The organism is uncultured Fibrella sp. (assembly GCF_964250085.1).
In the GTDB taxonomy this organism is placed as follows: domain Bacteria; phylum Bacteroidota; class Bacteroidia; order Cytophagales; family Spirosomataceae; genus Fibrella.
In genome coordinates this window covers 288,132-345,802 of the sequence record NZ_CAXUEC010000004.1, presented here as the reverse complement: position 1 = coordinate 345,802, position 57,671 = coordinate 288,132, and the positions used below count along the sequence as shown (strand labels likewise).

The following is a 57,671-nucleotide window of genomic DNA, read 5'->3' as shown; positions in this document are numbered from 1 at the left end:
CGAAATGCCCGCGAGCACCAGATGCCGTATGTGCACAAGGAGGTGCTCGACACCATTGTTCATGAATTTCAGACGCCTATTTCGGCCATCAAAATGGCTGCTGATATTCTGGCAACTCCATTTGGGCGGTCGTCGCAGGAGCGGACGGATAAGTACATCCATATTATCCAGGAAGAAACGCAGCGCCTGCAACAACAGGTTGATGTGATGCTGAGTCTGGCCCGTGCTGATCGTGACCGACTGGCGATCAATATCGACGCGGTGAACATTCACGAACTGATTCAGTCCATCGCTGAACGGCATGGTCCTTACCTGAAACTACGGCTCCAGGCATCGCAACCTATTGTGCTGGCCGATAGGCTGCATCTGACGAATGTGCTACATAATTTGCTGGATAATGCCGTTAAGTACAGCCCTGGCGAGCCCGAATTACTTATTCAAACCGAAGGCGACCGGTCAAGCCTGATGGTTGCCGTCACTGACCGTGGGCTGGGTATTCCCAAGCATCTACAGAAGAAAATTTTCAAGCCCTTTTACCGGATTAGTGAGAACAACCAGGGTAGCGTAAAAGGATTTGGCCTTGGGCTCAGCTATGTACAGCGCATCGTTGAGGCACACGCCTGGCACCTCGATGTAACAAGTGAAGTAGGTAAAGGAAGCGAATTCAAAATTTCGTGCCCAAAAAGCTCACTGGCCCCCACAATTCACCTGTCTGAGAGCCGGGTTTAGTTAATTAATGATTGAGTAAATGCGCTGCCTGGGTACGTTGTCGTAGCAAGCAGCGCATTTACTCAATCATTAATTAACTAATTGACAATCAACTCAATACGTTACCGCAGATGCGTTCTGGTTCTGATAAGCTCCTTCCTGAACGAAGTTTAGCAGGTCTTCGCTGAGTTGGTCTTTGGCTGTAACGAAAAGGCCGTGTGGCTCTCCTTCATACACGCGGTACTCGGCCTGTGGCAATAGTTCATGTGACTTTTCGCCCGACGATTCGATGGGCACCGTTTTATCAGCATCACCGTGAATGATGAGCGTCGGTACGGTAATGGTACGCATTTCGTCACGGAAATCGGTCGTGGCGAATGCCTTGGCACTGTCGAGCGTAGCTTTTGGTGAGGCTAGTGAAGCCAGTATAAAATCACGATTCAGGTGCGCCTGACTGACTGGATGGCTCAGCATACCGACGCCATAGAACTGCTTGGCAAACGTTTCCAAAAACGCATACCGGTCTTTCTGCATGTCCTCTGTCATGGAATCAAACGTATCATGCGGCACGCCGTCCGGGTTATCATCCGTTTGTAGCATGAAGGGCGTAACGGCACTAACCAGAACGGCCTTGCTGACATTGGCTCCCCCATGCCGACTGAAATAACGGGCTACTTCACCACCACCCATCGAGAAGCCGACCAGTACGACGTTGTTTAGATTCAACTCATCAATGACGGCTTTCAGGTCGTCGGCGAACGTGTCATAGTCGTAGCCTCCCCAGGGTTTAGACGATTTACCAAAACCGCGACGGTCATAGGCAACGCAACGGTAGCCACGGTCGGCAAAGTAGGCTACCTGATTTTCCCACATTTCATGACTCAGTGGCCAGCCGTGGATAAAAACGATGGTAGGCTTTGTGGTGCCCGTTGCAGTAGATATTGAATCCGTTGAAGTTGCACCTGATGAGGGGCCGGCAACATCCTGTACGAATAGATTGACTGGCTCACCAAAGCGAGAGTCCTTAGTTTGTATGTAAGGCATGTCGAAGTTGAGTAGGGTTTTTGATACTCAATCTATGGAACATGTGTAGATACATACAGTTAAGTTATCTGAGCCAGTGGGAAAATGGTTATCAACGATAAGCGAACGGTTATCAACGCCCAGCTTATCACCATCAGCAGATGGGATAGTGCTAGTCATTGATAACCGTTCGTTTCGTTGTAAAAAACTAGTACCTGCTATTTAGCTGCGCTGGGTTTCGTGGCGGTTGTAACGGTCATAATGCCGTTCATGATGCGCCAGTGGCCAGGAAAGGTACACAGGAATGGGTATTCGCCGGGCTGATCAGGTGCTTTGAAACGAAGGCGTACCGTCTGGTTTGGGTTAACCAGCGCTGTTGCAGCGAGTATATCCGATGACTCAGGTACGTAGTTTTTCTCGGCACCATCTTTTGCCGTGATCATCGCGTCGGCCAGTTTACCAATCCGGTCGGTTGACTTGGGCTTACCCACGACCAGGTTATGCTGCATGGCGTCGGGGTTCTCGAGCACGATAATTACCGTTTTTCCGGCAGGTACGCTGAATGCTTTCTTGTCGAAACGCATTTCTTCGCGCACCGTTTTCATCTGAATCACCAGCGCGTCCGGGTCCATGTCGGCGTTTGCGTCGCGCAGGCCCCAGGCTTCGAGCAGGCGGTTCAGCCGTGGGCGGGCGTCTTCGGGCAGGCTGGTGCCAATGCTGGCCAGCAGTGTTCGCTGACTACCGCCTACAAGCGGTTGTGGTTGCTGACCATCGACAGGCCGCTGACGGCGTACGTATGGATAACCATCCGAAAGGCCTTTCACCAGCGCCAGTGCTTCATCGCCATCCAATTTGGTTGCTTTCTCCAGCATCGTCACGATCAGATCGGGCGTAGCCGTAGAGGCATAGGCACGGGCAGCCCGTTCCAAGGCCACAGTACGAAGTTGAGCCGGTGCCCGGAAGTTGATTTTGGCTGTGTGGTTGTTGTTTCGGCGGTCGGCATCAGCAAACGTAGCGTCTTTGTCGATGCTGATCGAGAGCGCGTAGTCACCGGCTTTTTCACCCATAACAGACAGATCGCCCACCCAGGGGCCATTGTTCGTGCGGGTGATCGCCACTGTTTCGCCCGGAGCAATACCACCATCGAATGTCCGGCTGATGAAATCAACCTTAGGGCCCGCCGTTTCTGCGGTGCTGCCTTCAAAGCGAATGTTCAGTGGCACAATCGTTCCTTTTGGCAGGGCTTCGGTGCCCTGATTGGTGATGTAGATCGTGGTGCGGGCTGGTTCCCGAACAACCGGACGAAGCGGTTCAGTTACCACTTTGCTCACCATCAGATCAATACCATTCACGGTTCGTTTGGTGGCTGACCCACCTTCATCAAAACCGACGTTTGGGCCATTCGGGAGACGGCGTGTGCCCGTTGGAGTAGACAGGTGCTGGCTATGGTCCATGCCTTCATGCGCGTTGGCTGTTAAACCGGAGCCAGTAGCCGAGGGCTTACTGATCGACCCTAACCATTGTTGGAGCAGACGGGCGTTATTGCTGTTAAGCGCGCAGGCGAAGGCATCGGGCAACCAGCGGTCATCATTCCCCTTAGTCTCCCGAAGCCGGGTCAATACGGCTTCGTCGGTGGCTGGGCTGGCAGGTGCTTCGCTCAGGGCCAGCAAACTGTTCAGCACAACCAGTGGTTCGGCATCGTACAAAGCACGTTGAGCCAATAACGTCGTCACACCGGCATCGGTACGCGGCATCACCTGCACCGCCGTCTTGCGAACGCCCGGACAGGGATGTTTCAGAGCCTTTTCTAACTCGCCGGGCGTAATGGCACCCAGACCGTGCAACGTCCACAAGGCATTTACGGCGGGTGCGTTGATGCCAATCTCGTCTACTTTCGGATCGTTGGCAATAGCCCACAGTTGGGGCGCTACGTCTTTGTTTCCCCGCTCAACCAGCAGGCGCTGGGCCTGCATACGCCAGAACAGGTTGTCATTGTTCAGGGCGGCTACCAGTCCGGCCGGGTCGTTGCGGCTCAGCTTGGGCGCGGTATAGGCTGGTGCTTTCGAGTAACCAACGCGGTAGATCCGACCATGCGTAAAGTCGCGCAGTGGCGTTTCGTAAGCATTACCTGATCCATTCTTGAATCCCTGCGGCACGGGGTTGTGCTGGATGATGTAGCTATACCAGTCGGCTACCCACACGGCTCCGTCCGGACCAACTTCGGCAAAAACGGGCGCGAACCATTCGTCGGCACCAGCGATCAGGTTGAAGCTACCGGCACCGGTTTCGGCATCGGAGAAATCAGAACCCTGCTTCACCATGCGGTTCTGGTGGACAATATGCCCGGTTGGCTCACTCACAAACGCTACCTGATTCCAGTAGGCCTTCGGGAACGCCCGTGCGGTATACAGGTTATGACCCGCCGCCGCCGTGAACCCGCCGAATACATCGACCTGACGTACCCGCTCGGTGATAGGCTTCATGTCTTTGTGCGTATCGGTGCTCCGGCTACCCGCCATGCTGCCCGGACGGGCATTGAACGCTTTGTTTGGAATGGCCATGTACCAGCCGTGGCTGTTATTGGCGGTTGATCCAAACACGTTGCCCGTTTCGTCGAAACCAAGTCCCCAGGTATTGTTCGAGGTGTTGGTCATGTACTCCAACTGCGACCCGTCGGGCTTGAACCGGAAAAAACCCTGACTGAACCGGAGCGTGTCGGGATTATTGCCCACCACGCCTTTGAAACCTGAGTAGCCAACGCTGCCCCAGACCCAGTTATCGAACCCGTAGTGCAGGTTGCTTGGCCCGGCGTGGGTATCGAAGGTGCCGAAACCCGTAAACAGAATCTTCTTCTCATCGGCTTTATCATCGCCGTTGGTATCGCGCAGGTACAGCATGTGCGGTGCCTGCGACACCACCAGCCCGCCGTTGGCGAAGGCCAGACCCGTTGGAATGCTCAGGCCCTCGGCGAAGTTGGTGAACTTGTCGGCCTTGCCATCGCCATCGGTGTCTTCGCAGATAACGATGGAGTCGGAGCCGCCTTCAGGTTTGCGCTCGTTCGGATAGTCTTTGGTAATCAGTACATAAAGCCGCCCGCGATCGTCCCAGGTCATAGCGATGGGGTGCATCACGTTCGGTTCATGTGCGAAAAGGTTCATCGTGAAATCGACCGGCACCTGTAGGTGCTTCATCGACTCTTCGGGCGAGAGTGGTAACTGCTCCAACTGCTCACCGGGCCGTTTTTCGTAGTTTGGCAGGTTTGCCGATTTGTACGAAAACGCCTGTGGATTCAAGTCGTCGTGTTGTTTCCTGACCACATCGCCCACCGACCAGAGGATACCCCGTTCCAGCAATTGCTGAAAAGCGGGCTGCCCCCAGGTACGTTCATCGTGGCCATACGCCGTGTAAAAAACACGTCCTTTGCCGTAGGTACGTGTCCAGGTGTACGGCTCCTCAGCCACACCCGGCTTATCTTTTGCCTGGTCGGATTTGATTGGGCGAACAGCCAGTACATTGTTGTCAGCCTGTAAGTGCGTGTGCAGGTACGTCTCGTCGAAGGCTTTGAACGAGGGTAGCCCGGCGGTAATGGCGTTGTCGGCCTGCGTAAACCGGGTCTGGATCGTATCCATCCGGTGCCGCCAGAACTGACCACCCACCACTTTATCAACGTATTCGGGTGAGTTGCGGAAGCAGTACGACGCACAATGGACCGGAATCAGCCCGTGCCCCGACGCTACGTAATCGAGCAGGGCGCGTTCTTGTGGTTTTGGAATACTGTCCCAGTTCGCGAAAATCAACATGCCGTCATATTTTGACAGATTTTCGGGCGTTAAGTCTTCCAGCTTGTCGGTATACGTAATATTGATGCCCCGGCTTCCCAGGGCGGCCATCAGTTGCGGCACCCGTTCAATGGGTTTGTGGTGGCCGTTATCGCCCAGAAACAGGATTTCTGTACGACGGGGGCCGCTCTTCCGGGCCGACGACATCTTTGTCGTATTCCCGTCCATCTCCTTGATGACCTTCGTTGGAGTACGGGTACAATTCGCGAGCACCAGCGTCGTGAGCGCGGTTACCAGCAACGATCGGTTGAATGAGAAAGTCATGGGTTATACATCGTTTTTCAAGTTGAAGGAATCAGGAGATATTACACGCTGGTTACTAGCTTATTTGTAGGAGTAGTAAACTGTCAATAAGCTGATAGCCAGCGCGTAATAACCAGTATGAGCTAGTTAAAGTCAGGCAGTTTCATAATCTCGCCACCCTTCATGGCCGACTCATGGGCCAGAATACCCACGCTTGTCCAGTTGGCCGATTGAGCGGCATTCGGGAATGGATCGCGGTCTTCGGTTAGGGCGGTCAGGAATTCGTGGACCATATGCGGGTGTGAACCGCCGTGGCCGCCGCCCTGCGTAAATGACAGGTGTTGCGTTTCGTCGGCATCGTATACTCCCTTGGTCGTGAAGCGCTGAATTTCGGCAGGTAACAGGTGAGCGTAGTCAGGTACGTTCACTTTTTCGGGAATCTCTGGTTCGGGCTTTTTCGCCGTATGAATGACCGGCTGTTCATCCTCGATCAACTGCCATTCAAACGATTTCTTGTCGCCGTACACTTCGAAGCTTTCGCGATATTGACGAGCCACATCGAACAGCGACCGGTAGACATAAGCTGATAAGTCGCTGTTTCTGAACTTGATGTGCGCTGATTCAACGGCAAATGGTGAGTTATGGATAGCGGCCAGTTCGGGGCGGATCGTGCCCGAACCAAAGCAGGAAACATAATCGGCTTCGAGGCGGAGCAGACCGGCAACGGGGCCGACACAGTGCGTAGCGTAGTGCATCGGCGGCAGACCGGGCCAGTAATCAGGCCAGCCGTCCATATCCTGCTGATGGCTCGCTTTGAGGAACTGCACTTTGCCCAGTTCGCCTTTTTCATACATTTCTTTTACGAACAGAAACTCGCGGGCATAGACCACCGTCTCCATCATCATGTATTTTTTGCCCGTTTCACGGGTTACGCGCACGATTTCCGCGCATTCTTCCACAGTTGTTGCCATCGGCACCGTGCAGGCAACATGCTTACCGGCGCGCAGGGCTTTCAGGCTCTGTTCGGCGTGGTTTGGAATGGGCGAATTAATATGAACAGCGTCGATGTTGGGGTCGGCCAGTAGCTCGTCATAGTCGCTATAACGTACCTGAATACCATAATCGTCGCCCACTTTATTCAGGCTTTCGACGTTGCGCTGGCAAATGGCATACATATTGGCCAGCGGATGACGCTGGTAAATTGGAATAAATTCAGCCCCAAACCCGAGGCCAACGATGGCGATGTTAATCATTGGTTACCAGTTAGTCATTCACTAATTCACTCATTACTGATTTGATATGCTGTAGCCCCTCGCGTGCCAGTTGTTCCGGCGAATGGAACATCCGTCGGAAAATATGGGTAGCTGCCGCCAATTCGGGCGGATTAACGCCGAAGGCTTCGATGGCTATTGGGCCTGTGTAATCGATATCGCCCAGGGCCTGAAGCACGTTGGCAAAGTCAACCTGCCCTTGTCCGGGAGTAGAGCGATCATTCTCAGAGAGTTGCACGTGCACCAGATAGGGAGCAAGGGTGCGTATGGCCGTGGCTACGTTCTTCTCTTCAATGTTTGCGTGGAATGTGTCGAAGGCAGCCCGGCAATAGGGATGGTCGACCGCCTCGATGTAGCGCCGGGTATCTTCGGCGCAGGTGAGCAGGTACGTCTCGAACCGATTGAGCGACTCGATAGCCAGCATTACGCCCTGCTGTTGTGCATAGTCAGCAACCGCGTTTACGCACTCTGCCGACCAGGCCCACTCGTCGGCGGTGGCAGGTTTACCCGAAAAAGTTTTGAAGCCAGCGAAGAAAGGCCCCATCAGAATAGATGAGCCAGCCGCCGCCGAGCAGTCAACAATTTGTTTCAGGTACGTTACGCCCGCCGCACGGGTGGTGGCGTTGGGGCTCAGCAGGGTCAATTCGGGCGGGAGCAATGAACAGGTTTGAACGTCCAGACCAAGGGCCGCTGCCTGTTGCCCCAGGCGGTCCCATTTGGCCAGGTCAGGTGATGAACCGGGTGTAGTGCCAACTGGCATCTCTACAAAGTCGAAACCGGTTTCCTTTAAGTAGGAGAGGGTGCCTGAAAGGTCCTCATCCATGGTCATCGTCCAGGTAAACAAGTTCATGCCAAGCCGATTCATGCGCAGGTGGTTATAAGGTTCGTACTACTGATTCAGGAAATATTTCTACAAAGCTATCTTTGTTCCGTTTATGTTGTTGGCCTACTTTTGTCTAATATTGACTTTATTTTTGCCACTACTGAGATATATCCCTCCTATTCGTGTTAATTCATGCTTATTGTTAAGGTTAGTTTATGAAATCTGCCCTTCGAAAGGACATTGAGTCGGGTATCGGTTCGTTTGTTGTCAAGGATCTAATCGAACCTCACTTCGATCCAAACTGGCATTTCCATCCGCATTACCAATTATTTCTGGTTGAAGAAGGTACAGGAACGCGGTTTATCGGCGATTCGATACGGCCATTCTCGCCCGGCGATCTGGTGATGATTGGGCCGGACTTGCCGCATCTGTGGCGAAGTGATCAGCCGTATTTCCTGCCGGAGTCGGGGCTGCAGACGCATGGTCTGGTCGTTTATTTTACAGACGACTGTTTCGGCGACGATTTTTTCAACAAACCCGAAATGCACCGAATCCGGCAGTTGCTCGACATTTCCCGGCAAGGGCTGACCTGGATCGGGGATACGCATGAACAAACGGTCAATGCGTTGCGGCAATTGGTCCTGCAACCGCCAACGTTCAGGCGGGTGCTCAACTTTCTGGCCTTGCTCGATGATCTGGCCCACGCTACTGATGGCCAGGTGATTACGAGTGCAAACTACACGAATCCGATGAAGCCCGCTGATGCCGACGAAGGTAGTGCCTCATCGCAGGCATACCGGCGGATGCAGGCCGTACATACCTACGTACTGACGCATTTTCATGAGGCCATAAAACTGGATACAGTGGCCGATCTGGCCGGGTTAACACCGTCCGCATTTTGCCGGTATTTCAAGGTACGTACCAACAAAACGTTCGTCGATTTTGTAACGGAGGTTCGAATTGGTCACGCCTGTAAGCTACTGATCAATAGTGATTTGTCTATCTCACAAATTGGCTACGAAAGCGGTTTTCGGACCATGTCGAATTTCAACCGGCAGTTCCGCGACGTAACCGGCCAAACCCCCTCGCAGTACGTGAAAACGATGGGAGGAGTTTGAAATAAGTGGTCATTATATGGTCATTACGCTACGCTGTCATTAGGTGGTCATTAAGTAGTCATCCGTCGATTTTATAACTAATGACCACCTAATGACAGCGTAGCGTAATGACCATATAATGACTACTTAATGACAGCCTATTTCGGCCCCATCCGAATAGCTCCGTCGAGGCGGATTACTTCGCCGTTGAGCATTGGGTTCTCAACGATACTTTTTGCCAGCATGCCATATTCGGCCGGGCGGCCAAGGCGCGATGGAAACGGCACCTGCTGACCGAGCGAGAGGCGGGCTTCTTCCGGTAAACCAGCCAGTAGCGGTGTTTCAAACAGGCCCGGCGCGATCGTCATCACCCGGATGCCCGATTTAGACAGGTCGCGGGCGATGGGCAGGGTCATCCCTACAATGCCGCCTTTCGAGGCTGAATACGCTGCCTGTCCAATTTGCCCATCGTAGGCCGCCACCGACGCCGTGTTGATGATCACGCCGCGTTCACCGTCGCTGTTAGGTACGTTCTTTTCCATGGCAAAAGCGGCCAGCCGAATCACGTTGAACGTACCAATCAAATTGACTTCAATGGTTTTGCGGAACGCATCGAGCGAATGAGGGCCATACTCGCCGTTGACCTTTCCGATGGTTTTTCGGGCTTCGGCAATACCGGCGCAATTAACGGTAATGTGCAGGGCGCCAAACGTTTCGGTAGCCAGCGAGATGGCCTGCTGCACGTCGGACTCGTTGGCTACGTTGGTGAGGGCGAACCGCACACGGTCGCCCAATTCCGTGACAAGCGCATTGCCCCGGTCCTGGTTTAGATCGGCAATGATGACGTTGGCTCCCGCCTCATGAAAAGCGCGAACGGTGGCTTCGCCGAGCCCCGATGCGCCGCCAGTAACCAGCGCTGTTGTTTGTTGAAGATTCATAGGACTGAACGAGCTAGTTGACGGGTAGGAAGAGAACAGCGTCGGCCACGACAGGCTCTACTGAACCGGTTGCGACAAAGGAAACCGAGGGTGTTTTTCCAGCCGTAAACAGGTACGTACCCAGGCTAATCCAGTCGTTGTTCTGCTTCTGTTGATTGATTGTGAGCGCTTTGTCCGCTTTGCCGTCGAAAACCCGAACCAGCACCTTATCGGCTTTATCAGCCTGATAGGCTACCTGATCGGGGTTGCCGCCTCCGCCTCTTCGCGTGGGGTTGTAGACGTAAATCTCATAACGTCCCGGTTTAATAGCATTGGCCCGAAACGTGACCGATGCCTGTTTGTCGGCGCTGATTAGGGCCGTTTTGCCGTACTGGCTTCCTTTCGTCAGTATCTGCCAGGTGCCTGTCTGACTCACGCGGACGCTGTCGTCATTATCGACCAATAATTCGGGCCTACTTCCGTTGAGCAATGGATTAGTGCGCAGCGTTTGTTGTAGCCGGGCTACGTCGATACGTTGCACAGGTACGTTCTGGTCAATGGCTTGCGCCGCTGCTGCGCCCGCAGTTTGCCCCAATACCATAAATACAGGTTCCATTCTGATGGATCCGTAGGCGATGTGGCTGGCCGACAGACAAACGGGCACGAGCAAATTACTGGCTTGTTCCGCTTTCGGTGTCAGGGCCCGGTAACTGATGGGGTAGGGAGGGAAACCGCCTACCTGCACGTCGCCTTCATTGCGCACCATCGTTTTTCCTGCCGCATCCGTCACCACAAGCCGCTGACAATTATGCGAGTCCATCGTGTAAGCGGCTAATCCGATTCCGTCAGATACAGTTGTTTTTCCTTCGCAGTTGGCTTGCGTCATCACGTAGTCGCCCACCATTCGTCGGGCTTCTCTGATGTAGAGTTGATGCGAAAAATGGTCGTTATCCGGGTACTCGTCTTTGGGGTAACCCCACTGTAGCATTTCGTCGCGCAGGTGCTTCGGCACGCGTGGGTCGTGACCGATGAAGTAGAAGAATCCTTTCGTGTAGTCTTCGTGAGCCTGAATAATTTGTTCCCGCTGGGCATAACTGGCGTCTGGGTACGTCCAGTTAGCACCAATCATGTCGGTAGAGAGGCCACCGCAGTTGTTAATGTCTGTTTTGCGATTCGGCATCGGCACAAAGTGCATCAAATTCCAGGTCAGTTCCTTTGGTGTTTTGCGCTGAATCTGCCGAAGCAGCAATTCGTACTTCGTGGAATCGTACCGGGCCGGGCGTGTGATTGGCAGGCGATTGGCGGGGTTATCGGTCAGGCACATGCGGTAGTTGTAGGCCTGAATTTTCTGGTCGCCGGTGCCGTTGGGGGCCAGCGTTTCGGATGTTACGCCCCAGATTAACCCGCTCTCTGGTTTTCCAGGTACGTTGTATGGATCAACGCCGTCGGGAAACTGGTGTTTATCAAGTAGTTGTACGCCGTTCCAGGTTTCGCCATACTGGCTGTTTGCTTCCCGGCCAACGCTGTAGCGTACACCCGCTTTGGCCATCAGGTCGCCTTCGTAACTGCAATCGATAAATTGTTTGGCGTAAATTGTTTTTAAGCCTGCCCGCTTGTCCGTCCGTGTAGTCGACGGTTCAACAAGCAGGGCTGTGATCCGATTGCCGACTTTCTGAACAGCCTGAAGCCGGTAGCCCATCAATGGGGTCAGTTTAGCTTCGCTCAGGTACGTGTTGAAAAGCGCTTCGGCTACATATGGCTCAAAAGTCCACTGTTCCAGATGGCCGTAGTGCGCGCCAATACGGCGGTAGAAGTGCCGGGCCAGACCAGTTACGGCGTATTTATTACCAATGTCAGTGGCACCCAGCCCACCCGCCGACAGCCCGCCAAGATGCCGCCCTGGCTCGATAAGGAGTACGGTTTTGCCCAGCCGTTTAGCCGAAATCGCCGCCATTACCCCCGCCGATGTGCCCCCATACACACACACATCGACCGTCTGGGCCACCAGGGGAAGGGGCAAAAGGAAGAATAGTAGTTTGGTGATAATGCTTCGCATATTGTTGATTATCAGAGCGTAACACGAGCTTTAGTCCGTATTTTATACTGTTTAAAAACGGACTAAAGTCCGTGTTACAGGATAGCTATCAGTTCGCGCCAGTGGCGAATATCGTAGGTTGGTGGATCAGCAACAACTTCGCCTTTGGGATTGTAGAAAACCGTATCCAGCCCAACAGCTTTAGCGCCCAGAATGTCGGCTTCGTAATTATCACCGAGCATCAGGCTTTCGGCAACGCTGGCCCCACTGGCTTGCAGCGCGTATTCGAAAATGCGCGGATTGGGCTTCTTCGCATCAGCCGACTGGGTAGTGATCACTTCCTCGAAGAAGTGAGCAATGTCGGAGGCGGCCATTTTTACGGCCTGAATTTCCGCAAATCCGTTGGTAATGATGTGCATCCGATAGCGGCCATGCAGGTGCTCCAGCACCTCGCGCGCCGAGTCGGTCAGGTGTGCTTTCTGGGGAAGTAACCGCAGGTATTCGGTGTTCAGGTCGGCGCAACAGGTGGTGTCGTCAACGCCCAGTGCGTTGAAAACCAGCGGGAACCGATGCTCGCGGATGTATTCGTGGCCAATCAGGTCCTGGTCGTAGTCGCGCCAGAGTTGCCGGTTGATCGTGATAAACGTTTCGGCAAAAGCGTCTGACGAGGAAAGCCCCCGTTCAGCCAGCCGAAAGGTGCTATAAATCTCGGCAATGGATTCGGATGAGTTGCGATCAAAATCCCAGAGCGTGTGGTCGAGATCGAAAAAGAGGTGTTTGTACATGGAATTGGTACTATGTAGGGTCTAAGGTCCAGGGTTTAACGTCCAACGGCTTCGCCAGACAATTTCGCTTCCTGTGGCGAAGCCGTTGGACGTTAAACCCTGGACTTTGAACAATACATTAGACCCTGGACGTCAACTCTTAAAAATCGAGTTTCAGCCGTTCCACTACCTCATTATTGACCACGTGTTTTTCCACGATCTCCGCGATGTCGTCTACCTGAACGTTACCGTAGTAGGTTCCTTCGGGATAAATAACCAGGGCGGGGCCAAAGGCGCACGCATCCAGACAACCGGCCCGCTGGGCACGTACCTGCTTTTGCAATCCACGCTGAGTAATTTCCTGCTTAAATGCGTCGAGCAAAGCGGCCCCGTGTTCGGCTCCGCAAGATTTTTTTGGTGCTTCTTTCTGATTGGTACAGACAAATATGTGTTTCTCGAATTTCATGATAAGTCGGCTAAAACGCCGTTTTTGACGCACGAAGGTAAATTATGATGGTCAATTAAACCTCCGCAACGATTTTTTGTCCAAAAAATTGAACACCCACGCATCCTTTTACTCAAGAACTACGTATAGTTTGGTACAGTTTTAGAGGGAATTTCACTATATTCGTGTTGTACTTCAACACTGTTACAAAAAGTTACACCCATTTCTTGTAAGTTTTCAGTGGAGTTTGTTACTTTGAATAGAAATTCTTCTCCATCTCACAAATCTTAACCCGGATACACACTATCGACTAAACGCTCTACGTTACCTAATTGTCTTTCTGAAATGGAAAAAGCCCAGGTTAACGACAGCGAGCTTATTTCGTCGTACATCCGTGGTAGTGAGAAAGCCTTCGAAAAGCTGGTTTTACGGCATAAGAACAAGGTTTATACAACCATATATCTTATTGTCAAAGATCAGTATATAGCCGAAGATCTGATGCAGGACACCTTTATCAAGGCGGTCGACACCATCAAATCAGGGCGTTATAATGAAGAAGGCAAATTCCTTCCCTGGATTATCCGTATTGCTCACAATCTGGCCATCGACTATTTCCGGCGAGATAAACGCTACCCCAATGTAGTGTTTGAAGACGGAAGCAATGTGTTCAACACACTTGAATTTGCCGAGGACTCAGTGGAGGCGGTGCAGATTCGGCGCGAGACACACGAGCACCTGCGCGAGCTGATTCAGCGATTGCCGGAGCAACAACGCCAGGTACTGATTATGCGGCACTACGAGGAAATGAGTTTCCAGGAGATCGCCGATGCAACCGGAGTCAGCATTAACACCGCTTTGGGACGTATGCGTTATGCACTTATAAACCTGCGCAAGCAGTTAAGCAAACGTCCAGTAAGCTATGACAAAAACGTTTACCCAAGATGACGTCATCCGGTACGTCTACGAAGAAACTTCCGAGGAAGAAAATCTTCTAATCGAAGAGGCGCTTATGAGCGAGCCTGAATTAATGGGCTTCTTCCTCGATACGCTCGAACTTCGGGCACTGATGGACAAAATCGAACGGGCACCCCGCCCGTCGACCATCGACTCCATCTTAGACTATTCCTCGTTTCACCCAAATTCCCCTGTTAGTAACCCGCGTGGTGTTGCTTAACATGGGAATTTTTGTTTTCTCCTCAATGACTCATTCAGTTAGTCGGTGGTCTCTTCTAGGGGCCACCGCTTTCGCATTTGTGGCTGCTGGTACGCCCAGTGTAGCCCAACAACAGAAACCGGGCAAACGCGCCGCCGTTACCGTACAAGCCGCTCCAGCCCTCCCCGAAGCCATGCTCACACGGGCTGAATTGGAAAACCACCTCCGGTTTCTCGCTTCCGACGAGCTACAGGGGCGTCGCATCGGATCGCCGGGTAATATGGTGGCGGCCCGGTACGTCGCCGAACAGTTCAGGCAGTTGGGCCTTAAGCCTGCCGCTGACAATAATAGCTACTACCAGACCGTAGTCCTGCAACGTACCCAGGCCACTGCGTCGGGCACGATCCGCTTCGGTGCCGACTCGTTATCGGTCGGTAAACAGTTTGTGGTGGTTTCGGGCGGAGCCGCTAATCAAACGGCCGAAAGTGTATATGTCGGCTATGGCCTCACCGCTGAAGATTATGCCGGGAAGGACGTAAAAGGTAAGTTCGTGGTTACGCAGGTGGGTTCGGCTGAGGCTAAATCGCCGCGCGACCTGATTGGTGCGATGACTGCCAAACGGAAACTGGCGGCTGAGCGGGGTGCGGTAGGTATCATTGAACTCTTCGCCACGCCCGCTACGCCCTGGACGTTTGCCAACCGGTACTTCAACAGCGAACAGATTAGTAGCCCGGCAGCCGAAACGCCCGGCCAGGCGCCGATCCTGCACATCTGGGCGGATAATGGCAAAGGCCAACTGGCTGGTTTGAAAGATAACAAAGCCGTGACCGTGCGCACATCGGGCCGGGTGGCACAACCCGTAAACGCCGTGAACGTGGCCGGTATCATAGAAGGAACCGACCCGACGCTGAAATCGGAATACGTTCTGCTAACGGCCCATTTCGACCATATCGGGACAGCCAAAGCGGGTACAGGGTCTGTAACTGCCGCTGATACCATTTACAATGGAGCCCGCGACAATGGAATGGGCACCGTTGCGTTGCTGGCCGCCGCCAAAACACTGATGGCTCAGCATCCGAAACGATCGGTCATCATTGTTGCATTGAATGGCGAAGAGGCAGGTTTGCTGGGTAGCCGGTTTTATGCCGAACACCCGCTGATTCCGTTGAAACAAACTATTTTCAATTTCAACATCGACGGTGCGGGTTACAACGATACCAAACTGATCTCGGTGATTGGCCTGGAACGCACCGGCGCAAAAGCCGAAATCGAGCAGGCCGCCGCTCAGTTTGGTTTGTCTGTCTTTGCTGAGCCTGCCCCCGAACAGGGTCTGTTCGACCGGTCAGATAATGTGAGCTTTGCGGCCAAAGGTGTACCGGCACCCACGTTATCGGAGGGATTCAAGGCGTTCGATGAAGAACTGATGAAAAACTATCATCAGGTATCTGACAACCCCGACACCATCGATTACGACTACTTATTGATTTTTTGCCAGACGTACGCGCGCGCCGCCCGACTGATTGCCGACCGGAGTACGCGACCCTTCTGGATGGCTGGTGATAAGTATGAAGCGGCCGGGAAAGCCTTATATGGTCAATAAACTAAACGGTATGGGGCGGCGTTATAGACTGTATAATACCGTGTCAAACCAACGTTGGTTATGTTGTTAAAAGTCCTGCTTGTTTTCACCCTGCTTATCATTTTCGTGCCTCCGGTACGGCGTTTTGTGTTCTATCTGCTGGTTGGTCGCCAATTGGTGAAAGAGCAACGCCGGGCCACGGAACGTACCCAGCCCACTCGGGAGGGTGAAACACGGGTGTCGTCGGCAACGCGTAAAGGTGGGTCGCCCATGAAAGGCGGCGAATATGTAGACTATGAAGAGGTGAAATAGCCCTTTTTAAGATAATTTAACGAAGCCCGCGCTAAAGAGTGCGGGCTTTTTTGCTGCTTGCTAAAATTCAGTGAATCAGCCGCATGATGTTTGGACAATTAGCGGTCCAGTTGTTATTTTAGGCAGGATATAACTCGAAATACAAAACTTTTTAGGGCTATAACCACGTTTTCTCTCTACCAAACCGTTGGTACATTAATCACATACTATCTCCCTCATGTTTGTTTCCCGTTTTGTTGCCGTCGGCCTCTTGTCGACTCTGTTTGTTGCCAACCACGCTATTGCTCAAGTTAAAAAGCCCGCTACGCCCGTTAAATCGGTAAAAGCCAAAGCTGCCCCCGCAACTGCCCGGAAATCGTTATTTGCCAATAGCCAGGATTCGCTGAGTTATAGCGTGGGCTACAGCATTGCCCAGAGCATGAAACAACAGGGGCTGACCGATGTCAATACGTCCATATTGGCGAAAGGAATCAATGATGCGTTGAAAGGCCAGTCACTACAGATTGCCGAACCGCAGATGCAGCAGATCATGATGGCCTATATGCAGAAGCAGTTTGCGGCCAAGAATGCGGAAGCCGGCAAAGCGGCAGAAGGTAACAAAAAGATTGGTGCCGCGTTTTTAGCAGAAAATAAGACGAAGCCGGGCGTTCAAACCACGGCTAGTGGTTTACAGTATATAGTGGAGAAAGAAGGCACGGGTGCCAAACCGGTTGCCACTGATCGGGTGAAAGTGCATTACACAGGAATGTTGCTCGATGGTAAGGTATTTGACAGTTCGGTAGAGCGTAAGGAGCCAGCCGTATTTGGCGTAACGGAAGTGATTAGGGGATGGACTGAAGTGTTGCAATTAATGCCCGTTGGCTCAAAGTGGAAGGTGTTTATTCCATCAGACATTGCCTACGGTGATCGAGGTACGGGTGCCGACATTGGCCCAGGCTCAACGCTTATTTTTGATATTGAGTTGTTAGACATTGTAAAAAACTAATGGGTGAAAGATGAGGGAGTGAACGGGTGAAGCGCAAGACGCTAACTGGCAACGTACAAGCTGTCGCTGTGTTTCACTCGTTCACTCTCTTCTTCTCTTGCTCTTTGTCACGATGAGAAAATACCTGATTACACTGGTTCCTGTGCTGATGCTAAGTCTTCAGCAAGAATCTCGTACGGCACCGGCTTCTGTTAGTCAGCAGCCAGCCGTTTGGGCCCCATCGGGCGATGACCTCAAGCCGACTGTCACACAGGAGCGCGTGGAACAGGCTGTTACCCAATTGCTAACCCGCTATCACTATCGGAAAGTCCGTCTGAGTGATTCGCTGTCGGCGGTAGTGTGGAACAACTATCTGAAAGAGATGGACCCCAGCAAGGTGTACTTTCTCGCTTCAGATGTAACATCGTTTGAAAAATACAAGAACCAGATCGATGATGCCCTGGTCAATGGTGATCTGACGGCGGCGTTCGATATGTACAACGTGTTTCGGAAGCGGTTCAACGAACGGAATGAGTTTGTGAAGCAGACCCTAAGCAAGCCTTTCTCGTTTACGACCGATGAGAGCTACAACGTAGATCGGGAGAAGGCGCAATGGCCTAAGTCGGCTGATGAGCAAAACGACATTTGGCGTAAAATGCTGAAGAATCAGGCGCTGGAATTGAAATTGGCTGGTAAAGCTGATACATCCGTAGCCACCCTGATGAATAGCCGCTACAAGAACCTCGCTAAAAACCTGGGCCGCATCAAGAGCGAAGATGTATTTCAGTGGTATATGAATGCCTTTGGCGAAACGCTTGACCCCCACACAAATTACCTGTCTCCACGCACGGCTGATTCGTTCAACGAAGAAATGAGTGCTTCGCTGGAAGGTATCGGTGCCCGGTTGCAGGCAGATGGCGAATACATCAAAATTACGGATCTGGTGCCCGGTGGCCCCGCGTTGCGTAGTAAGCAGTTTACGGCAGGTGATAAGATCATCGGCGTAGCTCAGGGTGAAACGGGCCCGGTAGTTAGTGTAGTGGGTATGGAGGTCGACGAGGCGGTGAAACTCATCAAAGGACCTAAGGGAACGGTGGTTCGTCTTCAGATAAAATCACCTTCGGCCCTGGCTACCGACGTACCCAAAGAAATTCGGATCGTTCGTGAAAAAATCAGAATTGCCGAAGCGCGTGCGCATAAAGAAGTAATCGACGTTACTGAAGAGGGACATACCTACAAATTTGGTGTGGTTGTGTTGCCGATCTTCTATCGTGACTTTGAGGGGGCTCGCCGTCGTGAATCAGATGTGGCCAGCACGACGACTGACGTGAAAAATCTGATCGACTCGCTTAAAATGCAGAAAGTCGACGGTATTGTCATTGATCTGCGTGGAAATGGCGGCGGTTCGCTAATCGAAGCTATTAACCTGACGGGTCTATTTATCCAGAAAGGGCCTGTAGTACAGGTGAAAGACTCTGGTGGCGAGACGGAAGTGATGGCCGATAATGATCCGTCTGTTGCCTACGATGGTCCACTAGCTGTACTTGTCGACCGGTTCAGTGCCTCAGCTTCAGAGATTTTTGCGGCCGCTATTCAGGATTATCACCGTGGTATTATTGTGGGTGGCCAAACTTTTGGTAAGGGCACTGTGCAACAACTGATTGATTTGAACAACATGCTGCCCAAAGAGCAGGATAAAGTTGGACAGGTTAAAATGACGACGCAGAAGTTCTACCGGATTAACGGAAGCAGCACGCAACACAAAGGTGTAACGCCTGATATTCAGTTTCCATCGCGTTATTCAGCCGAAGATTTCGGTGAAAGCTCGCAACCGAGTGCCCTTCCCTGGGATCAGATCGCTTCGGCCCGTTTTGATGCTACCAGCTTCATTACCGATAAGCTGACTACCAGCCTTCGTGCGAAATACGAGCAACGCCTAAAAACAGATGCTGATCTGAAACGGGAAGCACAGGCAGTGAACGAGTTCAAGAAAGCGAAGGAGAATACAACGGTATCGTTGCAGGAATCGAAGCGTAAGAAGGAGAAGGAAGAAGCCGAGAAGAAGGTGGCTAATCTGGAAAAACCTGCATCTGTAGATAGCCCCGATGCACCGGATGCGGCCAAAACAAAGAAAAAGAAAGATACGTACCTGACCGAAACTGGCCGTGTACTGGCCGATATGATAACTCAGGGCGGTCAGAATAAGACGAAGTTGTCGAGCAACAACTAGGTACGTTGGTAGACTACACATAAAAAAACCGGGGTGGTAAACCCCGGTTTTTTTATGTGTAGTCTACCAACGTATCAGCCCCGAAGTTTAGAGCTAGAGTGAAACTCCGGGACTGGTGCCCCGGTAGACTAAAACGCAAAAAGCCTCTCGGTTGCGAGAGGCTTTTCGTAAGCGGTTAGCGAAATTTATTTCGCTGAGTCAGATGCCATAGTTGTAGATGTCATCGTTGACGACTCAGGAGCCATCATCGTAGTGTCAGTAGCCATAGAGCTGCTGTCGCTAGACATTGTCATTGTTGAATCTGATGTAGTAGTCGTAGACTCAGTCTTCTTTGATTCACAAGCAGTAGCAAGAGAAACGATAGACAGTACGAACAGAGCTGATTTTGCGAAGCCTTTCATGATCTTATGTGTTTAAGTGTTATTGGTTAACTTTCCATACCTTAATACGATAGAGTAAAGAAGGTAACCCACGTTTCTTGAAAAATATTTATCTTTTTTTTTGGGTTACCAACTAACCCATTCGGTATTAATAAGTAAGCAGTGTATGAGGGAAACGACGCGGTTGCTGTCGACAGACGAAGCCTTGTTGATTGGATTGGCTGAGGGGTCTGACCGGGCACTGAGCCAGCTATATCGACAACATTACCCGATGGTCTCGCAGTTGGTCATTAACAACAGCGGCTCTACGGATGATGCCAAAGACATTTATCAGGAGACACTTATCGTGCTTTTTGAGAAAGTGTCGACGGGGGATTTTGAGTTGAATTGCCAGCTTAAGACATTTATTTACGCGGTGGCCCGTCGTTTGTGGTTGAAACAACTGGCGCAACGGGGCCGGTCGCCGCTTATCCGGGCAAATCAGTTCGACGAAGAACCGGCCGAGTCGGTGGCCGATGATCTGGCCGATCACCTGCGGCGCGATCAGCAGTTTGAGCAAATGGCTGAATCGCTGACTCGTCTGGGGGAACCCTGCCGAACGCTGCTGGAAGATTTTTACATCCGCCACTTCTCGATGCAGGACATCACCGAGAAATTTGGCTACACGAATACAGATAACGCCAAGACGCAGAAGTATAAATGCCTGACGCGGCTGAAGCGATTATTCTTTGCTAAGTATAAAGACAACGAATAGTATGGACGCAGGAGAAAGAGAACCCATCGAAAACATGTTGGAAGCCTATGGCCGCCGACTGGAATTCCGCGAAAAACTGGCGCGGGTTCATCAGCAACTGGAAGCTGATTCGTTGCTGGACCATGCTGCCATTGAGCCACACGCCCAGGTACGTACCTGGTGGCGGACCTATCGGCCAACGCTCGCCATTGCCGCAGCGGTGGCTATTCTGACCACCTTCGGTACCATTATCATGTACCGTTCTTACCAGAACAGCCATAAGCAGGAACAGCAATATGGTATGATGATGCGGAACCTGGCAGTTATTCAGCAAACGCAGAATAAATTGCTCAATAACCTGAGTGGTCGGGGACGGGTGTTCCAGCAAAACCCCGGTCAGGTGGCTGGTTCGGGCTTTTTGCTGACGGCTTCGGGTTTTCTGGTTACCAATAATCACATCGTGCAGGGCTCCGACTCGGTGTATGTGCAGAGTCAGCAGGGGGTTGTTTACAAGGCCCGGCTTGTACATTCCGATCCGCAGCATGACCTGGCTATTCTGGCTATCGGGCAGGATACAGCGTTCCATGCGTTGCCGCCCGTTCCCTACAGCTTTGAAGCTCGCCCGTCTGATCTGGGTGAGCGGGTATTTACACTGGGCTATCCGCGCGAAGAGATCGTGTATGGTGAAGGGTATCTGAGTTCAGGCACTGGTTTCCGGGGCGACTCGGCGGCTTATCAGGTGGCCATCAGCGTGAACCCCGGTAACTCAGGTGGTCCGCTGCTCGACGAAAAAGGAAACGTGATTGGTATTATCACGGCTAAGCAGATTACGTCGGAAGGCGCTACGTTTGCCGTTAAGACAAGCATCCTGCTCGATGCATTACGTACTATTGCGCCCGATTCGCTCAAGGGCGATGCCCTGGCACTGAACCGAAAAAATCGGATGGCCCGCCTCTCGCGCAAGCAACAGATCAAGCAAATGCAGAGTTACGTCTATCAGGTGAAAGTGTTCAAGCATTGAGACATTAGCATCAGAAATAAGTAAAGAGGGCCATCCCTATGTAGGTGTGGCCCTCTTTTTATGCTTAAGGAGGTATTGATTTAGGGCGTTTTCCGGCTGAATTGCTTCGCACGCGAAGCCAACCTGCACGAAGCTAACCAGCGCGAAGCAATTTTACTCCTCTTCGCTGTTATTCAGCTTGCTCAATAAGCTATAGCCACCACTGATAACAACCGGCGTTTTCGCAGGGTCAATAGCAGCCGGAAGACTGACGGCCACAAAGCCATTTTCACGCACACCCGTGCGGACTTCGATCTGCCGAAACTGATAGACCACGGGTTGAGCTTCTTTCTTTTCCAGAATGTAGACGTATGATTTTCCGCCAAAGCCAATGATTGCGCTTTCTGGCAATGTGGGTAACGACTGTGCTTTCACATCAATTTGAGCGAATACGTACCCACCAGGAATGAAAATGGGCTTTATATCGTCGGGGTGGGCTAGCACCTCAATCGTCCGATCAGCCGAAATCGACTTGCCTATCAGGAAAATATCGGCCTTGTGTATAGGCGAGGCATCGCTGCCCATGCCAAACCGAACGGCTTGCCCCAGCCGGATCTGGTTGATGTCTTTCTCGAAAATATTCAGCCGTACATGCAGGTGCTCGACATTGGTAATTTCGACCAGTACGTCGGCGGGGGTTACGAAGCGGCCTGTGTTGACAGGTACGTTGGTAATGTAGCCAGAGGTAGGAGCAGGAACGGTAATGGTGCGCGTTAAGCGGTCGGGGCTTAGCGTGGCCGGATTGATGCGGAGAATAGCCAGCCGCTGGGCTGCAGCGGCCAGTTGAGCCTGTAGGCTTTGCCGGTTCGAGCGCGTTTGCTGAAACGTTTTGAGCGCATTTACATTCTCGCGGCTTAGCTCTTCCTGCCTGGCATAATCCAGGTCGGCATACTCCAGTTTGGCTTTGGTTTCCAGATAATCCTGCTGTAGCTGAATATAATCGGGGTTTTCGAGCACAACCAGCGTTTGCCCTTTCTGAATGCGCATACCCGGTTCGAGGTCGATCTTGCGGATATAGCCGCCAAACGGTACCGAAACTGAAACCAGATTGGAAGCAGGTACGTCGATTGCCCCGTTGGCTCTCAGCACCGTGCTTAGGCTACGGGCAGTGGGTTGCCCCAGTTGAATATCGGCTACCGTGTACTGGGCTTGCGTGAGCGATACCCGTACCTCGCCGGATGCGGAGTCAGTTTTCGATGTAGACGCAGTTGAATCGGTCGCGGAGGCTATTTCCGCCTTATCCGTTTTGTTTGCGGCTGATGAACAGGCGACCAACCCGGTAATGGCAGTGATGAGTACCAGCGCATTCCAAATGCTGACTGGAAGTGATGAGGAAAAAATGCGGCTTGTTATAAATGACATAAACTAGGTTACGGATTACCGAGTAGGTAGGTGATGTAGAGAACCGATTGGTTGTACTGATTTAGCAGGTCGAGATAGGACGAGCGGATGGTAAGGGCCTGTTGCAACGCCAGCGAAAATTCGACGTACCCAATATCGCCTCCCCGAAATGAACGGCGTGCATTCGTCTGGATCAACTGCGCCTGTGCCAGCCCATTCTGTTCATAATAGGCGAGTGCATCCCGGTACTGATTGTATTGACCTACAGCCTGTTGTAGCTGCTGGCTTAGTGCAAACCGGCCCGTTTGCAGTTCAGCCTGCGCCAGTTGTTCGCCCACACGAGCCGCCTCGACACGTGCTTTCTGGGCCTTACCCAATAGGGGGAAGGTGACGCCCAACTGCCCACCCGTGAAGCGGTAGCCGGGTCCGAAATAGATTTCCTGACCGTCGATCAACTGGTTACCAATCAACGTTTGCGAGAACAGGCCGACCAGAAAATCGGGCCGAAGCCGGGCTTGTTCAACCAGACGGGTTTGCTCGGCTACGCGAATTTGCTGCTGTAACAGACGTACCTGCGGATGCTGGTCAGACGAGGCCAGGCCACCCTGGGCGGTTGCACGCTGAAGGCTGTCGAGGGCGTAGGGGAGCAGCAGCTTCGGCAGTGCCTGATCGGTTGCATCCAGGGTTTCGGGGCTGTAGAGAAGCGTTTTCAGCCGGGTGCGCGAGGCAATCAACTCTGCATCGAGCTGGGCCAGGCGTACGCGTTGATCGGCCAACTGGCTTTCGGCGGTGGCTTTTTCCAGGCTTCCTGTTTCGCCGGTTTTGAATCGAAGGTTGGCCGCCTGGACAAATTCCGTTAGGAGTGTGTCCTGCTGGAGATACAACCGCCGACGTTGATGCAGATAATTCAGTTCATAATAAGCGGCCTTCACCTGATACCGCACCTCGTTCTGGGTGACAGCCACCGCCGCCTGCCGGTTGGCGACGGTCTGGTCGTTCAGGTCGGCAAGGCGACGCATGAGGGCCGGATTGGGAATCGTGTGCGACACCGTCAGGTTATTGTCGAAACGGCGGCTGTTGTACTGGCCCAGCAGCACCGTGGCCGACAGGCGGCCCGCATCATAGGCCGTTTGGCGAAGGGCCTGCTGCTGCGTTACACCCAGATTGGCAAGTTGAAGCTGTGCATTCCGATTACTTGCCTGCTGAAGTGCCTGGTCGAGCGTAAGGATCTGAAAAGGAGCCATCTGAGCCCGGCTCTGATGCGGGATTACCACCAACGTACCCAGCAGAAGCAAGAGAAACGTGCTGACTATGGTGGATGTAGGTACGTTGCCGACGGGGCTTTTTTTCGGTCTTTTCTGCGCGTCGCGCTCCAGCGATTTTCGCTCAAAAATGGAATACAGAACGGGCAACACAATCAAGGTCAGCAGCGTGGCCGTCAGTAGCCCACCGATCACGACTGTGGCCAGCGGTTTTTGCACTTCGGCACCCGCCGAGTTAGATACCGCCATTGGAATGAAGCCGAATGAAGCAACAAGGGCGGTCATGACAACCGGCCGAAGACGGATTTCTGCTCCCTGCCGAATAATCTCGGTCATATCGGTCAGGCCTTCATCGTGACGAAGGCGGTTGAATTCGGCAATGAGCACAATACCGTTCAGCACGGCTACCCCAAAGAGGGCAATGAAGCCAACACCCGCCGAAATACTAAACGGCATATCACGTAGCAACAGCGCAAATACACCACCGATAGCAGACAATGGAATGGCCATGAAGATCATAAGACTTTGTCGGGCAGAATTGAAGGTAAAAAACAGCAGAGCAAAAATTAACCCCAGTGCGATGGGAACGGCGATGCCAAGCCGCTGTTTGGCGTCGACCAGGTTTTGGAAGGCACCGCCATACGTAATGGAGTAGCCCGTTGGTAACTTAATCTGTTGATTTACTTTTTGTTGTAGTTCCGAAACGATACTTTCTACATCGCGGCCCCGCACGTTGAAACCCACCGTAATACGCCGCTTGGTCTGATCGCGCTGAATCTGGTTGGGAGCCTGGTCGACGCTTACCTGCGCAATCTGACCCAGCGGAATCTGCTCACCGGCCGGTGTGGCGATGTACACGTTCCGAATGTCTTCGACCGTCTGCCGTTTGCTTTCCTCAAGGCGCAGCACCAGATCGAACCGTTTTTCGCCTTCGAATACCAACCCCGCCGACTGCCCCGCGAAAGCCGTGTTGATGGTCTGGTTCACGTCGGCTACGTTGAGTCCGTATTTGGCAATTGCGTTGCGGTCGAGTTTGATCAGGATTTGCGCCAGACCCGCCACCTGCTCGATGTACAGGTCTGCCGCCCCCTCTGTTTTCCTAACCAACGTACCTACCCGATTGGCCAGACGCTCGAGCTCGTTCAGGTCTTCACCGTATATTTTGAGTGCCACATCCTGCCGGGCGCCTGTCATCAACTCATTGAAGCGCATCTGCACCGGCTGCTGAAACCCGAACGTAACGCCGGGGACAACCGAAAGGGCATCGGCCATTTTTTCGGCGAGTTCGTCGCGGGTTGTTGCCGAGGTCCACTGTTCTTTCGGCTTTAGAATCACCATCATATCGGCGGCTTCGATGGGCATTGGGTCAGTCGGAATCTCGCCAGAGCCAATCTTGGCCACCACCTGTTCTACTTCGGGAAACTGTTGAAGCAGAATACGTTCGCCCTTAAGCGTGGCATCTACCGTTTCGCTGAGCGAACTGCCCGTCAGCGTACGGGTATCAACCGCAAAATCGCCTTCGTCGAGTTGCGGGATGAATTCACCGCCCATTCGAGAGAAGGTGAAGACGGCCGCAATCAGCAATAAAACGGCTACTCCCAAAACCAGCACCCGATTTGTTAAGGAACGCAGCAGCACTGGTTCATATACCCGAAAGATGCGGCGCATCAATTTGTCGGAGAACGATTCTTTATGGGCTACTTTCTTGCTCAGAAACAAGGCCGAGATCATGGGTACGTAGGTTAGCGACAGAATGAAAGCACCCAGAATAGCAAAGGCGACCGTGAGCGCCATTGGCCTGAACATCTTGCCCTCGATGCCCGACAACGCCAGAATAGGCAGGTACACGATCAGGATGATGATCTCGCCAAAAGCCGCCGACGATCGGATGCGGCTGGCAGCACCAAACACCTCTTCATCCATTTCGTTCTGCGTAAGAACTTCTGTATCAGACCCGTCGGCTGCGTCGCGTTCGTTTACCCGTTCACTTTTTCGCAGGTGAAGATGATGCAGCGTTGCTTCAACGATGATGACGGCCCCATCTACGATGAGGCCAAAATCGATGGCACCGAGGCTCATCAGGTTGCCCGATACCCCGAACAGGTTCATCATGGAAATGGCAAATAGCAGGGCCAGCGGAATAACGGAGGCCACCACAAAGCCCGCCCGAACATTGCCGAGCAGCAGTACCAGCACAAAAATCACGATCAGTGCCCCTTCCAGCAGGTTGCGTTCCACCGTGCCGATGGCACTGTTGACCATCTTGGTACGGTCAAGAAAAGGGACGATTTCAACGCCTTCGGGCAGCGTTTTCTGAATCTCCGCAATCGTTGTTTTTACACGTTTGATCACCGCCGACGAGTTTTCGCCTTTGATCATCATCACCACCGCACCAACAGTTTCGCCCTGCCCGTTGCGGGTTACGGCTCCGTAGCGCACCGCCGACCCCACCCGCACGGTGGCAATATCACGTACCCGGATTGGTACGCCAGTCATACCTGCGCCGCCATTGCCCAGCCGTACAACAATGTTGGCAATGTCGTCGGGTGAACTGATGAGCCCATCCGACCGGATGAAATAAGCGTTTGGCTTTTTGTCGATGTACGCGCCGCCGGTATTCTGGTTGTTCTGTTGCAACGCCCGAAACAGATCGGCAATCGTGATGCCGACGCTCTTGAGCCGGTCGGGATCAATGGCGATTTCGTACTGTTTCAGCAAGCCCCCAAATCCACTAACATCGGCCACCCCGGGCGTACCCAGCAGCCCACGGCGGATCGTCCAGTCCTGAATCGTGCGCAGGTCGGTAAGGGTATACTTGCTTTCGTACCCTTTTTTAGGAACCACTGTGTACTGAAAAATCTCGCCTAGTCCCGTTGTGACAGGCGCCATAACGGGCGTACCGACGCCGGGGGGAATTTGTCCCGCTACGTTCTGTAGCCGTTCCGCAATCTGTTGCCTTGCCCAGTACACATCCGTTGCGTCGGTGAAGACCACTGTAACGATTGATAGACCGAAGCGCGAAAACGAGCGTAATTCGGTGATATTCGGAATGTTGGAGAGGCTTACTTCAATCGGAAATGTAACCAGCCGTTCAATGTCTTCGGCAGCGAGCGACGGGCTGCTGGTAATGACTTGAACCTGATTGTTGGTGATATCGGGCACCGCATCGATGGGTAGTTGCGTGGCCGACCAGCCACCCCACAGAACCAGAGCCAGCGTGAAAAGGCCAATGATGAGTTTGTTCTGAATGGAGAACTTGATAATGGCATTCAGCATGAAAAGAGGTATTTCGTGCCTGATGTTGCGCCGTTGACGATACCCGCACAGGAACACACCCATGTGAGGCAACGTCAGCCGCGAAAAGTCAAGCGAATTGACATGGAAAAAGACAGACTACGCCCAAGAGGGCACGCAGATTTACTGTCGGGGCGGGTTGATGAGCGACCGAACCGCGGTGAAGGCGTAGAGATCAGCCTTGCGAAAGAAGGTAGCTTTAGCTACATGAATAACAGACAGCGACACCGGTGTAAGGTCGAGGCGCAACGGGGTAGGCGTAGAGATTGACAGCGATTGCCCGGCAACAGGCAGGTTATGGTGGTTGTGGCCGGGGTGTTTCTGATGGTCGGAACTGGCATCGTAATGCATCATCAGAAACGAAAAAAAACTGAGCGAACCATCCATCTGGCGATGTTGCTGGTAATGATTCGCCAGCTCAACCCATCTGGCCGACTGGTCGATACCAAAGCCCGGAAGCAGACTACTGCCGAGCATTAGATGTACCAGTAAAATGGCCAGAATTGATTTCATGACTGTAACTCTTTGTCTGCCTAACGTAAAGTGTGATCGAAAGTTTCGTCAGTCAGCCGTCAGTGCGTTAATTTATAGTCGTTCGATATAGGCGTAGCGATGTGCCTAATAATCTGCCAGACAACAGGTTAGTTTTATTCAGACCAGATTCCCTTTGCTGTTCGTGATACTAACTTATCGGCCTGGATAGTGCCAAGCAACGTACCCAGAAGCAGCGAAATGATGGAGGCGATGATGATGCCCCTGTTGCCCATACTAAGCGTTCGGCCAAGATACACGCAGAGCGGAATGTTGATAACAGCTCCGGCAAGGGCGGTATAGAGTTGCATCTTCACTTTTCCGAATCCATTGATAACCGTCACGGTAATGTTGTTCCAGCACGATACCAGCACAAAGCAGGCCATAAGAACGTTCAGCGACCAGGATGTTTTAAAGGTAGGCCCAAGCCAAATCTGGTAAACTTTTGTTGAAACAAGCAGCATCACCAGAATCACCAGCAAAATAACCAGCCAACTGCGTTTCAGGCGCGCATAGGAAGTCTTGACCCAGGCGAGTTCATTCTTCGCATATGCTTCGGTAAACGCAGACCAAAACGGCGAAATAATGACGAAAAAGAAAGAGTTGATAGCATTGTAGTACCGGAACACTACGCTATACTCAGTAACAGATTTAGGGCCGAACAGCTTGGAAATGAGTACGTTATCAGTGTAGAAGATAACGACGCCCGCCAACTGGATGATGAAAAACTTTAACCCAAGGCTCATCAACTTTGGCCGCACGCTAAAATCGACTGCTTTTAGCGATGGAGCATACTCGCGAAGCTGGCCCTGGTAATAATACAGGCTAAAGCCAATGAGCACAACTACCGGCACAATGGCCGACATGATCGACACTGATAGTAAGTTGTTGTAGTGGCCCAGCCCCAGGCCCCAGACGCCAGCTACCAGCCCCAGATTGATGATCAGGTAAATAGTATTGGATAGGGCCGTTTTCTGAAGGGCCAGCAGCACATAGGAGACCGTGTCGAGCAGGATTTTGAAACAGAATCCCGCCAGAGTTACCAGCACGAGTAGACTCACGTATGAATTGGAGAGCCGAACATTGAGCACATACTTCCAATCGACGAGGTAAATGGCTACGCAGGCCACGAGTAACAATGCCAGTTGAATACCGGCAAACAAGACGTAAGCGGTGCTGATGTAGGTACGTCCCGTTTCGTGATCTTCCTGAGCAACCGCCTCGGTCAGGCGGTTACGAAGGCCGTTACCCAGTCCAATGTCGAAGAAGGAAGCAAAGGTGACCAGCGAACTGATCGCCGTCCAGATACCGTATTTTTCGTCGTGAAGCAGGCCAAGTGTGATACGGACCAGAATAAATGATAACATGATGTTACCCCCCTTCACCAACACGCTTGCGACTGCGTTTTTGAATGCCTGTCTACTGCGAGGATGCGCCGTTCGGACGGAAGTGACCCTGTCGGTCAGCCATACGCTCAGACTACGGCGTGGATTCATGATGCGTAAAGAATGGAGATAAAAATAACTTGGCGAAGGCAAAAGTACGGAACCTACACCGGATAATGCCATTTACCCTGGCAGGGTTAGCTCATAAGGGCATCAGTCAGGACCCCTATGCGTGCTGGTATCTACTGGATGATGGATAGCGGATACTAAAATTTGCCGTATTGTCTAAAACCGGATGATAACATATCAGTAGACTGATGATCTCTGGCAATGTCACAGACAAGCACCCAGCAATGGAAAATTAAGCATTCAGCTCAACTTGTTGGTGGTAGTGCTCAGGGATTTTTATGTTTAATTAGCTACAGGCTCTGTAGCAGGCAGATAAGACTGCTTTCAAACGTATTAACTTAGTTGGTGCTCTGTTGCTTGCTTAAGACCCTGAGCAGGTTTGCGCCCCAGATTTTGGTGATATCTTTTTTGGAATACCCCCGTTTGCGTAGCTCCGCCGTTAAGTTACCAATCTGACTCACATCTTCCAGGCCGTTGACGCCTCCGCCCCCATCGAAGTCAGACCCGATGCCCACATGGTCAATACCGGCGATCTGCACAATATGGTCGATGTGATTCACGATGTCGGCCAGGCTGGCGCGTTCATCTTTATACACCTGGTTCACCGAGTCGGTACGGGCCTGTTGGCGGGCTTTCTGGTCGGGCGTGGCGACCCGGCCCACATTGGCCATCCTGATCTTGGTCAGCGCCTGCCGGTGAGGTTCGGATGGCTTAACCAGGTAATCGCTGACAAAGTTGACCTGCACTACGCCGCCGTTTTTAGCAACGGCCCGAATCATCTCGTCGGTCATGTTGCGGGGGAAATCGCAGAGGGCGCGGCAATTCGAGTGAGAGGCGATAACCGGTGTTTTGGTGAGCGATAGCACATCGTAAAACGTTTTGTCGGACGTGTGCGAAATGTCGATCATGATGCCCAGTCGGTTCATTTCGGCCACCAACTGCCGCCCAAACGGGCTGAGGCCATTGTGAATCGGCCCATCGGGATCGGTAGACGAATCGCAGATGGCATTGTTGGCGAAGTGGGAGAGGGTAACGTACCTGCAACCCAGGTCGTAGTAGGTTTTCACCAGCGACAGATCTTCGCCGATGGGGTAGCCGTTTTCCATGCCAATGAAGATGGCCCGTTTGCCCGCTTTCTCAATCCGATAGGCGTCGGCGGGCGAGGTTGCCAGCTCGGCCATGTCGGGGTATTTTTTCAGCGCATCATTGATCAACTTAAACTGGTTCAGCGCATTGCGTTTGGCCTCGGCATGGCCTTCGGGCGTGCGTGGCCCCTGCGGCAGGTAAACGGCGAAAAACATCGCGTCCATGCCGCCTTCTTTCATCCGGGGAAAGTCGATCTGTGAATTATCGCGCTTGGTATCGTGCGCCACGCCAACGTCGAAGCCCTCTTTCTGGAGCATGATGGGTGCATCGGCATGGGTGTCGAGTGTCAGGATACGCTGGTGAAACCGATCTATTTTCTTTGACGGCGGATCGGGCCTTAAGGCCAGGCAGGGTACGGTAATCAGGAGCGAAAGCAACAGCAGCGAGCGAGTCATGAGCGCGATTTGTTAATAAAAAGCAAGTATAGCCAAAGCTTGCCTGTCCTGCGCGCCCAACCCCGAAACTTTCCACCAGAACAGCCGGTTCTTTCCAGAGAGTGAAAGGGTGAATGAGTGAAAGAGCGAAAGGCTCCGCCACTTTTCATGTGTGTGAACATGCAGCGTGTTATTGCCGCTCATTCACTCTTTATCTCTTTCGCTCTTTAAGCAAACACCCATGGCTGTTCTTCCCTATAAAGACAAATCCACCAGCAAGCGTGAGCAGGTGGGCGAAATGTTCGATACCATCGCGCCGAAGTATGATTTCCTGAACCACTTTCTGAGTGCGGGGATCGACATTCTGTGGCGGAAAAAAGCCATCCGGCTGCTGACGCCCTTTGCCCCGAAATATATCCTCGATATTGCCACCGGAACCGGCGATCTGGCTCTGGAAGCCCTGTCATTGAAACCCGACAAAATTGTTGGTGTCGACATTTCGGAGGGCATGCTGGCTGTTGGCCGGCAGAAGATGAAGGAGCGCGGCGTTGACCAGATCATCGAGATGCGGTCGGGTGATTCGCAGGGTTTACCGTTTGCAGACAATGAATTCGATGCCGCCATCGTTTCGTTTGGGGTACGTAACTTCGAGAACCTGCTGGCCGGTCTGACCGACATGCAGCGCGTGGTGCGGCCGGGCGGAGTGTGTATGGTGCTCGAATTCTCGAAACCACGCCAGTTTCCCTTCCGGCAGTTCTATGATGTGTATACGGCTCACGTGGTGCCTTTTTTTGGCAAGATGGTGAGTAAAGACACCTCGGCCTACGAATATCTCAACGAATCGATGCGGGCTTTTCCGGATGGCCCCGATTTTATCCGGGTTTTTGAAGAAGCCGGTTTTCGCAACACTAAATGGATTCCACTCTCGTTCGGCATCGCGTCGATTTACATTGGTCAAAAACTTCCCGCATCCACGCCGCCGCGCTCGTAGGCCTGTTGATGCTGGTGTCGCAGTTTGCCGCCGCCCAGTCGACCTACAAGTACATTCGGAAGCATAAAGAGGATTATGACGATAAGCTCGTTCACTTCGGGTTTTATTACGCCCTGCCGTTTACGCGCTACAACGTCACCTACAGCCCCGCCTTTCTCGACCCCGCAGACCCCACGTTGCGCATCACGTCGCCCAACAACGCCGGTTTTCGGGTGGGGTTTACCTTCAACGCATTCATGAACGACAATTTCGATTTCCGGTCTAACCCCGGCGTGTCGATCTATTCGCGCTCGGTGAATTACGCGATGGCTAGTGGTGAGGATAAATCCGACATTCGGGAGTCGACCTGGGTGGAGTTGCCGTTCCTGATCAAGTACAAATCGGCGCGGCGGGTCAACTCGCGCATGTACCTCATTGCCGGCGCGTCGGTGGGCATTGAAACCAACGTACGCCGCCGGGAAGCGCTGAGCCAGGGTCGCCTGAACACCAACACCACCGACCTGAGCATTGAGTACGGCGTGGGTTTTGAGCAGTTCTTCGAGTTCTTCAAGTTTGCCCCGGAACTGCGGTTTTCGCACGGTATTCCCAACGCGTTCAACGGGGGGGCTTCCGGGACATCGGCCGCCGGCATTCAGCGCCTGACTACCCACACGGTCACGCTCTACCTGAATTTCGAGTAGAAAAAAGATTGGCTTGTAACGTACCTGAAAGACAGTCGATTGTAAAAAAGTTAGACTTTTTTTGCCTCAGGGCTTGCAAAAAGGCCATTTAGACCCCTACCTTTGCATCACCAAAACGGAAAACACCGCCGCGGAAGAAGGGAGTTTAGCTCAGTTGGTTCAGAGCATCTGCCTTACAAGCAGAGGGTCGGGGGTTCGAATCCCTCAACTCCCACGAAAAGTTAAAAACCCCCTCAGAGACGATCTCTGAGGGGGTTTCTTTTTTTAGCGTTGGTCAGTTTGTAAGTTATTTATTTGTTTCAGAACCACCACAAGTGAGTTGAATCTATGCAATTGTATATTTTATATCTCTTATTTCTACTAACTCGGTTGAAATGCACTCTAGCTTATCATCATTGAATATGGCAAGGTTAAAGCCTGTTGGGTTTAACGAGCTTTTATATTCTACACCATCATAACCTAGGGATTTTATAAGTTCACATAAGTACTGAGTAGGTAAATAATCTAACTCGCTGTCATACCTTCTGATGGGTTTAGAAAGTTCTTGCCCAAGCTTAAGAAGATACCTTCTATAACTCATGTATTTTCCAAGCGAATCTTCTAAGAGTATAGGACTTATACTATCACCATCTTTGAGGTTAATGACATTTAAGTTCTCTTTTAATTTAAATTTTCCAACCGTGATATAATCCAAAAGTGAAGCTCTTGTTTCATACAAAGTTGTGATTCTATCATTTGATACATATAAGTATGAAATTCCTTTTGGATTAGCTCTACCAGCAGTAGCGAAATCATATGGTGGCTTACCCATATCATCACATAGATACTCATTTTCAGAGGAGATTCTTGACCTGTAGAAAAATTTACCTTTATAATAAGGTTTTGCATGGAAGACTAATAAGTCTCTTAACAAATCAATATCAACGAGATTGTTTATGAAAAATCTATTAACTCTTTTGATCTCCTGTGTAAACTTCTGCCATGTTAGTTCTTGTATTTCGTCACTTTGATATGATGGTTCTACATATCCATCTAAAATAACTTCTTTGTAGTCGTATAAGACATCCTTTAAAAGTTTTTCTATCTTTTCCTCACTTATATTGAAGAATGAAGGCCAATCATTTTTTAGAATACTCCACAAATATTTTCCGTTAAGATATTGATTGTCAATGGTTTGACATTGTTTGTAAATCCCAATCAAAGGAACAAAGTAATCGTAGAGTTCAGAACTATCTAGTAAGGCAGTGTTTAATGTTTCGCAATATTCACAATTTCCAAATTGTGTAGAATTAGTATTTATATATAGTTTAACGTGTTGATCTCCAAAACAATTAGCACAACAGTTCATATATAGGCTAAATTAGATTACTGACTAATTCTAAATGATTCATAATTGAAAGCTTTTTGATTATACCAAGACCAGGAAAATGATCTCTTACTTTTAAATCTTTAAACTCACTAATAGCTTTTGTAAGCGTGATATTGTTGGAGTCTACAAAAAGTAGTAATGCATCTAATGCTTCTTTAAACTTCTTAGGCAAGTCTAATGGTGAATTAGTGTCTTTCTTCGATTTTGACGAAAAATGAGCTATCCTTATTTCTTTACCTTTTAAATACGTGAGATGTATTACAACTACATAAGGGGTAAAACCAGAATCTGAAAATCTCTCACCAATTGTAAGGTAATCGCAAAAACCAATAAATCCTTCATCCTTATAATATAAAAACTCTTCTGAAAATAACTCATCAGGATAACTAATATAATCTGCGTTCCTCTGCTGTTGGTTAAAAGAGTCATTCATTGAAATACATGAATCAGCATCAAAATTTCTTTTGTATCTACTTTTGACATTTTCAATATGAATTACATTATATTTTACATTATAGTCTTTAATGAAAGTATTCATCTTGTTAATGTCATTTGGCTTTTGTAGGTGAATTAGAGAAAAAAAATACTCTTCTAAATGGTTGATTTCTATAAATTCTGATAGTTTTTCAAAATCAAGATTTTCCGTTACGTTTATTCCTATTTGAAAATTACTGTACGTCTTCAAATAAGATTTAATAAGTTCACTAATGCTGTTCATACATCCGACATTTACAATGCAGGAATTTAATATCAGTGTGAAATTTATATTATTTAGAACAAAGGTATTAACGGCTTTTATAAGCTGAGTCGTATCTGCTTTTGTAGGCTCTATGATAGGTGAAACTAATTTCTTAGATATTATAGATGATACTTCTCTGACAGCTAAAAGTTCAAATTGTTTAGCTCTTAAAAGTGGGAAATACATAGTAGTTATTTTAAGATTGGAAGGCCTAGGAAATTATAAAGTATTTCATAATCTCTTTTTGCAAAGCCTAAAGACAAGCACAGATACTTTAACTCATTCATCGTCTTTACGTCAAGCAACATATCTTTTTCATTAATCCCTCTTTTTTTTAGATAATAAAACACTCTAAGTTGAACCTTGATTATGTCACACTCCTCAAGAATACTTAAGCACTCCTCAAAAAATATGATATTAGAAGTTTGCACATGAATTTTTGCAAGATCATACACTAAGCATATTATTTCTTTTTTTCTTAAAGTCTTTAACATGACCTCTAGATCTAATTTTGTATTATCAGCAGTAGCTTGTCTCCTAATTTGTATTTTTAAGCTTTCGTCAAGAATATATATGCCTATTGAATCATCATTCAATATTTGTTTGTATTTTTCGTATAAGGAAACGTGGGTTACAATGTTAATTTCTGAAAACATCTTTTTATAATCAGCAATTTGATTGTGCAGTCTTTCTGGGTTGTCCAACTCTGTCTTTATTTCATATGCTCTATTTTTTCCATTAATATATACTACATCTGCTATAGATTTATTTATTTTGAATTCGTTGAAAACGACTATAGAATCTTGTAAAAAACGTTGCTTTGTGAGTAACTCATTTAAGATTGTGTTTTTATAAAAATATTCAACTCTATAGCCTTCACTCAGAATTGAGTAAGCTTTGCAAATTAGATCGGCAGTACACTGTGGATTAATATCAGGACAAGCTTCAAGCAGCCTATAAGCCCTCACATTAAACAATTCAGTATCATTCTCTCTGACTACTTTCCTAAAGACAGTAGTGGCAAAGAGGTCTGATGCACACTTATAAGCAGATGTTTTGTAACTTTTCAATGTTTTTATGTATACTTAAATCTTTAGGTATAGCTCCCACCGATACTTGCAAACATATATAATATCAGCATATAAAAGTCACTTTTGTTTGATTTACGGCGTAAATTATACTGTAAACAAACAGTCAGAGACTGTAATATAAACGGTCACGAAAACAGTAAAATTTATGGTATTAGAGGCTATCTCTCGGTGTACGGTATGTGGTAGCGAGTTTCCCTACCGTAAAAGCAAACAGTTCTAAAAAGTACGTCCACCAATTCTCACAACCAGCGACGTACCTGTGCTTTATAGCGTAGGTATTCGTTGCCGAATTTTCGGGTGAGGTAGTGTTCTTCCCGCTCGATGATGCCTTTTTGAACGACAATTAGTAAGGGAAGCAGTAACAACAAACCCCACCAGGCGTTGGCGGCTACAGATACGCCCAGGTAGATCAGCGTCAAGGAGAGGTACATTGGGTTGCGCGTGAAGCGATAAACGCCATTACTGACAATGGTTGTGGTGGTACCGCCAGGGTTGATCGTGGTGCGGTGCCGGATCATTTCCCGAAAAGAAAGCAGCAGCGTAGTTACCCCGGTTAGTACCAGCGCGGCACCGATAAACAGGGCGGTTGTCGACGGTAGCAGCGGGGTCGGGAAAACGTACCTGAGCAGTAGCGCAACGAGTAACGTACCCAGAAACAGCAACGGCGGGAAGGCAATTACGCCCGCATGATCCGGTTTTTTTTCAGTAGCCATACAGGTTAAATCATGCATCGTCTGCGCCGACCAGCGAGCGACTCACAACGTTCGATGTGTTATTAAATGTAATAAAAATGGGTATAACCTGCTCATTTTTCGAACCTTATAAGCTCAACGAAATTGATCGCTATTGCGCCGCTTTTAAGCAGCTTGCTGTTGGGAGAGCCGGAAACTTAGTATAAGCAAGTAGAGAAGCCTGTAATCGCAATGGTCTATTCAGCGCGTATGTACCCTGTTTTAATTGAGAAGTAGTACAGTTAGACGAGTAGTTAACTGTGCTATCCTGTAGTTCATCAAGCCCCGGCCAGTATTGAGTTGGGGCTTTTTGTATGGTATAATGGCTGGCACCACGTTGCCAGATTACCTCCATCGTTCCTACATTTACAAAGACCTTCCTCCGCTCAACTCCAATCGTTTTCGTTGCCGACAACTACATATACCAATGCTACAGCCTCTTATGACACGACCGTATCTTTTCCTGAGTTTTGTTCTGGTACTCGTTGGGTGCAGGTCGGCAAAACTGGCTGACAACAGCTACACATCGCCCAGCCTGACCATTCAACAGGTAAGCACCCACGTGTACCAGCATATCAGCTATCTGGAAACACAGACGTTTGGCAAAGTCCCCTGCAACGGCATGATCGTTGTCGACAAGCACGAAGCGATCATGTTCGACACGCCAGCCAACGATTCAACATCGGCCGAATTGCTGAACTGGATCGACAACAGCCTGAAATGCAAGGTAGTGGCAATTATTCCCACCCATTTCCACGACGATTGTCTGGGCGGACTCGCCGAGTTTCACCGGCGTGGCATTCCGTCTTACGCGGGGAACCAGACGATCTGGTTCGCCAAACAGAAAAACCGGGTACTGCCGCAACATGGCTTCGATACCCGGCTGCCACTGAAAGTTGGCAACCGGGAAGTAATCGCCGAATTCGTCGGGGAGGGACACACCCGAGACAATATCATCGGCTATTTCCCCAGCGAAAAAGTGATGTTTGGCGGTTGCCTGATCAAAGAATTAAAAGCTGGAAAGGGCAATCTGGAAGACGCCAACGTACCTGCGTGGTCAGCAACCGTAACCAGGCTGAAAGCGAAATACCCCGATACGCAGGTGGTGATTCCGGGACATGGAAAAACTGGGAACACGGCCCTGCTGGATTACACCATAGCGCTGTTTAAACAGAACTAGCTCCACATCAACGAACTTTAAACTTATACACAGTCGTGCTCAGGTACGTTGCGCCCGGTCGGAGGGTGGTGGTGGGAAAGTTCGGATGATTGGGCGAATCGGGGAAGTGCTGCGTTTCCAGGCACAGGCCAAAGCGGCGGGTATACGCCACACCCTCGGGGCTGCGGAACATACCGTTCAGGTGATTGGCCGTATACATCTGCACGCCCGGCTCGGTCGTGTACACCTCCATCAGCCGCCCGCTCGTTGGCTCATATACGGTGGCACCCAGTTTCAGTTTGGCCGACTGGTTGGTAAATACCCAGCAATGGTCATAGCCTCGGCCATACCGGATCTGCACGTCGGTGGTGTCGTTGATATGAGCACTGACGGGTGTGGGTTTGTTAAAATCAAACGGTGTGCCGGCTACATCCCGCAGCTCGCCAGTGGGTATCTGGGTCCGGTCGGTAACCAAAACCTTGTTGGCTTTAATCATCACCTCATTGTTGAGTACGTCGGTCTGCTGGCCGCTCAGGTTAAAATAAGCGTGATTCGTCAGGTTCACGACGGTCGGTTTATCTGTTATTGCCTTGTAGTCGATACGTAAGGCATTGTCTTTCTGTAAGGTATAGGTTACATCGACGTCGAGCGTGCCGGGGTAACCTTCCTCGCCATCGGGTGAGGTGTAGTGTAGGTTAAGACTCGGCTCGGCCCCATCAACGAGCGTGGCGGTCCACAATTTCTTGTCGAATCCAATCCGGCCACCGTGAATATGAATGCCGGCGGGGTTGGTAAACAGGGTGTAATCGGTGCCGTCGAGGGAGAATTTACCTTTCGCAATCCGGTTTCCGTAGCGGCCAATAATAGGGCCTAAATTGGGGTTACCTTTCAGGTACTGGGCCAACGTACCCAGCCCAAGCACCACGTTGGCTGGCTTTCCCTGCTTGTCGGGCGTGGTACACGAAACGATGTAACCACCGTAATTGGTGAGTTGAACTTCCATTCCTTTCGCGTTACGCAGGGTAAACAGGCCCACTTCGCGCCCATCCGGCAACTGACCGAACACTGATTTGACAATGCCCGCTTTGGGGGCCAGGAATGAGTAGAGCAATAAACTGCTCACAAAAAGAAGCAGGGAGACGAATGCTTTCATAAGTATAGAGAGACGGATGCACGGGCGATTTAGCAACCAATGCCAGCCCGACGAGTGGTAAAGGCAGCAACCAACATTTATTAACCGTATACGGGTAAGTGTAAAACCGGACCGTCTTTTCCGAACGAAAGTCAATCACTCAACACCTGGTCCCGGCGTCGGCCGCCAGAAACTTGTCGCGTCAATGCATTCGTTCAATATCAACCGTCGCCACTTCCTGCAGGGAACTACGGCATCGCTCGCCCTGTCGGCCCTGGGGGCCAATGCTATGGACATCATTCACCGGGCAAATCCGTACCGCGTGGCGCTGATCGGCACGGGCTGGTATGGTAAAAGCGATTTGTTTCGCCTGATTCAAGTGGCTCCTGTAGAGGTGGTTGCGCTCTGCGATGTCGATAAGAACATGCTGGCCGATGCGGCTAAACTGGTCAGTCAGCGGCAGAAATCCGGCAAAACGCCGAAGCTGTACGGCGACTACCGGAAGATGCTGGCCGACAATCAACTGGATATTGTACTGATCGGCACACCCGACCACTGGCATGCCTTGCAGATGATCGATTCGGTAAAAGCCGGTGCCCATGTGTACGTGCAAAAACCGATCAGCGTCGATGTGATAGAAGGGGAGGCGATGGTAGCGGCGGCCCGTAAATACAATAAGGTGGTGCAGGTGGGAACCCAGCGCAAAAGCACGCCCCACCTGATCGACGCCAAGAAGAACATCGTCGACGCCGGGTTGCTCGGAAAAGTGTCGCATGTCGAAATGTGCTGCTATTTTCCCATGCGGGCCAATGGGAACCCACCGGTGCAGGCTGTGCCCGACTTCCTCGACTACGACATGTGGACGGGCCCGGCCCCGATGCGCCCCTACGACGGCATTCCGCACGTACGCTGGTGGCGTACATTCATGGAATACGGCAACGGCGTCACGGGCGACATGTGCGTGCATATGCTCGATACCGTTCGCTGGATGCTGAAGCTGGGCTGGCCTAAACGGATCAGCTCAACGGGAGGCATTTACGTACAGAAAGAGGGCAAATCCAACATCTCCGATACGCAGTCGGCCCTGTTTGAATACGACGATCTGAACTGCGTCTGGCAGCACCACACCTGGGGCGGCCCCGCCAACCCGGACTATCCCTGGTCGTTTACCTTATACGGCGAGAAAGGCACGTTATGGGCCAGTACGATGCAGTGCGATTTTATTCCGAAAGATGATAAAGGACCAACAGGCGGCAAGAAAATTCACCTCGATGTGGTCTATGAAAAGGAAAAATACCCCGAAGACCTCACCGAACCAACCAACCCCAAGGTCGAACTCAACGCAGCCCCGGCCACCCGCCTGCACATGCTCAACTTCCTGAATGCGATTGAAACCGGCGGGAAGCCCGTAGCCGATATTGAAGAAGGCCACATCTCGACCGCAAGCTGTATTCTGGCCAATATGTCGATGAAAACAGGCCGCCCCATTGTTTATGACCCGCAGAAACGGGAAATTATCGGCGACCGGGAAGCCAACGGTTTGCTGGCGCGGCCTTATCGTCAACCGTTTATTCACCCCGACCCCAAGCGGGTTTAACCGTATTTGTTACATGACGTTTTTTGCTAAAACGCTGGGGCTGTTTATCGCCCTTCTCTCTGTTGGTACCACTGCTTTCTCGATGCCGGACGCCGCTGCCCCCGACTCGCTCAAGGTGGTGCAGCCGGGGGCAACGCTGGAGAAAATTTCGTCCCAGTTTACGTTCACCGAAGGGCCAACGGTCGATAAAAAAGGGACGGTCTACTTCACGGATCAACCCAACGACAAGATCTGGGCCTACGATACGGATGGGAAACTGGCCATTTTTATGGATAAAACGGGTCGCTCGAATGGCCTGTACATCGATAAAAAAGGTAACCTGATCGCCTGCGCCGACCAGCGTAACGAACTGTGGTCGATCAGCCCGGATAAGAAAGTGACCGTTTTGCTGGCCAACTACCAGGGGCACCGGTTCAACGGCCCCAACGACCTCTGGCTTGATCCCAAAGGCGGTATTTACTTCACCGATCCGTATTATCAGCGCCCTTACTGGGATCACAAACAGCCGGATCTGGCCACGCAGAACGTGTATTACCTGCCCAAAGGCAAAACCGAAGCCGTACTGGCCGATGGTAACCTGATGCAGCCCAACGGCATTGTGGGTTCGCCCGACGGAACGTACCTGTATGTGGCCGATATTAAGGCCAACAAAACTTATAAGTACCAGATCGGGAAAGACGGCCAGTTGAGTAACCGCCAACTGTTTGTTTCGCAAGGCTCCGACGGCATGACCCTCGACAGCAAGGGCAACCTTTACCTGACGGGAAAAGGCGTTACGGTGTATGACCCAACCGGAAAAAAACTCGGTAACATTCCGGTGCCGTCGGGCTGGGTAGGTAATGTCTGTTTTGGTGGCAAAGACCGCAACACGTTGTTCATCACGGCCTCCGAATCGGTCTACACGCTCAAAATGGCGGTGAAAGGCATCGAATAAACGGAGTGCTTTTCAGTCGCTTCGGTATTATCTTCACGGTTGATGATGCCTTACCAACGTACCTGCGGCTGGTTGGTTTGCCTGCTTGGCCTGAGCCTGTTGTTGGTCAGCGCGTCCGGGCCTGACCCAGCCGAGCCTGTCAACCAACGGGTCGGACAACTGTATCAGGCCAACCTCGTTCGCCTCGATTCCTGCCTTGTCGATCTGGCGCGCCGGGTCAATCAGCGGCGGTCGGCGGTGGACGTGCAGGCGTCTTTTCGCCGGGCAAGGCTGGCCTACAAATACATCGAGCCGCTGACGGAATATTATTTTTTACAGTCGGCTAAAAACCTCAATGGCCCGAACGTACCTGAGGGCGAGGTCGACGATGGCGTGGCCATGATCCTGAAGCCCGAAGGATTTCAGGTAATCGAGCCGCTGCTGTTTCCACTCGATACCAGCCGCCGCACCGACCTACAGCGGCACCTCGCGGCCATGCGCCAGACGGTGAACCAGCTTCGGCAACTGGCCAGCCGCAATCCGCTGACAGATGCGTTCATTTTCGACGCTCTGCGTCAGGAAGTGTTCCGGGTCGAAACGCTGGGTATCACCGGGTTCGATTCGCCGGTGGCCCTGCTGTCGATGCCCGAATCGGTGGCGGCGCTCGAAGGCGTTCGCCAGACGCTGGCCTGTTTTTCGCTGGCCGAAAAAGACGCTGCCTTAGCCACCCGGATTGACCAGGCCATTACCAGGGCGCAGCGTAATTTACAGGCTGCCCGCAGTTTCAACGGATTCGACCGGCTGGCGTTCATACGTACCTGCGCCCATCCGCTGACGGGGTTGCTTCTGGATGCTCACCACGCCCTTGGCCTGCCGCCCGTCGATGGAAAGCGACTGCTTCGTTCGTCGGCCCGCACGCTCTCTGACCCCACCGCATTCGATCCGGCTTTTTTTGCCACCCACACCGACCCCGCCAGCACGTCGGCCCGGATTGCGCTCGGCAAACGCCTGTTTAATGAACCGGTGCTGTCGGTTTCTGGCAGTGGCCGTAGTTGTGCCAGTTGTCATCGGCCCGATCGGGCGTTTCAGGACGGGCTCGTAACGCCCGACCTTCTGCCAACCAGGTCCGGCCAGCCGGCAACTACCCGCCCACTTCGTAATACGCCCACGCTCTGGAATGCGGGCCTGCAATCGACCCAGTTTATGGACATGCGGGTGTTTACCATCGAGCAGCAACTCACCGACGTCATTCATAACGCCCGCGAAATGGGTGGTTCACTGGCCGAGGCGGTGCCCCGTCTGAATCAGCAGGCCGACTACCGGGCGCAGTTTGCCGCTCAATATCCGGCCGGGCTAACGGCCTATACCGTTCGGCACGCGCTGGCCACTTACGTTCGTTCGCTGATCAGCCTGGATAGCCGGAGCGACCGGTATCTGCGGGGGCTGCCCGTTGCGTTGTCGACCAGCGAACGGTTGGGTTTCAACGTGTTTATGGGGAAGGGCAAGTGCGCTACCTGTCATTATTTTCCGCTCTATAACGGCACGCTGCCTCCCGCTTACCGCCGCACCGAGAGCGAAGTGATCGGTACGGCAGCTACCAGTAAGAACAGCCGGATCAGTCCTGACTCTGGTCGGGCGGCTATCACTGGCATCGATTTTCATCGGGGCGCCTTCAAAATCCCGACCTTACGCCGTATTGGCCAAACGGCACCGTATATGCATAACGGTTCGTACACAACTTTGGAACAGGTCGTCGATTTCTACGATCGGGGAGGGGGCATTGGCTTGGGTTTCGAACTGGCCAACCAGACGTTACCGTCAGAAAAGCTCCAGCTAACACCGGCCGAAAAAAAGGCCCTGGTTGTTTTCCTGAAAACACTTTGATAGAAATGATTCTGGCTTAATCGCTGGGTACGATCTGGGAAATTTGCCAGTGCATAATGACCAGATGTTGGCCTGCGGCGTCTAAACGAATACGGAAAAGTAGCCCGGTCGTAGGTAACCCAGCGTGTAGTTACTGGAGTCGGGGAGGCGATTAAACAGGGAAGAATAGTTAGCTTACTAATTTATACTTATAGATAAAGTTACTCGTTAGCCCCATAATGGCTCTATAACTTGTTGATTATTAGTTGCATTTGTGGGTAATACTTAGAAATATTAATTGAATTAATAGAAGTTTAATCGGAACTTGTTATTCTTTAACATCCCGAAACGGAAATTTGTCGTACTTCCTGCAATATTTTATTCTATAGGATAAAAGGGTTAATTGGTTTCGCCACGCCTCAGGATACTGACAATGAACATGGAGATTAGAGACGCACATCGGGTGGTACTGATTCACCCTGCGGATCCCCAAAAGCAGCCCGATGAGTTTTACAACTCGATTAATTATGTGGCCTCCCGGTATCGCATCTTTGTCAGTGACGATGGGCAGACGCTGGAGGTGTATATGGTACTCAGAAAGCCATACAATTCAGACTTAACCAGGTTGTACAAAGCCCTATTCGGTACAAAGCCCAAACTCAAGCCCATCCCGGATAAATACGCAAATTACCCGATCAATCAGCCACCCTACAGCGATTCTGAAGGCGTGAGTTTACGGGGAGAAATAACGCGCGAGCAACTACAGACCTACGGCTTTGTGGAAGATCAGTTCCGGCCGGATCGCTGGCAGTATAAAGGTGTTGCCGGCTGGCATTCGCCGTTGACCAGAGCGTTTTATTTTGATAGTTATCCGCAGGAAACACGTAGCCTGGATGCGTTAGAGTTCATCATCCGCCTGGTTGACCGTCAGGGCTAGTCCTGACCCGGTTTGGTTAGTGCAGGTACGTTGTGCTGCGCCTGTTTCCGAAAGTCGCTGGGCGAGAGGTGCTTCTTTTTTCGGAACATACGGGAGAAATGAAAGAGCGAGTCAAAGCCGGTCTGGTAAGCGATCTCCGAAACGGACAGGGTCGTTTCCTGTAGCAGTTGTCCGGCTTTTTCCAGTTTAAGGTTCAGGTGATATTGCCCCGGCGAGAGGCCCATCACTTCTTTGAACGCCTTGCGAAACCAGACGTAACTAACCGTCAGCTCAGCCGATAAGGCCTCGAAATCAATGGCTTCGGTCCAACTTCCCTGAATCCGGTACCGTACCTGATGCACGATCTGCTCGCGGCGGCTTCGGCTGGTATCGCCCGTGAGCGCCGAGGCATACACCAGACCCAGTAGCTGGATTACCTGACAGGTGGCCAGTTGCTGATAGGCAAGGCCCTGATACTTGAGGGTGTCGATCAGCCTGGTGAAAACGGTCAGCAGTTCAGACCGAAAGCGGATACGCATCAGTGGCTGCCGAGCATCAAAACACGGTTGTTGCATCAGGTATTCGGCGTAATGGCCCCGGAAACCAACCCAGAATTCTTCCCAGCCCGTCGCCTCCGATGGTTTGAATCGATGCCAGACGCCAGGGTGTAGTAAAAAAGCGGTACCGCCTTCAACCAGCGAAGGTGCAACACCTTCCGATTCAAAAACGCCCTGCCCATTGGCAATGTAGACCAATTGGTACTCATCCAGCCTCCGGCCAGCCTGCCAGTCGAACTGATACTGGTTGGGGTGATTCGGGTCGGGATAGCTCATGCGGGGCTGATGCACATTGTGACCAATGGTGAGAATGTCGACACCCCAACTGGGCGTTTCGTTCAGCAGGGCCTGTAACTGTGCCGAATCGACGTACTTCCTATACGACTGCATATCGAAAAAGAATAAGGTAAGCAGAGACTGATGACTACCGGCGCGAACTGGCGGAGAAGTAAGTACACAGGTATAGTATTTTAATTTGTTAATAGAGCGGTAACACTCAGTTAATGGTGTCGCCGTCTCTTTGCAGCCTGAAAATAGCAAGCCTCAGTTGCATGAAAAAACACGTACTACCCCTTCTTTTACTTCTCCTGATTGCCTGTCTTGTTACAACGAGCGTTGTTGCCCAAACCACGCAGGCATCCATCTCCGGCATCATCACAGACACACAGAAAAGCCCGCTGCCTGGCGCTACCGTTCAGGTACGTAACGAATCGACCGGTTTCAATACCGGAACAGTGACCAACGCGCAGGGCGAGTACCTGTTTAAAGAATTACCATTGGGCGGCCCTTACACTATTCGGGTTACGTTTGTCGGTTACGGCGACCAGACCCGGACGGGCTACGCGCTGAACCAGGGCGATGCGGTTCGGGTGAACCTGCCCATGCAGGAAAATAGCCAGACGCTGCAAGTGGTGCAGGTGGTAGCATCGGGACTGAAAAACAAGGTCGATAACCTGGGTGCTGCCACGGCGGTGTCGGCCAAGTCCATTGCCAGCCTGCCCGTCAACGGCCGGAACTTCACCACCTTAACGGATCTGTCGCCACTTAGCCGGGGTGGTAGTATCTCCGGGCAGCTTGGTTCATCGACCAACTACACCATCGACGGCATGACGGCCAAAAACCCAACCTCGGCGGGCTCAACAACCAGCCGCAGCGGGGCTCCGTACTCCATCTCCATCGAGGCCGTGCGGGAATTTAAGGTGGTAACCAACCAGTATGACGTTACCTATGGCCGCACTGGCGGGGGGATCGTGAGCGCGGTGACCAAAGCCGGTACCAACACGCTGAGCGGGAGCGCCTTCAACTACACGCGGGCCAACTGGTTATCAAGCCCATACGACATTCGGGGTAATGACCGCAACAATAAATTTGCTACCAATCAGTACGGCTTCTCGCTGGGCGGACCAATCATTAAAGACAAGCTGCACTTTTTCGTGGTCTGGGACCATCAGCAGGATTCCCGACCGCTGATCATCGCAGACGTGCAGACGCCGGTTGACGAAAACCGGTTCAACGTGACCAGAGCCACCCTCGACCAGTTTGTAAGCATCGCCCGGACCAAGTATGGCACATCCAGCGATCCGCAGTATGGCACCTTCGATAAGCCCCGGAGTTCCGACGCCGCTTTTGCCCGCTTCGACTGGCAGATCAATAGCAAAAACCTGCTTACCGTTCGGAACAACTACACCCGCGATTTGAATAAGCTGGGCCTACAGGATAACTCGCCCATCAACATTTACGAGTCATACGGAAACGATTTTAACTGGGATAATAGCTTTCTGGCTACCCTGCGCACGGCGATAAGCCCCCGGATTACCAACGAACTGAAAGTACAGCACCTGTACACATACCAGAAAAGCAGCCCCGGCGATCAACTGCCGGAAGCTAATATTCCCAGAAACCTGGTCGAAAACGTACCCTCGGTCGTTGCGGGCGCCAATCGGACCACTACCCTTCAGTCGGGTGGGCACCGGTTTGCACAGGAAGGCTTCCAGAACAACGTCATTCAGTTGGTTGACAACCTATATTACAACACCGACAAGGTGCAGTACACGTTTGGCCTTGACCTGATGTATACTCACGCCAACTCGCTGTACGGCAGCGAAGTAAATGGCCGTTTCCACTACCTCGCCGACGGAACTGGCACTGCCCTGCAAAACTTTGAAAACTTGAAGCCGTATCGCTATTTCCGGGAGGTGCCCCTTATGGATGACTGGACCGTAGTTGGCAAAACCCTGAACGCGGGTGTTTACGGGCAGTTGGCTACAAAACTGGCTCCGGGCCTGGAAATGATCGCCGGTCTGCGGCTGGATTACGCCCACTACCCATCCTCGCCGCTAAATCAGGTGGTGCTGGAGGATTTGAAGCTGCGCACGGATAATAAACTCAAGTCGTTTGTGGTGCAGCCCCGATTGCAGTTCACCTGGGACATTAATAATCAGCACACCAACTTCATCCGATTCGGTGGGGGTATTTTCGCGTCCGACATCAACAACTACGCGGTTATCAATAACCTGACCTTCGACGGAAAGCACCTGGCTACGGTAGACGTCAGGGCACCCAACGTACCTGTGCCTGACTTCGCGGCCTACCGCGCCAATTACGCCAGCATTCCCTCACTGGCGGCTTTTCAACTGCCCACCATCAACATGACGGGGGCCGATGCCCAGGTGCCGGTTATTTACAAAGCCAACCTATCCTATAACCGCTACCTGACCGATAAGCTGCGGGCAGGCCTTGCCGGGTTTATGACGCTGGGCCGCAACAACTATGTGTACGTTGACCGGAACATGGTAGCCGAGCCTTTTTTCCGCATTCCCAACGAAGATAACCGGGGCGTATACGTACCACTGGCGTCAATGCCAGCTTCAGGGGCGGGCGACTGGCAGCAGGGCCGGATCAGTCAGCGACTGGGCCGGGTGCTGGAGTTAACCAGCCAGGGCATGGTGAATCAGTTTGCCGTTGTTGCCGATGCAACCTACCAGTATTTCCGGGATGGTGAGATTTCGGCCAGCTACACCTGGAACGATACCCGCGACAACACCTCCTACAATGGCAACGTGGCCAACAGTGCTACACTGGTTTTACCGGTGAAAGATGATCCGCGCAATCTGAACAACCTGACGTATTCCGATAACCAGTTCCGCAGTAAAGTAGTCGTGTACGGCACCCTGCCTTCGTTCTACGGCGTCACGGTTGGCTTCCGTTTCTCAGGCATCGGCGGCACCCGCTATACGCTGCTGTCGGGCGTGAATAGCAACGCCGACTTTGTGACGACGAATGACCTGGCCTTTATTTTCGATCGGAACGGGGAAAGCGTACCGACCAGCGTCCGAACCGGTTTGCAGGCCATTCTTGACAACCCTACCGCCAGCCAGAGCATCAAGGATTACATCACCACGTATTCGGGCCGGATAGCCGAGCGCAACGGAGGCATCAACGGTTTCTATGGGGTGTTCGACATCCGGGCCAGCAAACGGTTCCGGGTCGCGAAAATTCACAGCCTTGACCTGTCGGTCGATGTGTTTAACGTGGCCAACCTGCTGAACAAATATAACGGAGCCAATCAGTCGCTGGGCACACAGGCGCTATATGCCCCGGTCAGTGTGGCGGCAACGCAGACATCACCCGCTATTCCCGCCTTCAGCCAGGCAACGCGGCAGTACAATTACCGGGTAAATACGGCGGGCGTTGTTACCCCTTCGGGCGATCCGTATCAGATTCAGATCGGTTTGCGCTATTCGTTTAACCAGTAAGTAAATTCATAAACCCAAACTTACTATGAAAACGATAGCCCTATTCTGCCTGCTGCTCGGCTCATTCGGACTTCAGGCGCAAGGTACGTTTGATCGGCAGGGTCACCGGGGATGCCGGGGCCTGATGCCGGAAAACACCGTGGCGGCCATGAAAAAAGCCCTCGATCTGGGTGTGCAGACGCTGGAACTGGATGTGGTGATCTCGAAAGACAAGCAGGTGGTGGTGTCGCACGATACTTACATGGCCTCGACGATTACTCTCAAACCCGATGGAACGCCAGTTACGGCGGCCGAGGAAAAGACGATCAACCTGTACCAACTGTCGTATGCAGACATCAAAAAATATGATGTAGGGACGAAGCCACACCCGCAGTTCAAGGAGCAGCAGAAGTTTTCGGTCTATAAACCATTGCTCTCCACCCTGCTCGACTCGGTGGAAGCGTATGCCAAGTCGAAGGGAATGCCGTTGCCGAAATATAACGTCGAGATCAAGTCATCGCCGGAAACCGACGGCGTGTACCATCCCGCCCCGCCCGAATTCGTTGACCTGGTGATGGCCATCTGTCAGCCCCGAAAGCTGGGTAAGCGGCTGAACATCCAGTCGTTTGATGCCCGGCCGTTGCAGGTGCTCCATCAGAAGTACCCGGCCGTTATACTGGCTTACCTGACGGCGAACACCAAATCGGTTGCTGAAAATCTGACCACGCTGGGGTTCACGCCGCAGATTTACAGCCCGTATTACAAGACCGTAACGGCCGAAACCGTGAAGACATGCCATCAGCAGGGTATGTCGATTATTCCCTGGACGGTAAATACAAAAGCCGAAATTGATCAGCTTATCCAGTTGGGCGTCAACGGCATCATCACCGATTACCCGAATCTGTTTTAAGTAATTGGTTAACTGGTGATTGGGGAACTGGTGATTAGGTAACTGGATAGTTGTTTATATGTAGAAAATCAGTTAGCCAGTTCGCGAATCAACTAGTTCTTAGAGGGTGCAGGACAAGTTTATTTTTTGACAGGATTTACGGGATAAACAGGATTTTAGTAGGCTTCAGAGGAAAAGAAATCCTGTTTATCCCGTAAATCCTGTCAAAAAATAAACTTGTCCTAACACCTTTCTTAAGAGGATAACGAGCAACGTACCTGACGTCTATCACACACGGCAGGTACGTTGTCTTTCGTTCAGACAGCAAAAGTTAGTTGCTGTCTGTTGGCTCACGGCAGCTTATTTCTTGCCCGTTACGGCTTTGATCTTGTTGACTTCATCCTGACTGAATGGGGTTCCGTCTTTTCTGAAAATGTCGTGGAACCACAGTTCCGGCTCCCGGCCGCTGGCGATCGGGGTGTCCCAGGCGAAGATCGTGTTGGTCTTCCCCGACACAAATCCCCAGTTGATGGCCCCAATGTTTTCCTGTTTCAACAGGGGAAGGATGGTCTGGAAGAGGCTCCCGTTCCGGCGTGCCATGTACTCGGTGCAGATAAGCGGGCGGTTATGTTGCCGCAGATCATTGATTCGGTTGGCGTGATTGTCAATGTAAGCGTAGTTGTGGTAGGTGATCACATCTGAATTTTCGAGTTGGAAGGCATTTAGCTCATCGAAGGCTTTGCTCCAGTTCCAGAGCCCGGCGCTGACCGGCTGCGACGGACCAACCGCCCGCGCCCAGGTAAATACCGATTTCAGCAGGGGTAGACTTTTGCTGGTGTAGCCGCTGTTGCCGGGTTCGTTGTAGAGGTCCCAGAGCAAAATACGGTCGTCGTTTTTAAACGTCGTCAGCACGTCTTTCACGTAGGATTCCAGCACCGGCAGGCTGTCGGGGTGATTCAGGATCATGGTGCCGGGGTCACGTACCCAGCCGCTGTTATGTACGCCCGGTTTGGGATCAGGCTGCTTGCCGGGCTGATACGTGTCGTTCCAGCAGTCGTCGAAAAATACCAGAATGGTCTTGATACCGTGTTTATTGGCGATCTGCAAATACTGATCGAGGCGGCTCTTGAATCCCGCTTTGTCCGACGTCCAGGCGATGTGGTGCAAATAAACCCGCATGGCATTCATGCCCAGACCTTCGGCCCAACCCAACTCACGATCAATCGTTTGTGGATCAAACGTGGCCGCCTGGAACATCTCCAGTTGATTGATGGCCGTGCTGGGCTGGAAATTACTGCCACTAACCCATCCTATCTTTTTGTACCATTGATTGGCCTTGTCGGTCGTCCATTTCGTTTGTGCCCGTAGCTCCGATGCGGTAATGAATAGCAGGAGAGAAGCAACCAGTAGTTTTTTCATAAGGTAATTGGAAATTGGTTAACCAAGAAGCAGAGAATCACGAATGACTACTTAATGAGAACGGCTATCGGCCCCTCAGTCGATTTCCGTATTTTCTGATATGGTTAGGAAAAAGGGGCCGTATTGTAATATACATGCCTCTTTTGCCGCACTTAGGCGCAGCTTTGTGGACGTGATAAGTAGCCCCCGCTATAATTGCCTGACGTTATGAAGAATAGTCACCTGATGGTGCTTTTGCTGGTCGGTCTGGGTACGTTGCCTGCTTACCGATTGGCTACGGACCAGTTGCTACCTGTTGGCGAAACAGCCCTGCCTGCCGATAGTACCCGAAACCGGGTGAATATGGCGGTGATGACCGATGTACCCATCCGCAACGTGGCTGAGTTATCGCGCTTTCTGGCCTCAGCGCAAACCAACAAGCGGGCATTACTGTCGGGTGTTTACGATGTGGGGCCTAGTGGTTTGCAACGTACCGGCGCCTGGAACAATGTGCTGGTTACGGCTCAGAAAGGGGCAACCATTCTCACGTCGGGCACCACGGCGCTGCTATTTCAGGGCAATAAACCAGTGAACCGGGTAAAACTGGACAACCTGACGTTTCGGTCGACATCGACGGGGAGCGGTTACCCCATTCTCTTTTCTAACGAACTGGTTTCGTTTCACGGCTGGGAAATTGCCCGCTGCACGTTCGTCGGAACGGGCAGCGGGCATTACAACGCGTTTGGTATCGTTCAGTACAGTACCGTAAGCCATTCAGGCGGTACGTCGACGGACCTGTACGTGCACGATTGTTCATTTCTGAATAGTCCCCGGATGGGCGTGGAAATACTGTCGCAGGGCTATGATAAGCCCAGGCTGTCGAACCTGACGATCACCCGCAACCGGTTCGAGAACCTCACCACCAACGATAGTGAGCCTCACCGGATGGCCACCAGTTTGTCGGGGCTCATTACCAACATATACCACGCGCAGAACCAGTCGATCAATGCAAAAGACATTGCTTATGAGTTTGTTAACGTGAAAAATGTGCTGGCCGAAGATAACGCGGCCAGCGCCAAACTGGAAACCGCCGTGGGCTACTCGATTACCGACGATGGTCGTAACTCGACGGAGCGCATTACGGTGAAAGGGGGGAATTTCGTCATGACCAGCCGACCGTTTCAGGTATATGATGCTAAAGACATCCATTTCATCGGCGGAACGTACCTGGGTCACCGGGGCGTCGATGTGAACTGCCAGAACAGTAGTTTCGCCGGGCTGACGATTACGGTGCATTCAACAACCGTGGAGAGTAGCTGGCAATTTGGCGGCAACTCGTCGGGGAATACACTGGCTAATTCGGTCATCAGCTCATTTGGGGCCGTTAAAGCCGGTTACCATCCGGCTTTCGAGTCGGTTGTGCTTCGATCAGGTACGTCCAACAACAGATTGATCGGGGTAACAACCCGATTGGGCAGAAAAGCAGACGGTATTCACTACACCGACGGATCTATCCAAAACCAGGGCGCGGCCACAAACCTGATTCAAAAATCGACCGTGCAACTTGAGTAGTGATGATGAGGATAGACGTTGGATAACTTTCACCCGGCCAGTTTCGAGAGAATAAACGACACCATGAAGCCGATTACGGTAAGTAGCCCGGCAAACTCGTGGGTTTCATTGAAGGCTTCGGGCACCATCGTGTCAACCAGCATGGCCAGGATTGCCCCGGCGGCTACGGCAGTTGTAGCGGCCACGACCGTATTTGAATAGTCCTGAAAGAGACTATAGCCAATCAGGGCCGCGATGCCCGAAATGAGGGCGATACCGGTCCAGATTCCCATAACGTACCCAACCGAACGACCCGCTTTTTTCATGCCCGCCGCACTGGACAAGCCTTCCGGAATGTTGGACAGGAACACGGCAACAACCGCCACCAGACTGGCTCCTTTGCCACTCAGCAGGCTAAGCCCGATCACGATGGATTCTGGAATGCCGTCGAGCAGGGCACCGACGGCAATGGCCATTCCGCTACCGGGCTGGTCGGCTTCGGATTGCTGATGGTCGCCCGATCGTTTGCGGTGTTTAGCCCCCTGGTGTGACAAATAGTAATTGGCAACCGAGTAAACGAGCGCGCCGCCGATAAAGCCTGCCGCCGTAGCCGTAAAACCACCTGTCCGGTAGGCTTCGTCCATGAGTTCGAACGAGAGCGCCGAAAACAAAACGCCGCTGCCAAAGGCCATGATGCTGGCAATGAGCCGCTGGGGTACCTGTATAAAATAGCCAATGGCGGCGCCAATCAGCAGCGCACCACCAGCCAGTAATCCCCAAAGTCCGGCTTGCGCCCATACTGGTATCATGCTTACCGGGTTCATGTAGTGTTCCAGACTGAACCCGTGGGTAGGGCTTTTGTTAGAAGCAGCCCACATTACGTGGATAATACGACTAACTGGTGGGTTGAGCCTACGTATAGCCAGACCTGATGGCTAGTTACCAGCCGACATAACCTCGTAGATGTGAGCCGATTTACCAGTTGATCGAACATATATAAGCGGTAAATAACCATTCCCTCAGCAAATCGACTAATATTGTCGCTATATCTAATTATTCGAGCTTGAATGCAATCTAAACCCGGTATGCTCCCGTTTATAGAATGCATTATCCGACAGGCCATGAAAAATCCATTTCCAGCACTTATTGCCTACATGCTGATTCAGACGGTCATGATGTATCCCCTTGCTTCATGCCTTGTACTAGGCGCAGTGATCATGGTGGGATGGGCAATGGCGTTAGGTGAATTAATTCACCTGTACAACCCTGATGAATCGCGGGGATCAGCGGCAGCCACATTTTAGCCGACCCGATAACGGCTACCAGAAATTTCGGGCGTAGTTAGTTTACGTAATCACTCGACACGTGGAGCGGCGTAGTGAGGCGAGTTCTCAAAAAAGCCATTAAACTAGAAATCCCTTTCGGCACGACGCTGGGAGGGATTTGTCATGTTTGTGCGCTCACAGTTCTTCAAAGTCGGGCACGACCTGAATCCACCTCCTGATCTGTAGCCAATTGGCTATATACATAAACACAAAAAAGCCAGTCATTGCTGACCGGCTCTGTGCTCTCGTAGGGATTCGAACCCCAAACCTCCTCATCCGTAGTGAGGTGCTCTATCCAGTTGAGCTACGAAAGCATTCCCGTGTTGGGATTGCAAAAGTAGTGTAAAAAAGCTGTTTGTCAAATTAGCGGCCCTGAAATTTTGCTGCTTTTTTCATCAGAAACGAGCCAATACCTTCGGCCACGTCGTTGCTTCGGCCCAAAGTATCCTGATTGTCAGCTTCCTGTTCCAACTGATGGGCCAGGTCAGAATAGAGCGATTGATTCAAAACTTTTTTCATAGCACCGATCGCCAGAGTAGGCGCAGCCGCATAATAGGCCACCAGTTCGGCTACAGCGGCGTCTAACTCGTCGGCAGCAACCGATCGGTTTACCAGACCAAGTGCGGCCGCTTCGGGTCCATACACCCGGCGGCCGGTGCTGCATAACTCAAAGGCTTTCTGCGGGCCGATCAGGCGGGGCAGGAAGAACGTAGATCCAGCGTCGGGCATGAGGCCGATGTTGACGAAAATCTGACTGAAATACGCCTCATTGCTACAGACCAGCACGTCGCAGGCCAATGCCAGCGAGAAGCCTGCCCCCGCCGCTACCCCATTGACGCGCCCGATAATTGGCTTGGGTACGTTCCGCATGGCCACGATCATGGGGTGATATCCATTACGCAACGACTCTCCCAGGGCCATGCCACCGCCCGACAACTGCGCATTGGCAAAGCCTTCTTTCAGATCGGCCCCGGAGCAGAATGCTTTGTCGCCCGCGCCCGTGAGCACAATCACGCGTACCGTGTCGTCGGCACCAGCGGCGGTAACAGCGGCAGTAATATCGCTGATCAGGCCGGGGCTTAGCGCATTGTACACATGCGGGCGGTTCAGCGTGATGCGGCAAATGCCACTTTCGACGGTGTAGAGTAAGTTCTCGAACATGGGTTTCTAAATTAGTATGCAAGCATACTAATTTTTTGGCAAGTTTCAAGGGAGGTAACGCGGACTTGAGTCCGCATTTTTTTACAACAAAATGCGGACTCAAGTCCGCGTTACATCTTCACGCCAAAGAACAGCCTTGTCAGCCAGAAGGGGCGGATGAGTAGTAGGTACGTTACTATGCAGACGGCTAGTGAGGCAAAACTGACGACCAGGAAGCCACTATACACGCCGAATGGGGTCTTAGTCAGCACGTAGTAGCCGATAAGTACGATAACGGTTTGGTGTAAAATGTAGAATGGGTAAACGGCGGCATTGAGGTGGGGGAGCCAGCGGTGATTCTTATTCAGGTACGTATAGCCATAACCGACCGTTGCCAAGACCGAAAACCAGGTAAGGCAGAGGCTGTTGAAGCTGTACAGGGTTCTGGACAAGGTGTTTTGGTCGATGGTTTCTTCATCAAAAATGGCCCTTGAGCCGTAGAGAAGGGCTGTACAGATCAGCGTGGCCACCAGAAAATAACGACGCTGATCGGCCAGGATTTGCCAGAACAACTGACGGCTGATGAGCAGGTAGCCAGCCCAGAAAAGGAGCAGGTTTTTTACGAAGTAGGCCCAGTCGTCGGTCAGCCCGTGCGTCTCGCGTGGAAATAAACCGCCCAGTGCTACATCGTTGATCAGAAGCGCTCCGACCAGCCACAGCGCCCCACCCGGCCGCGCCAGCAACGTACCCAGCCGGTCGGTGAACCGCTGTCCACCGGGGCTTTTGAGCCACCGAAAAATGGGAATGCTCAGCAGGGAATAGAAAAACAAGTAGCAGATAAACCATAGGTGATGCCAGCTAAACGCACCGCCCGTGCCTCCGTCTTTATAGGATTGGAAATGAAATACCTCCGGGTAAAAGTCGAGGTAACTACCCGCAAACCGGCCACGAAACAGCCATTCGATGTATATCTGCGGGGGAACCACGACGAACATGCCGAAGACCAGCGGAATAAATAACCGCCGAACCCGCTCCCCGGCGTAGGCCCCGTAGCTGCGTTTACGAAGGGCGAAGAACGTACCGGCACCCGAGATGAAAAATAACAGCGGCATCCGCCAGCGGTGGAGCCAGCGCATCACTTCTTCCATTGGCTGACTGTGTTGGGGGCTTTTTATATGCCAGCCCCACGATACGTAGATCATGCCGGTATGGTAGAAAAGAAGTATGATGATGGCAATGATCCGTAGCCAGTCGAGGTCATAGCGGCGGTTGGCTATCGGTAAGGTGAGTGGCGATGAGGGGCTGGGAGCAGAAGCCGGTTGCATGCAGGATGGCGTTTGGTTGATACCCCAAAAGTGGCGTTTCTGCCTGCTAGTAGCCCTATTTGCCCATCGTCGCGAAGTTCGAGCCGACCGGGATGAACTCGATTGACTGCCGCCTGGCGTCAGTTGCGCTCCGTTTGGGCGGCATCGCGGAACTGGGCGGGGGTCTGGTTGGTGATTCGTTTGAAGGCGGTATGAAAAGCCGACGGCGAGTTGTATCCCACGCGTTCGGCAATCTCGTCGATCTTCAGGTAGGCGGTGTTGGTGTTGCGAAGTAACTGCTTCGCTTCGGCAACGCGGTAAGTGGCCAGCCAGTCGAAGAAACGTTGGCCCAACCGGTCGTTGAGCAACTGCGACAGGTGATGCGGGCTGGTACCGAGTTGAGCGGCCAGTTTGGGCAACGACATGTCGGTTTGCAGGTAGGGCTTTTCGGTGGCCAGCAACTGGTCGAGCTTGCGGAGTACGGCATCTTCCACTTCTTCCGAGAGCGACGATTTTTCGTATTTCCGGCGGGGTTCTTCGCTGGTTTCGCCGGTTGCTCGTTCTGGTCCAGGTACGTTGCCGATCGGATTGGGGGCTTGTTCAGGTACGTTATCCTGAAAAAATGTAGAGCCACTCATGACCAGAAAACTGGTGACGTAGATTACGCCCGTCAGGTAGCAGGCCAGCAGGTAATCGCCGAGGTCTTCCTGAAATTGTGGTTTAACGATCACAATCAGCAAAGGCAAGACAGCAAACAGGAGCGTGAGGTTGCGGAGGCGGGCCAAAACCGCGGGCGAACTACTCCAGACTGATTTTCCCGCTTTTTGGAAAGCGGGTTTGATAACAGCCAGGGCCAGTCCGTTGTAGAGCAAACAGCTCAGTAGTGTTAGCTCGTTGATGTAGTCTCTCAGGCCCAGAAAGTCTTCGCTCAGGTACGTGTGTAGTTCGGCTACCTGAGGCAGTTCAGGATGCCACGCTTCCAGGTAGTTATTGTACTTGTACTCAACGGGCTGATAAAGCCATGAAATAGCGTTGATCGCCCAGATCAGCGCGGGGAGCAGGTGCCAGGCCCACTGACGGGGAAGCCGACCCCGGATGCGGGCGAAGACGTAGAGGAAGAACAGCGGCCCCATCAGAAAGTTGAGCGGCTCGGAGAAATCGACCCAGTCCAGTAACTGAAACTGGTAGTTGCTGTAGCCCAGCAGGATTTCGCCAATAACTGCCGAGATGCTCAGCATCAGCCAGCCAAGACAGCGGTTGGCTATGCTGCCTGATCGGCTGCCCGTCAGGAAAAACAGGCCCAGAAACAGCCCCTGCGCCACGCCAAGCAGGATAATGAGGCCAAACAGATCGAGATGGGGCGGTAGGCTGCGCATACCACAAACTTAGCTAAACGAGCCAGAAAATGGCAAGGCCACTCACGAATACGCCCAGCCCCAGGCCAGCCCCAACCTGCCCTACGGTGTGGGCGTTGAGCTGAAGCCGGGCACTGGCAACTAAGCCGCTCAGCACGATTAGGCCAATAAAAGGCATGAACAACTCGGTGTCGCTATG

General features: G+C 51.8%; 46 protein-coding genes and 2 tRNA genes (2 of these 48 cut by a window edge). 22 read left to right on the top strand and 26 right to left on the bottom strand.

Annotation, left to right across the window (positions count from 1 at the left end; all coding sequences use genetic code 11):
• On the top strand, nt 1-729 hold the 3' portion of the coding sequence (locus ACFE8Q_RS14995; protein WP_375446219.1) for a sensor histidine kinase. Its footprint begins 165 nt before the window's first position; 729 of the gene's 894 nt are visible here — the last part of the coding sequence; its start codon lies off the left edge, out of view; it ends in the stop codon at nt 727-729.
• A gap of 93 nt (nt 730-822) precedes the next feature.
• Here ACFE8Q_RS14995 and ACFE8Q_RS14990 read toward each other — a convergent pair whose 3' ends face one another.
• The 4 genes from ACFE8Q_RS14990 to ACFE8Q_RS14975 all read right to left on the bottom strand — a co-directional run bounded on the left by ACFE8Q_RS14990 (nt 823) and on the right by ACFE8Q_RS14975 (nt 7,949).
• The gene (locus tag ACFE8Q_RS14990; protein ID WP_375446218.1) at nt 823-1,752 is read right to left on the bottom strand and encodes an alpha/beta fold hydrolase; all 930 of its coding nucleotides are present in this window, start codon (nt 1,750-1,752) and stop codon (nt 823-825) included.
• 197 nt (nt 1,753-1,949) lie between these two features.
• A complete protein-coding gene (locus tag ACFE8Q_RS14985; protein ID WP_375446217.1) occupies nt 1,950-5,834 on the bottom strand; it encodes a PVC-type heme-binding CxxCH protein in 3,885 nt (1,294 codons plus the stop codon).
• A gap of 122 nt (nt 5,835-5,956) precedes the next feature.
• Nucleotides 5,957-7,066 (bottom strand): Gfo/Idh/MocA family protein, encoded by a 1,110-nt coding sequence (locus tag ACFE8Q_RS14980; protein WP_375446216.1) that lies wholly within the window; start codon nt 7,064-7,066, stop codon nt 5,957-5,959.
• A 10-nt stretch (nt 7,067-7,076) separates the two neighbouring features.
• Nucleotides 7,077-7,949 (bottom strand): sugar phosphate isomerase/epimerase family protein, encoded by an 873-nt coding sequence (locus ACFE8Q_RS14975; RefSeq protein WP_375446215.1) that lies wholly within the window; start codon nt 7,947-7,949, stop codon nt 7,077-7,079.
• 173 nt (nt 7,950-8,122) lie between these two features.
• Between ACFE8Q_RS14975 and ACFE8Q_RS14970 the strand changes: the two genes are divergently transcribed.
• On the top strand, nt 8,123-9,025 hold the full coding sequence (locus tag ACFE8Q_RS14970; RefSeq protein ID WP_375446214.1) for an AraC family transcriptional regulator: 903 nt from the start codon (nt 8,123-8,125) through the stop codon (nt 9,023-9,025).
• Nucleotides 9,026-9,162: 137 nt separating this feature from the next.
• Here ACFE8Q_RS14970 and ACFE8Q_RS14965 read toward each other — a convergent pair whose 3' ends face one another.
• The 4 genes from ACFE8Q_RS14965 to ACFE8Q_RS14950 form a co-directional block, all read right to left on the bottom strand.
• Nucleotides 9,163-9,942, bottom strand: coding sequence for a 3-hydroxyacyl-CoA dehydrogenase (locus ACFE8Q_RS14965; protein ID WP_375446213.1), 780 nt, complete (start codon nt 9,940-9,942; stop codon nt 9,163-9,165).
• A 13-nt stretch (nt 9,943-9,955) separates the two neighbouring features.
• The gene (locus ACFE8Q_RS14960) at nt 9,956-11,977 is read right to left on the bottom strand and encodes an FAD-dependent oxidoreductase (protein WP_375446212.1); all 2,022 of its coding nucleotides are present in this window, start codon (nt 11,975-11,977) and stop codon (nt 9,956-9,958) included.
• A 74-nt stretch (nt 11,978-12,051) separates the two neighbouring features.
• The gene (locus ACFE8Q_RS14955) at nt 12,052-12,741 is read right to left on the bottom strand and encodes a YjjG family noncanonical pyrimidine nucleotidase (protein ID WP_375446211.1); all 690 of its coding nucleotides are present in this window, start codon (nt 12,739-12,741) and stop codon (nt 12,052-12,054) included.
• 139 nt (nt 12,742-12,880) lie between these two features.
• Nucleotides 12,881-13,186, bottom strand: a complete 306-nt coding sequence (locus ACFE8Q_RS14950; RefSeq protein ID WP_375446210.1) for a ferredoxin — start codon at nt 13,184-13,186, stop codon at nt 12,881-12,883.
• A gap of 324 nt (nt 13,187-13,510) precedes the next feature.
• On the opposite strand from ACFE8Q_RS14950, the gene ACFE8Q_RS14945 reads away from it, so the two are divergent.
• The 8 genes from ACFE8Q_RS14945 (at nt 13,511) to ACFE8Q_RS14910 (ending at nt 21,537) form a co-directional block, all read left to right on the top strand.
• Nucleotides 13,511-14,110, top strand: coding sequence for an RNA polymerase sigma factor (locus ACFE8Q_RS14945; RefSeq protein ID WP_370726282.1), 600 nt, complete (start codon nt 13,511-13,513; stop codon nt 14,108-14,110).
• Nucleotides 14,085-14,339 (top strand): hypothetical protein, encoded by a 255-nt coding sequence (locus ACFE8Q_RS14940; protein ID WP_375446209.1) that lies wholly within the window; start codon nt 14,085-14,087, stop codon nt 14,337-14,339. Before ACFE8Q_RS14945 ends, ACFE8Q_RS14940 begins: the two co-directional genes overlap by 26 nt.
• A 25-nt stretch (nt 14,340-14,364) precedes the next feature.
• Nucleotides 14,365-15,918 (top strand): M28 family peptidase, encoded by a 1,554-nt coding sequence (locus tag ACFE8Q_RS14935; protein WP_375446208.1) that lies wholly within the window; start codon nt 14,365-14,367, stop codon nt 15,916-15,918.
• Between the two features lie 60 nt (nt 15,919-15,978).
• Nucleotides 15,979-16,209 carry a DUF4834 domain-containing protein gene (locus ACFE8Q_RS14930; protein WP_375446207.1) on the top strand — a complete coding sequence of 77 codons (231 nt, stop codon included), beginning with the start codon at nt 15,979-15,981 and terminating at the stop codon, nt 16,207-16,209.
• Between the two features lie 217 nt (nt 16,210-16,426).
• A complete protein-coding gene (locus ACFE8Q_RS14925) occupies nt 16,427-17,194 on the top strand; it encodes an FKBP-type peptidyl-prolyl cis-trans isomerase (RefSeq protein WP_375446206.1) in 768 nt (255 codons plus the stop codon).
• A gap of 112 nt (nt 17,195-17,306) precedes the next feature.
• Nucleotides 17,307-19,403, top strand: a complete 2,097-nt coding sequence (locus tag ACFE8Q_RS14920; protein WP_375446205.1) for a carboxy terminal-processing peptidase — start codon at nt 17,307-17,309, stop codon at nt 19,401-19,403.
• Between the two features lie 546 nt (nt 19,404-19,949).
• A complete protein-coding gene (locus ACFE8Q_RS14915) occupies nt 19,950-20,537 on the top strand; it encodes an RNA polymerase sigma factor (protein ID WP_375446204.1) in 588 nt (195 codons plus the stop codon).
• Nucleotide 20,538: 1 nt separating this feature from the next.
• Nucleotides 20,539-21,537, top strand: coding sequence for a S1C family serine protease (locus tag ACFE8Q_RS14910; RefSeq protein ID WP_375446203.1), 999 nt, complete (start codon nt 20,539-20,541; stop codon nt 21,535-21,537).
• Nucleotides 21,538-21,690: 153 nt separating this feature from the next.
• Here the strand turns inward: ACFE8Q_RS14910 and ACFE8Q_RS14905 are convergent, their stop codons facing one another.
• The 5 genes from ACFE8Q_RS14905 to ACFE8Q_RS14885 form a co-directional block, all read right to left on the bottom strand.
• Nucleotides 21,691-22,938: an efflux RND transporter periplasmic adaptor subunit gene (locus ACFE8Q_RS14905; RefSeq protein ID WP_375446202.1), complete on the bottom strand. Its 1,248-nt coding sequence runs from the start codon at nt 22,936-22,938 to the stop codon at nt 21,691-21,693.
• A gap of 8 nt (nt 22,939-22,946) precedes the next feature.
• Nucleotides 22,947-27,455: a CusA/CzcA family heavy metal efflux RND transporter gene (locus ACFE8Q_RS14900; RefSeq protein ID WP_375446201.1), complete on the bottom strand. Its 4,509-nt coding sequence runs from the start codon at nt 27,453-27,455 to the stop codon at nt 22,947-22,949.
• A gap of 141 nt (nt 27,456-27,596) precedes the next feature.
• Complete coding sequence (locus ACFE8Q_RS14895; protein WP_375446200.1) at nt 27,597-27,986, bottom strand: hypothetical protein; 390 nt, start codon at nt 27,984-27,986, stop codon at nt 27,597-27,599.
• A 134-nt stretch (nt 27,987-28,120) separates the two neighbouring features.
• Nucleotides 28,121-29,500 (bottom strand): lipopolysaccharide biosynthesis protein, encoded by a 1,380-nt coding sequence (locus ACFE8Q_RS14890; protein ID WP_375446199.1) that lies wholly within the window; start codon nt 29,498-29,500, stop codon nt 28,121-28,123.
• 356 nt (nt 29,501-29,856) lie between these two features.
• Entirely contained in the window at nt 29,857-31,059 is a 1,203-nt protein-coding gene (locus ACFE8Q_RS14885; RefSeq protein ID WP_375446198.1) for a dipeptidase, read from the bottom strand.
• Nucleotides 31,060-31,279: 220 nt separating this feature from the next.
• Here ACFE8Q_RS14885 and ubiE point away from each other — a divergent pair, with 220 nt between their 5' ends.
• From ubiE to ACFE8Q_RS14870, 3 genes are all read left to right on the top strand, one after another.
• Complete coding sequence (gene ubiE / locus ACFE8Q_RS14880; protein ID WP_375446197.1) at nt 31,280-32,029, top strand: bifunctional demethylmenaquinone methyltransferase/2-methoxy-6-polyprenyl-1,4-benzoquinol methylase UbiE; 750 nt, start codon at nt 31,280-31,282, stop codon at nt 32,027-32,029.
• Nucleotides 31,951-32,709: an outer membrane beta-barrel protein gene (locus ACFE8Q_RS14875; RefSeq protein ID WP_375446196.1), complete on the top strand. Its 759-nt coding sequence runs from the start codon at nt 31,951-31,953 to the stop codon at nt 32,707-32,709. The genes ubiE and ACFE8Q_RS14875 overlap by 79 nt, the downstream gene beginning before the upstream one ends.
• A 139-nt stretch (nt 32,710-32,848) precedes the next feature.
• Nucleotides 32,849-32,923 (top strand) — tRNA-Val (locus tag ACFE8Q_RS14870).
• 111 nt (nt 32,924-33,034) lie between these two features.
• Here the strand turns inward: ACFE8Q_RS14870 and ACFE8Q_RS14865 are convergent.
• The 4 genes from ACFE8Q_RS14865 to ACFE8Q_RS14850 all read right to left on the bottom strand — a co-directional run bounded on the left by ACFE8Q_RS14865 (nt 33,035) and on the right by ACFE8Q_RS14850 (nt 36,621).
• Complete coding sequence (locus ACFE8Q_RS14865) at nt 33,035-33,910, bottom strand: RES family NAD+ phosphorylase (RefSeq protein WP_375446195.1); 876 nt, start codon at nt 33,908-33,910, stop codon at nt 33,035-33,037.
• Between the two features lie 154 nt (nt 33,911-34,064).
• Nucleotides 34,065-35,003 carry a sce7725 family protein gene (locus ACFE8Q_RS14860; protein WP_375446194.1) on the bottom strand — a complete coding sequence of 313 codons (939 nt, stop codon included), beginning with the start codon at nt 35,001-35,003 and terminating at the stop codon, nt 34,065-34,067.
• A 5-nt stretch (nt 35,004-35,008) separates the two neighbouring features.
• Nucleotides 35,009-35,887, bottom strand: a complete 879-nt coding sequence (locus tag ACFE8Q_RS14855) for a sce7726 family protein (RefSeq protein ID WP_375446193.1) — start codon at nt 35,885-35,887, stop codon at nt 35,009-35,011.
• Between the two features lie 260 nt (nt 35,888-36,147).
• The gene (locus ACFE8Q_RS14850; RefSeq protein WP_375446192.1) at nt 36,148-36,621 is read right to left on the bottom strand and encodes a methyltransferase family protein; all 474 of its coding nucleotides are present in this window, start codon (nt 36,619-36,621) and stop codon (nt 36,148-36,150) included.
• 460 nt (nt 36,622-37,081) lie between these two features.
• Here ACFE8Q_RS14850 and bla point away from each other — a divergent pair, with 460 nt between their 5' ends.
• On the top strand, nt 37,082-37,819 hold the full coding sequence (bla, locus tag ACFE8Q_RS14845; protein ID WP_375446191.1) for a subclass B1 metallo-beta-lactamase: 738 nt from the start codon (nt 37,082-37,084) through the stop codon (nt 37,817-37,819).
• A 7-nt stretch (nt 37,820-37,826) separates the two neighbouring features.
• On the opposite strand, the gene ACFE8Q_RS14840 is transcribed toward bla, so the two are convergent.
• On the bottom strand, nt 37,827-38,951 hold the full coding sequence (locus ACFE8Q_RS14840) for an aldose epimerase family protein (RefSeq protein WP_375446190.1): 1,125 nt from the start codon (nt 38,949-38,951) through the stop codon (nt 37,827-37,829).
• A gap of 184 nt (nt 38,952-39,135) precedes the next feature.
• Between ACFE8Q_RS14840 and ACFE8Q_RS14835 the strand changes: the two genes are divergently transcribed.
• The 4 genes from ACFE8Q_RS14835 (at nt 39,136) to ACFE8Q_RS14820 (ending at nt 44,240) form a co-directional block, all read left to right on the top strand.
• Nucleotides 39,136-40,527: a Gfo/Idh/MocA family protein gene (locus ACFE8Q_RS14835; protein ID WP_375446189.1), complete on the top strand. Its 1,392-nt coding sequence runs from the start codon at nt 39,136-39,138 to the stop codon at nt 40,525-40,527.
• Between the two features lie 82 nt (nt 40,528-40,609).
• Nucleotides 40,610-41,461 (top strand): SMP-30/gluconolactonase/LRE family protein, encoded by an 852-nt coding sequence (locus ACFE8Q_RS14830; RefSeq protein ID WP_375446596.1) that lies wholly within the window; start codon nt 40,610-40,612, stop codon nt 41,459-41,461.
• Nucleotides 41,462-41,503: 42 nt separating this feature from the next.
• Nucleotides 41,504-43,324 (top strand): cytochrome c peroxidase, encoded by a 1,821-nt coding sequence (locus ACFE8Q_RS14825; protein WP_375446188.1) that lies wholly within the window; start codon nt 41,504-41,506, stop codon nt 43,322-43,324.
• A 418-nt stretch (nt 43,325-43,742) separates the two neighbouring features.
• A complete protein-coding gene (locus ACFE8Q_RS14820; RefSeq protein ID WP_375446187.1) occupies nt 43,743-44,240 on the top strand; it encodes a hypothetical protein in 498 nt (165 codons plus the stop codon).
• On the opposite strand, the gene ACFE8Q_RS14815 is transcribed toward ACFE8Q_RS14820, so the two are convergent.
• Nucleotides 44,237-45,166 carry a helix-turn-helix domain-containing protein gene (locus ACFE8Q_RS14815; protein WP_375446186.1) on the bottom strand — a complete coding sequence of 310 codons (930 nt, stop codon included), beginning with the start codon at nt 45,164-45,166 and terminating at the stop codon, nt 44,237-44,239. The genes ACFE8Q_RS14820 and ACFE8Q_RS14815 overlap by 4 nt on opposite strands.
• Nucleotides 45,167-45,327: 161 nt before the next feature.
• On the opposite strand from ACFE8Q_RS14815, the gene ACFE8Q_RS14810 reads away from it, so the two are divergent.
• Complete coding sequence (locus ACFE8Q_RS14810; protein ID WP_375446185.1) at nt 45,328-48,531, top strand: carboxypeptidase regulatory-like domain-containing protein; 3,204 nt, start codon at nt 45,328-45,330, stop codon at nt 48,529-48,531.
• A 25-nt stretch (nt 48,532-48,556) separates the two neighbouring features.
• On the top strand, nt 48,557-49,420 hold the full coding sequence (locus ACFE8Q_RS14805) for a glycerophosphodiester phosphodiesterase family protein (protein WP_375446184.1): 864 nt from the start codon (nt 48,557-48,559) through the stop codon (nt 49,418-49,420).
• Between the two features lie 339 nt (nt 49,421-49,759).
• On the opposite strand, the gene ACFE8Q_RS14800 is transcribed toward ACFE8Q_RS14805, so the two are convergent.
• The gene (locus ACFE8Q_RS14800; RefSeq protein ID WP_375446183.1) at nt 49,760-50,818 is read right to left on the bottom strand and encodes a cellulase family glycosylhydrolase; all 1,059 of its coding nucleotides are present in this window, start codon (nt 50,816-50,818) and stop codon (nt 49,760-49,762) included.
• 207 nt (nt 50,819-51,025) lie between these two features.
• On the opposite strand from ACFE8Q_RS14800, the gene ACFE8Q_RS14795 reads away from it, so the two are divergent.
• Nucleotides 51,026-52,369 carry a hypothetical protein gene (locus ACFE8Q_RS14795; RefSeq protein WP_375446182.1) on the top strand — a complete coding sequence of 448 codons (1,344 nt, stop codon included), beginning with the start codon at nt 51,026-51,028 and terminating at the stop codon, nt 52,367-52,369.
• 29 nt (nt 52,370-52,398) lie between these two features.
• Here ACFE8Q_RS14795 and ACFE8Q_RS14790 read toward each other — a convergent pair whose 3' ends face one another.
• Nucleotides 52,399-53,157: a ZIP family metal transporter gene (locus ACFE8Q_RS14790; RefSeq protein ID WP_375446181.1), complete on the bottom strand. Its 759-nt coding sequence runs from the start codon at nt 53,155-53,157 to the stop codon at nt 52,399-52,401.
• A 276-nt stretch (nt 53,158-53,433) separates the two neighbouring features.
• On the opposite strand from ACFE8Q_RS14790, the gene ACFE8Q_RS14785 reads away from it, so the two are divergent.
• Entirely contained in the window at nt 53,434-53,652 is a 219-nt protein-coding gene (locus ACFE8Q_RS14785) for a hypothetical protein (RefSeq protein WP_375446180.1), read from the top strand.
• 261 nt (nt 53,653-53,913) lie between these two features.
• Here the strand turns inward: ACFE8Q_RS14785 and ACFE8Q_RS14780 are convergent.
• The 5 genes from ACFE8Q_RS14780 to ACFE8Q_RS14760 all read right to left on the bottom strand — a co-directional run.
• Nucleotides 53,914-53,987 (bottom strand) — tRNA-Arg (locus ACFE8Q_RS14780).
• 49 nt (nt 53,988-54,036) lie between these two features.
• Complete coding sequence (locus tag ACFE8Q_RS14775) at nt 54,037-54,834, bottom strand: enoyl-CoA hydratase/isomerase family protein (protein WP_375446179.1); 798 nt, start codon at nt 54,832-54,834, stop codon at nt 54,037-54,039.
• 110 nt (nt 54,835-54,944) lie between these two features.
• The gene (locus ACFE8Q_RS14770; RefSeq protein WP_375446178.1) at nt 54,945-56,138 is read right to left on the bottom strand and encodes an acyltransferase family protein; all 1,194 of its coding nucleotides are present in this window, start codon (nt 56,136-56,138) and stop codon (nt 54,945-54,947) included.
• Between the two features lie 119 nt (nt 56,139-56,257).
• A complete protein-coding gene (locus ACFE8Q_RS14765; RefSeq protein WP_375446177.1) occupies nt 56,258-57,493 on the bottom strand; it encodes a helix-turn-helix domain-containing protein in 1,236 nt (411 codons plus the stop codon).
• Nucleotides 57,494-57,506: 13 nt separating this feature from the next.
• Nucleotides 57,507-57,671: the end of a hypothetical protein gene (locus ACFE8Q_RS14760; protein WP_375446176.1), read on the bottom strand. It continues 474 nt past the right edge of the window; the window shows 165 of its 639 coding nt (coding positions 475-639); the start codon falls outside the window, past its right edge; the stop codon is at nt 57,507-57,509.

Excerpts from the sequence above, each read along its gene's own strand:
- bla (WP_375446191.1), top strand. The coding sequence starts at position 37,082 with ATGACACGACCGTATCTTTTCCTGAGTTTTGTTCTGGTACTCGTTGGG.
- ACFE8Q_RS14960 (WP_375446212.1), bottom strand. The coding sequence starts at position 11,977 with ATGCGAAGCATTATCACCAAACTACTATTCTTCCTTTTGCCCCTTCCC.
- ACFE8Q_RS14770 (WP_375446178.1), bottom strand. The coding sequence starts at position 56,138 with ATGCAACCGGCTTCTGCTCCCAGCCCCTCATCGCCACTCACCTTACCG.
- ACFE8Q_RS14935 (WP_375446208.1), top strand. The coding sequence starts at position 14,365 with ATGACTCATTCAGTTAGTCGGTGGTCTCTTCTAGGGGCCACCGCTTTC.
- ACFE8Q_RS14860 (WP_375446194.1), bottom strand. The coding sequence starts at position 35,003 with ATGTATTTCCCACTTTTAAGAGCTAAACAATTTGAACTTTTAGCTGTC.
- ACFE8Q_RS14790 (WP_375446181.1), bottom strand. The coding sequence starts at position 53,157 with ATGATACCAGTATGGGCGCAAGCCGGACTTTGGGGATTACTGGCTGGT.
- ACFE8Q_RS14885 (WP_375446198.1), bottom strand. The coding sequence starts at position 31,059 with ATGACTCGCTCGCTGCTGTTGCTTTCGCTCCTGATTACCGTACCCTGC.
- ACFE8Q_RS14775 (WP_375446179.1), bottom strand. The coding sequence starts at position 54,834 with ATGTTCGAGAACTTACTCTACACCGTCGAAAGTGGCATTTGCCGCATC.
- ACFE8Q_RS14835 (WP_375446189.1), top strand. The coding sequence starts at position 39,136 with ATGCATTCGTTCAATATCAACCGTCGCCACTTCCTGCAGGGAACTACG.
- ACFE8Q_RS14945 (WP_370726282.1), top strand. The coding sequence starts at position 13,511 with ATGGAAAAAGCCCAGGTTAACGACAGCGAGCTTATTTCGTCGTACATC.
- ACFE8Q_RS14795 (WP_375446182.1), top strand. The coding sequence starts at position 51,026 with ATGAAGAATAGTCACCTGATGGTGCTTTTGCTGGTCGGTCTGGGTACG.
- ACFE8Q_RS14980 (WP_375446216.1), bottom strand. The coding sequence starts at position 7,066 with ATGATTAACATCGCCATCGTTGGCCTCGGGTTTGGGGCTGAATTTATT.
- ACFE8Q_RS14895 (WP_375446200.1), bottom strand. The coding sequence starts at position 27,986 with ATGAAATCAATTCTGGCCATTTTACTGGTACATCTAATGCTCGGCAGT.
- ACFE8Q_RS14890 (WP_375446199.1), bottom strand. The coding sequence starts at position 29,500 with ATGAATCCACGCCGTAGTCTGAGCGTATGGCTGACCGACAGGGTCACT.
- ACFE8Q_RS14830 (WP_375446596.1), top strand. The coding sequence starts at position 40,610 with ATGCCGGACGCCGCTGCCCCCGACTCGCTCAAGGTGGTGCAGCCGGGG.
- ACFE8Q_RS14955 (WP_375446211.1), bottom strand. The coding sequence starts at position 12,741 with ATGTACAAACACCTCTTTTTCGATCTCGACCACACGCTCTGGGATTTT.
- ACFE8Q_RS14950 (WP_375446210.1), bottom strand. The coding sequence starts at position 13,186 with ATGAAATTCGAGAAACACATATTTGTCTGTACCAATCAGAAAGAAGCA.
- ACFE8Q_RS14985 (WP_375446217.1), bottom strand. The coding sequence starts at position 5,834 with ATGACTTTCTCATTCAACCGATCGTTGCTGGTAACCGCGCTCACGACG.
- ACFE8Q_RS14970 (WP_375446214.1), top strand. The coding sequence starts at position 8,123 with ATGAAATCTGCCCTTCGAAAGGACATTGAGTCGGGTATCGGTTCGTTT.
- ACFE8Q_RS14850 (WP_375446192.1), bottom strand. The coding sequence starts at position 36,621 with ATGGCTACTGAAAAAAAACCGGATCATGCGGGCGTAATTGCCTTCCCG.
- ACFE8Q_RS14925 (WP_375446206.1), top strand. The coding sequence starts at position 16,427 with ATGTTTGTTTCCCGTTTTGTTGCCGTCGGCCTCTTGTCGACTCTGTTT.
- ACFE8Q_RS14800 (WP_375446183.1), bottom strand. The coding sequence starts at position 50,818 with ATGAAAAAACTACTGGTTGCTTCTCTCCTGCTATTCATTACCGCATCG.
- ACFE8Q_RS14810 (WP_375446185.1), top strand. The coding sequence starts at position 45,328 with ATGAAAAAACACGTACTACCCCTTCTTTTACTTCTCCTGATTGCCTGT.
- ACFE8Q_RS14900 (WP_375446201.1), bottom strand. The coding sequence starts at position 27,455 with ATGCTGAATGCCATTATCAAGTTCTCCATTCAGAACAAACTCATCATT.
- ACFE8Q_RS14965 (WP_375446213.1), bottom strand. The coding sequence starts at position 9,942 with ATGAATCTTCAACAAACAACAGCGCTGGTTACTGGCGGCGCATCGGGG.
- ACFE8Q_RS14815 (WP_375446186.1), bottom strand. The coding sequence starts at position 45,166 with ATGCAGTCGTATAGGAAGTACGTCGATTCGGCACAGTTACAGGCCCTG.
- ACFE8Q_RS14940 (WP_375446209.1), top strand. The coding sequence starts at position 14,085 with ATGACAAAAACGTTTACCCAAGATGACGTCATCCGGTACGTCTACGAA.
- ACFE8Q_RS14920 (WP_375446205.1), top strand. The coding sequence starts at position 17,307 with ATGAGAAAATACCTGATTACACTGGTTCCTGTGCTGATGCTAAGTCTT.
- ACFE8Q_RS14905 (WP_375446202.1), bottom strand. The coding sequence starts at position 22,938 with ATGTCATTTATAACAAGCCGCATTTTTTCCTCATCACTTCCAGTCAGC.
- ACFE8Q_RS14825 (WP_375446188.1), top strand. The coding sequence starts at position 41,504 with ATGATGCCTTACCAACGTACCTGCGGCTGGTTGGTTTGCCTGCTTGGC.
- ACFE8Q_RS14915 (WP_375446204.1), top strand. The coding sequence starts at position 19,950 with ATGAGGGAAACGACGCGGTTGCTGTCGACAGACGAAGCCTTGTTGATT.
- ACFE8Q_RS14840 (WP_375446190.1), bottom strand. The coding sequence starts at position 38,951 with ATGAAAGCATTCGTCTCCCTGCTTCTTTTTGTGAGCAGTTTATTGCTC.
- ACFE8Q_RS14820 (WP_375446187.1), top strand. The coding sequence starts at position 43,743 with ATGGAGATTAGAGACGCACATCGGGTGGTACTGATTCACCCTGCGGAT.
- ACFE8Q_RS14805 (WP_375446184.1), top strand. The coding sequence starts at position 48,557 with ATGAAAACGATAGCCCTATTCTGCCTGCTGCTCGGCTCATTCGGACTT.
- ACFE8Q_RS14765 (WP_375446177.1), bottom strand. The coding sequence starts at position 57,493 with ATGCGCAGCCTACCGCCCCATCTCGATCTGTTTGGCCTCATTATCCTG.
- ACFE8Q_RS14990 (WP_375446218.1), bottom strand. The coding sequence starts at position 1,752 with ATGCCTTACATACAAACTAAGGACTCTCGCTTTGGTGAGCCAGTCAAT.
- ACFE8Q_RS14930 (WP_375446207.1), top strand. The coding sequence starts at position 15,979 with ATGTTGTTAAAAGTCCTGCTTGTTTTCACCCTGCTTATCATTTTCGTG.
- ACFE8Q_RS14910 (WP_375446203.1), top strand. The coding sequence starts at position 20,539 with ATGGACGCAGGAGAAAGAGAACCCATCGAAAACATGTTGGAAGCCTAT.
- ACFE8Q_RS14785 (WP_375446180.1), top strand. The coding sequence starts at position 53,434 with ATGCTCCCGTTTATAGAATGCATTATCCGACAGGCCATGAAAAATCCA.
- ACFE8Q_RS14975 (WP_375446215.1), bottom strand. The coding sequence starts at position 7,949 with ATGAATCGGCTTGGCATGAACTTGTTTACCTGGACGATGACCATGGAT.
- ACFE8Q_RS14875 (WP_375446196.1), top strand. The coding sequence starts at position 31,951 with ATGGATTCCACTCTCGTTCGGCATCGCGTCGATTTACATTGGTCAAAA.
- ubiE (WP_375446197.1), top strand. The coding sequence starts at position 31,280 with ATGGCTGTTCTTCCCTATAAAGACAAATCCACCAGCAAGCGTGAGCAG.